54 protein-coding genes and 12 pseudogenes are annotated in these 56,667 nt (G+C 55.7%); 40 read left to right on the top strand and 26 right to left on the bottom strand.

Translation table 11 applies throughout. The features are described 5' to 3' along the window. Window positions 1-1,086 precede the first annotated feature (1,086 nt). Window positions 1,087-1,497, top strand: coding sequence for a hypothetical protein (locus AVZ66_RS15165; protein WP_058985007.1), 411 nt, complete (start codon window positions 1,087-1,089; stop codon window positions 1,495-1,497). A 25-nt stretch (window positions 1,498-1,522) separates the two neighbouring features. After that, window positions 1,523-1,727 (top strand): annotated as a pseudogene (locus tag AVZ66_RS16980) (DNA polymerase I); the annotation flags it as partial. A gap of 666 nt (window positions 1,728-2,393) precedes the next feature. Here the strand turns inward: AVZ66_RS16980 and AVZ66_RS16465 are convergent. From AVZ66_RS16465 to AVZ66_RS15150, 5 genes and pseudogenes are all read right to left on the bottom strand, one after another. Beyond that, entirely contained in the window at window positions 2,394-3,155 is a 762-nt protein-coding gene (locus AVZ66_RS16465; RefSeq protein ID WP_157575742.1) for a hypothetical protein, read from the bottom strand. A gap of 23 nt (window positions 3,156-3,178) precedes the next feature. Further along, the gene (locus AVZ66_RS16460; protein ID WP_157575740.1) at window positions 3,179-3,481 is read right to left on the bottom strand and encodes a hypothetical protein; all 303 of its coding nucleotides are present in this window, start codon (window positions 3,479-3,481) and stop codon (window positions 3,179-3,181) included. Between the two features lie 1,600 nt (window positions 3,482-5,081). Further along, window positions 5,082-5,884 (bottom strand): annotated as a pseudogene (locus AVZ66_RS15960) (AAA family ATPase). A gap of 76 nt (window positions 5,885-5,960) precedes the next feature. After that, a complete protein-coding gene (locus AVZ66_RS17110; RefSeq protein WP_269432498.1) occupies window positions 5,961-6,089 on the bottom strand; it encodes a hypothetical protein in 129 nt (42 codons plus the stop codon). 315 nt (window positions 6,090-6,404) lie between these two features. Then, entirely contained in the window at window positions 6,405-6,680 is a 276-nt protein-coding gene (locus AVZ66_RS15150) for a PadR family transcriptional regulator (RefSeq protein WP_058985004.1), read from the bottom strand. A gap of 271 nt (window positions 6,681-6,951) precedes the next feature. Between AVZ66_RS15150 and AVZ66_RS15140 the strand changes: the two genes are divergently transcribed. Both AVZ66_RS15140 and AVZ66_RS15135 read left to right on the top strand, forming a co-directional pair. Next, window positions 6,952-9,108, top strand: coding sequence for a PAS domain S-box protein (locus AVZ66_RS15140; RefSeq protein WP_082678916.1), 2,157 nt, complete (start codon window positions 6,952-6,954; stop codon window positions 9,106-9,108). A gap of 282 nt (window positions 9,109-9,390) precedes the next feature. Further along, window positions 9,391-10,146 (top strand): glucose 1-dehydrogenase, encoded by a 756-nt coding sequence (locus tag AVZ66_RS15135; protein WP_058985002.1) that lies wholly within the window; start codon window positions 9,391-9,393, stop codon window positions 10,144-10,146. Between the two features lie 100 nt (window positions 10,147-10,246). Here AVZ66_RS15135 and AVZ66_RS17210 read toward each other — a convergent pair. Continuing rightward, window positions 10,247-11,064, bottom strand: a pseudogene (locus AVZ66_RS17210) (hypothetical protein); the annotation flags it as partial. A gap of 42 nt (window positions 11,065-11,106) precedes the next feature. Here AVZ66_RS17210 and AVZ66_RS15955 point away from each other — a divergent pair. Further along, the gene (locus tag AVZ66_RS15955; RefSeq protein ID WP_231727222.1) at window positions 11,107-11,307 is read left to right on the top strand and encodes a hypothetical protein; all 201 of its coding nucleotides are present in this window, start codon (window positions 11,107-11,109) and stop codon (window positions 11,305-11,307) included. Window positions 11,308-11,464: 157 nt separating this feature from the next. Here the strand turns inward: AVZ66_RS15955 and AVZ66_RS16970 are convergent. The 4 genes and pseudogenes from AVZ66_RS16970 to AVZ66_RS15110 form a co-directional block, all read right to left on the bottom strand. Beyond that, window positions 11,465-11,653, bottom strand: a pseudogene (locus AVZ66_RS16970) (site-specific integrase); the annotation flags it as partial. Window positions 11,654-12,610: 957 nt separating this feature from the next. Then, window positions 12,611-13,087 (bottom strand): hypothetical protein, encoded by a 477-nt coding sequence (locus AVZ66_RS15120; RefSeq protein ID WP_058985000.1) that lies wholly within the window; start codon window positions 13,085-13,087, stop codon window positions 12,611-12,613. After that, a complete protein-coding gene (locus tag AVZ66_RS15115) occupies window positions 13,080-13,982 on the bottom strand; it encodes a ParA family protein (protein WP_058984999.1) in 903 nt (300 codons plus the stop codon). The genes AVZ66_RS15120 and AVZ66_RS15115 overlap by 8 nt, the downstream gene beginning before the upstream one ends. 609 nt (window positions 13,983-14,591) lie before the next feature. Then, window positions 14,592-14,975, bottom strand: coding sequence for a cupin domain-containing protein (locus AVZ66_RS15110; protein ID WP_231727221.1), 384 nt, complete (start codon window positions 14,973-14,975; stop codon window positions 14,592-14,594). A 329-nt stretch (window positions 14,976-15,304) separates the two neighbouring features. Between AVZ66_RS15110 and AVZ66_RS15945 the strand changes: the two are divergent. The 6 genes and pseudogenes from AVZ66_RS15945 to AVZ66_RS16455 form a co-directional block, all read left to right on the top strand. Next, window positions 15,305-16,183: pseudogene (locus AVZ66_RS15945) on the top strand (RNA-guided endonuclease InsQ/TnpB family protein); the annotation flags it as partial. 368 nt (window positions 16,184-16,551) lie between these two features. Further along, complete coding sequence (locus AVZ66_RS15095) at window positions 16,552-17,622, top strand: hypothetical protein (RefSeq protein ID WP_058984995.1); 1,071 nt, start codon at window positions 16,552-16,554, stop codon at window positions 17,620-17,622. After that, window positions 17,622-17,831, top strand: coding sequence for a hypothetical protein (locus tag AVZ66_RS15090; protein WP_058984994.1), 210 nt, complete (start codon window positions 17,622-17,624; stop codon window positions 17,829-17,831). The genes AVZ66_RS15095 and AVZ66_RS15090 overlap by 1 nt, the downstream gene beginning before the upstream one ends. Window positions 17,832-18,521: 690 nt before the next feature. Then, window positions 18,522-18,709: pseudogene (locus AVZ66_RS15085) on the top strand (RNA-guided endonuclease TnpB family protein); the annotation flags it as partial. Between the two features lie 257 nt (window positions 18,710-18,966). Further along, a complete protein-coding gene (locus tag AVZ66_RS15940) occupies window positions 18,967-19,302 on the top strand; it encodes a hypothetical protein (RefSeq protein ID WP_082678915.1) in 336 nt (111 codons plus the stop codon). A 225-nt stretch (window positions 19,303-19,527) separates the two neighbouring features. Then, window positions 19,528-21,492, top strand: coding sequence for a BGTF surface domain-containing protein (locus AVZ66_RS16455; RefSeq protein ID WP_157575738.1), 1,965 nt, complete (start codon window positions 19,528-19,530; stop codon window positions 21,490-21,492). A 70-nt stretch (window positions 21,493-21,562) separates the two neighbouring features. Here the strand turns inward: AVZ66_RS16455 and AVZ66_RS16965 are convergent, their stop codons facing one another. Then, window positions 21,563-22,267: a transposase gene (locus tag AVZ66_RS16965; RefSeq protein ID WP_231727219.1), complete on the bottom strand. Its 705-nt coding sequence runs from the start codon at window positions 22,265-22,267 to the stop codon at window positions 21,563-21,565. Next, the gene (locus AVZ66_RS16960; protein ID WP_231727218.1) at window positions 22,213-22,767 is read right to left on the bottom strand and encodes a hypothetical protein; all 555 of its coding nucleotides are present in this window, start codon (window positions 22,765-22,767) and stop codon (window positions 22,213-22,215) included. Before AVZ66_RS16960 ends, AVZ66_RS16965 begins: the two co-directional genes overlap by 55 nt. Window positions 22,768-23,294: 527 nt before the next feature. Here AVZ66_RS16960 and AVZ66_RS16955 point away from each other — a divergent pair. From AVZ66_RS16955 to AVZ66_RS16445, 5 genes and pseudogenes are all read left to right on the top strand, one after another. Beyond that, a pseudogene (locus AVZ66_RS16955) lies at window positions 23,295-23,510 on the top strand (RNA-guided endonuclease TnpB family protein); the annotation flags it as partial. A gap of 648 nt (window positions 23,511-24,158) precedes the next feature. Continuing rightward, window positions 24,159-25,763, top strand: coding sequence for a hypothetical protein (locus AVZ66_RS16450; protein WP_157575736.1), 1,605 nt, complete (start codon window positions 24,159-24,161; stop codon window positions 25,761-25,763). A gap of 217 nt (window positions 25,764-25,980) precedes the next feature. Further along, window positions 25,981-26,277: pseudogene (locus AVZ66_RS15930) on the top strand (zinc ribbon domain-containing protein); the annotation flags it as partial. 112 nt (window positions 26,278-26,389) lie between these two features. Beyond that, complete coding sequence (locus AVZ66_RS15925) at window positions 26,390-27,124, top strand: TrmB family transcriptional regulator (protein ID WP_082678914.1); 735 nt, start codon at window positions 26,390-26,392, stop codon at window positions 27,122-27,124. 141 nt (window positions 27,125-27,265) lie between these two features. Then, entirely contained in the window at window positions 27,266-28,483 is a 1,218-nt protein-coding gene (locus AVZ66_RS16445; RefSeq protein ID WP_157575734.1) for a transglutaminase, read from the top strand. 92 nt (window positions 28,484-28,575) lie between these two features. Here AVZ66_RS16445 and AVZ66_RS17205 read toward each other — a convergent pair. Continuing rightward, window positions 28,576-29,039: pseudogene (locus AVZ66_RS17205) on the bottom strand (hypothetical protein). Continuing rightward, window positions 29,039-29,882, bottom strand: a pseudogene (locus tag AVZ66_RS17200) (ParA family protein). The pseudogenes AVZ66_RS17205 and AVZ66_RS17200 overlap by 1 nt, the downstream one beginning before the upstream one ends. 925 nt (window positions 29,883-30,807) lie before the next feature. Here AVZ66_RS17200 and AVZ66_RS15065 point away from each other — a divergent pair. After that, complete coding sequence (locus AVZ66_RS15065) at window positions 30,808-31,098, top strand: hypothetical protein (protein WP_058984992.1); 291 nt, start codon at window positions 30,808-30,810, stop codon at window positions 31,096-31,098. Between the two features lie 635 nt (window positions 31,099-31,733). Here the strand turns inward: AVZ66_RS15065 and AVZ66_RS15060 are convergent. Together AVZ66_RS15060 and AVZ66_RS16440 are read right to left on the bottom strand one after the other, a co-directional pair. Further along, a complete protein-coding gene (locus AVZ66_RS15060) occupies window positions 31,734-32,231 on the bottom strand; it encodes a hypothetical protein (protein ID WP_058984991.1) in 498 nt (165 codons plus the stop codon). A gap of 16 nt (window positions 32,232-32,247) precedes the next feature. Next, window positions 32,248-32,478 (bottom strand): hypothetical protein, encoded by a 231-nt coding sequence (locus AVZ66_RS16440; RefSeq protein ID WP_157575732.1) that lies wholly within the window; start codon window positions 32,476-32,478, stop codon window positions 32,248-32,250. Between AVZ66_RS16440 and AVZ66_RS16435 the strand changes: the two genes are divergently transcribed. The 6 genes from AVZ66_RS16435 (at window position 32,479) to AVZ66_RS15030 (ending at window position 36,553) form a co-directional block, all read left to right on the top strand. Then, window positions 32,479-32,637: a hypothetical protein gene (locus tag AVZ66_RS16435; RefSeq protein WP_157575730.1), complete on the top strand. Its 159-nt coding sequence runs from the start codon at window positions 32,479-32,481 to the stop codon at window positions 32,635-32,637. A 452-nt stretch (window positions 32,638-33,089) separates the two neighbouring features. After that, a complete protein-coding gene (locus tag AVZ66_RS15050) occupies window positions 33,090-34,043 on the top strand; it encodes a ParA family protein (protein ID WP_082678913.1) in 954 nt (317 codons plus the stop codon). Then, window positions 34,040-34,432, top strand: coding sequence for a hypothetical protein (locus AVZ66_RS15045; protein WP_058984989.1), 393 nt, complete (start codon window positions 34,040-34,042; stop codon window positions 34,430-34,432). Before AVZ66_RS15050 ends, AVZ66_RS15045 begins: the two co-directional genes overlap by 4 nt. Before the next feature lie 24 nt (window positions 34,433-34,456). After that, the gene (locus AVZ66_RS16770; protein ID WP_197407826.1) at window positions 34,457-34,942 is read left to right on the top strand and encodes a hypothetical protein; all 486 of its coding nucleotides are present in this window, start codon (window positions 34,457-34,459) and stop codon (window positions 34,940-34,942) included. Window positions 34,943-35,169: 227 nt separating this feature from the next. Further along, window positions 35,170-35,448, top strand: coding sequence for a hypothetical protein (locus AVZ66_RS15035; RefSeq protein WP_157575728.1), 279 nt, complete (start codon window positions 35,170-35,172; stop codon window positions 35,446-35,448). Then, entirely contained in the window at window positions 35,441-36,553 is a 1,113-nt protein-coding gene (locus AVZ66_RS15030) for a tyrosine-type recombinase/integrase (RefSeq protein WP_058984986.1), read from the top strand. Before AVZ66_RS15035 ends, AVZ66_RS15030 begins: the two co-directional genes overlap by 8 nt. Here the strand turns inward: AVZ66_RS15030 and AVZ66_RS15920 are convergent. Then, window positions 36,544-36,918, bottom strand: a pseudogene (locus AVZ66_RS15920) (IS6 family transposase); the annotation flags it as partial. The gene AVZ66_RS15030 and the pseudogene AVZ66_RS15920 sit on opposite strands and share 10 nt — an antisense overlap. Before the next feature lie 151 nt (window positions 36,919-37,069). Here AVZ66_RS15920 and AVZ66_RS15915 point away from each other — a divergent pair. From AVZ66_RS15915 to AVZ66_RS15020, 3 genes are read left to right on the top strand one after another with little or no spacing between them, the layout of a single operon-like run. After that, window positions 37,070-38,245 (top strand): hypothetical protein, encoded by a 1,176-nt coding sequence (locus AVZ66_RS15915; protein ID WP_082678912.1) that lies wholly within the window; start codon window positions 37,070-37,072, stop codon window positions 38,243-38,245. Then, window positions 38,242-38,907, top strand: coding sequence for an ABC transporter ATP-binding protein (locus AVZ66_RS15025; protein ID WP_058984985.1), 666 nt, complete (start codon window positions 38,242-38,244; stop codon window positions 38,905-38,907). Before AVZ66_RS15915 ends, AVZ66_RS15025 begins: the two co-directional genes overlap by 4 nt. Then, window positions 38,904-40,046, top strand: a complete 1,143-nt coding sequence (locus AVZ66_RS15020) for an ABC transporter permease (RefSeq protein ID WP_058984984.1) — start codon at window positions 38,904-38,906, stop codon at window positions 40,044-40,046. Before AVZ66_RS15025 ends, AVZ66_RS15020 begins: the two co-directional genes overlap by 4 nt. A gap of 186 nt (window positions 40,047-40,232) precedes the next feature. On the opposite strand, the gene AVZ66_RS15015 is transcribed toward AVZ66_RS15020, so the two are convergent. Further along, the gene (locus AVZ66_RS15015) at window positions 40,233-41,414 is read right to left on the bottom strand and encodes a thiolase family protein (protein WP_058984983.1); all 1,182 of its coding nucleotides are present in this window, start codon (window positions 41,412-41,414) and stop codon (window positions 40,233-40,235) included. Between the two features lie 154 nt (window positions 41,415-41,568). Between AVZ66_RS15015 and AVZ66_RS15010 the strand changes: the two genes are divergently transcribed. Then, complete coding sequence (locus AVZ66_RS15010; protein WP_058984982.1) at window positions 41,569-42,363, top strand: enoyl-CoA hydratase/isomerase family protein; 795 nt, start codon at window positions 41,569-41,571, stop codon at window positions 42,361-42,363. 32 nt (window positions 42,364-42,395) lie between these two features. On the opposite strand, the gene AVZ66_RS15005 is transcribed toward AVZ66_RS15010, so the two are convergent. After that, the gene (locus tag AVZ66_RS15005; RefSeq protein WP_058984981.1) at window positions 42,396-43,937 is read right to left on the bottom strand and encodes a long-chain-fatty-acid--CoA ligase; all 1,542 of its coding nucleotides are present in this window, start codon (window positions 43,935-43,937) and stop codon (window positions 42,396-42,398) included. Window positions 43,938-44,164: 227 nt separating this feature from the next. Between AVZ66_RS15005 and AVZ66_RS15000 the strand changes: the two genes are divergently transcribed. Continuing rightward, window positions 44,165-44,485: an antibiotic biosynthesis monooxygenase gene (locus tag AVZ66_RS15000; RefSeq protein ID WP_058984980.1), complete on the top strand. Its 321-nt coding sequence runs from the start codon at window positions 44,165-44,167 to the stop codon at window positions 44,483-44,485. Window positions 44,486-44,572: 87 nt separating this feature from the next. On the opposite strand, the gene AVZ66_RS14995 is transcribed toward AVZ66_RS15000, so the two are convergent. Then, a complete protein-coding gene (locus AVZ66_RS14995) occupies window positions 44,573-44,908 on the bottom strand; it encodes a hypothetical protein (protein WP_157575726.1) in 336 nt (111 codons plus the stop codon). Between the two features lie 178 nt (window positions 44,909-45,086). On the opposite strand from AVZ66_RS14995, the gene AVZ66_RS14990 reads away from it, so the two are divergent. From AVZ66_RS14990 to AVZ66_RS14980, 3 genes are read left to right on the top strand one after another with little or no spacing between them, the layout of a single operon-like run. After that, the gene (locus AVZ66_RS14990) at window positions 45,087-45,404 is read left to right on the top strand and encodes a DUF6516 family protein (RefSeq protein WP_058984978.1); all 318 of its coding nucleotides are present in this window, start codon (window positions 45,087-45,089) and stop codon (window positions 45,402-45,404) included. Between the two features lie 32 nt (window positions 45,405-45,436). Further along, window positions 45,437-45,853, top strand: a complete 417-nt coding sequence (locus AVZ66_RS14985; protein ID WP_058984977.1) for a hypothetical protein — start codon at window positions 45,437-45,439, stop codon at window positions 45,851-45,853. Window positions 45,854-45,892: 39 nt separating this feature from the next. Beyond that, a complete protein-coding gene (locus AVZ66_RS14980) occupies window positions 45,893-46,249 on the top strand; it encodes a winged helix-turn-helix domain-containing protein (RefSeq protein ID WP_058984976.1) in 357 nt (118 codons plus the stop codon). A 62-nt stretch (window positions 46,250-46,311) separates the two neighbouring features. Here AVZ66_RS14980 and AVZ66_RS16425 read toward each other — a convergent pair whose 3' ends face one another. Then, window positions 46,312-46,974 (bottom strand): hypothetical protein, encoded by a 663-nt coding sequence (locus tag AVZ66_RS16425; RefSeq protein WP_157575724.1) that lies wholly within the window; start codon window positions 46,972-46,974, stop codon window positions 46,312-46,314. Between the two features lie 119 nt (window positions 46,975-47,093). Here AVZ66_RS16425 and AVZ66_RS16420 point away from each other — a divergent pair, with 119 nt between their 5' ends. After that, a complete protein-coding gene (locus tag AVZ66_RS16420; RefSeq protein ID WP_157575722.1) occupies window positions 47,094-47,282 on the top strand; it encodes a hypothetical protein in 189 nt (62 codons plus the stop codon). Continuing rightward, entirely contained in the window at window positions 47,283-47,564 is a 282-nt protein-coding gene (locus AVZ66_RS14975; protein WP_197407825.1) for a hypothetical protein, read from the top strand. A 92-nt stretch (window positions 47,565-47,656) separates the two neighbouring features. Here the strand turns inward: AVZ66_RS14975 and AVZ66_RS14970 are convergent, their stop codons facing one another. After that, on the bottom strand, window positions 47,657-48,463 hold the full coding sequence (locus tag AVZ66_RS14970; RefSeq protein WP_058984975.1) for a hypothetical protein: 807 nt from the start codon (window positions 48,461-48,463) through the stop codon (window positions 47,657-47,659). A 175-nt stretch (window positions 48,464-48,638) separates the two neighbouring features. Here AVZ66_RS14970 and AVZ66_RS14965 point away from each other — a divergent pair, with 175 nt between their 5' ends. Beyond that, entirely contained in the window at window positions 48,639-49,097 is a 459-nt protein-coding gene (locus AVZ66_RS14965; protein WP_058984974.1) for a type IV pilin, read from the top strand. A 72-nt stretch (window positions 49,098-49,169) separates the two neighbouring features. Here the strand turns inward: AVZ66_RS14965 and AVZ66_RS17195 are convergent, their stop codons facing one another. Further along, window positions 49,170-49,364 carry a universal stress protein gene (locus AVZ66_RS17195; protein WP_394326160.1) on the bottom strand — a complete coding sequence of 65 codons (195 nt, stop codon included), beginning with the start codon at window positions 49,362-49,364 and terminating at the stop codon, window positions 49,170-49,172. Here AVZ66_RS17195 and AVZ66_RS16950 point away from each other — a divergent pair. From AVZ66_RS16950 to AVZ66_RS14935, 6 genes and pseudogenes are all read left to right on the top strand, one after another. Then, window positions 49,272-49,472, top strand: a complete 201-nt coding sequence (locus AVZ66_RS16950) for a hypothetical protein (RefSeq protein ID WP_231727216.1) — start codon at window positions 49,272-49,274, stop codon at window positions 49,470-49,472. The two genes, AVZ66_RS17195 and AVZ66_RS16950, sit on opposite strands and share 93 nt — an antisense overlap. Before the next feature lie 102 nt (window positions 49,473-49,574). After that, complete coding sequence (locus AVZ66_RS14955; protein ID WP_058984972.1) at window positions 49,575-49,742, top strand: DNA-binding protein; 168 nt, start codon at window positions 49,575-49,577, stop codon at window positions 49,740-49,742. Between the two features lie 482 nt (window positions 49,743-50,224). Continuing rightward, window positions 50,225-50,785: a TATA-box-binding protein gene (locus AVZ66_RS14950; RefSeq protein WP_058984971.1), complete on the top strand. Its 561-nt coding sequence runs from the start codon at window positions 50,225-50,227 to the stop codon at window positions 50,783-50,785. Window positions 50,786-50,849: 64 nt separating this feature from the next. Further along, window positions 50,850-51,610: pseudogene (locus AVZ66_RS14945) on the top strand (SDR family NAD(P)-dependent oxidoreductase). A gap of 999 nt (window positions 51,611-52,609) precedes the next feature. Continuing rightward, on the top strand, window positions 52,610-52,876 hold the full coding sequence (locus tag AVZ66_RS14940) for a hypothetical protein (RefSeq protein ID WP_058984970.1): 267 nt from the start codon (window positions 52,610-52,612) through the stop codon (window positions 52,874-52,876). Window positions 52,877-52,879: 3 nt separating this feature from the next. Then, window positions 52,880-53,281: a PIN domain-containing protein gene (locus AVZ66_RS14935; RefSeq protein WP_058984969.1), complete on the top strand. Its 402-nt coding sequence runs from the start codon at window positions 52,880-52,882 to the stop codon at window positions 53,279-53,281. Between the two features lie 1,052 nt (window positions 53,282-54,333). Here the strand turns inward: AVZ66_RS14935 and AVZ66_RS14925 are convergent. The 3 genes from AVZ66_RS14925 to AVZ66_RS16765 all read right to left on the bottom strand — a co-directional run. Further along, window positions 54,334-54,789 carry a helix-turn-helix domain-containing protein gene (locus tag AVZ66_RS14925; protein ID WP_058984967.1) on the bottom strand — a complete coding sequence of 152 codons (456 nt, stop codon included), beginning with the start codon at window positions 54,787-54,789 and terminating at the stop codon, window positions 54,334-54,336. A gap of 259 nt (window positions 54,790-55,048) precedes the next feature. Further along, window positions 55,049-56,092, bottom strand: a complete 1,044-nt coding sequence (locus AVZ66_RS15900) for a hypothetical protein (protein WP_082678909.1) — start codon at window positions 56,090-56,092, stop codon at window positions 55,049-55,051. Further along, a partial coding sequence (locus tag AVZ66_RS16765; RefSeq protein ID WP_058985048.1) for a hypothetical protein occupies window positions 56,079-56,667 on the bottom strand: 589 nt, incomplete at its 5' end. The genes AVZ66_RS15900 and AVZ66_RS16765, both read right to left, overlap by 14 nt.

Genomic DNA, 56,667 nt, shown 5'->3' with positions numbered 1-56,667 from the left:
ACTCGTTCTGGAATTGCGGGAATGCAGGCTTTCGGATACACCGGCTGACTGGGTAGACTCCATCGAGTCGCCAGTTGATCGGGACTTACACGGCGAGAACCTGACGGTCACGCTAGGAGAATTGCCAAGACAGCATGCATGAGAATCACGCAGGGAATATTTAATGTATTACCACCCAAATGATAAAGGATGACAACGTATAGGGGTGAGTGAGGATACCATGAAGCAGTCTGTCAAGCCACGAGCTGCACGACTGACCTTCGGACTGGGCAAACCAACGAAGATGAGTATTTCACTCTCAATAATACAATCACTTCTATGCTTATGGGGACTGCTCACTGCAGACACAAGTGAACACTTACTACCTCCAAAACAGACATACAACAGCGTAATAAGTAATGACTAATCACCCCCTTTACCCCATTCTTTTTATAATCGGTCTCCTCGGAAGTGCAGTACTTGTGGGCCTCGGAATACTAGCCATCCTCTCTTAGCCGACACTAGTCAATTGAATTAAAGGTCGACATACTGGGCTTCCCATTCTTGTCGGGCTTCGATCTCGCGTTTTCCCCGCTTGCTAATCGTGTAGACGTTTGTTCTGCCCTTTCTCAATCAAGCCCTTCTCGACAAGTTCGTTAAGGTTCGGGTAAAGGACGTCTCGCTGGAAGCCGAGCAGATTGTACATATTAGTTTGATTGGCTACCAAATTTCTTAAATTATTCGAAGCAGCTTGTAATTTGGTCGTGTTTAGTTAAGACTAAAACATTCCTACGGTGATTTATCCGGTTATGAGTGACCGCTGTCCCCCCTGGGCCCTGCACTAGCTTGATTTGGAACGTCCGCAACTGATTAGTGAATCACGATGTGGTACGCCATCTGTGACGGATACTTGTCTGTGACCCAGAAAAGTCAGTGAATGACTATACCTATCTTGTTCTACTGGGTTCCGATCTAGTAACTCCCCTGAAGGGCGTGTTTAAATCCCAATTATTGTACTTGTGGGGGTTATTTAGTCATGGTGTTTGGTCGTTCTCTATCTTCGAGAATTACACCAACACTTTACTGTAGTTACAGGCACAGGAAGGTATGGCTACTAATTCCGGAGAGAAAGCATCGCTCGTGAGGATCCCCTCCCATCCAGCCGAGTATATCGCCGTTGTCGCGGCGGTCATTACTGCAGTAATTCATCTGAGACTCGGGCCAAGGTTTATTGAGTTCAGTCAGACGTTAGGGTTCCTCTTCATATTGAATGGACTCGGTTTCCTTGGTGGAATCCTTGTATACGTCACCCGATATTGGAGACGAAAGTTCTACCTCGTTGCAGCTGGATACGCCATCACCACATTGCTTGCTTTCTTCTTTTATGGCGGGTTTGAGGGACTCCTACCTGCGTTCCAGATGCGGGGAAGCCTGAACTGGAACGCCGTTTGGGCCAAAGCAGCAGAAGTCATCTTGTCCGTCTCTGCTCTCTACCTCTACCAAGCCACCGATAGCTGAGTGAATAGAGAGATCTTGCCATCCACCTGGACAAGATATCGAATACGTGGCCGTCGACAAGGAGAGGAACCCACAAGAGCGGGTCGCTCTTGCCCACGAGAAGATCGAGACCTATGGCGTCTCGTACAAACACAACTGGTCAGAGTTGTCGAGAGCGTGTTGTCACCACTCGGATGGGACCGGCGGACATTCGACGAGAACTCGCTGAGACACGGGAGATGGATCTTACATACCAGTACAGCCTTCGATTGGCTCATTTGTCACCCCATACGTTGAGCCGACAACGGGACCTCGATCAAATGACAGATGGTTACCTGAAGTGAGGAAAACACGTGTTGGCGTCGCGGGCAATCTTATTCACACTCTGGGGGGTGCCCCGAGTCAGCAGGACACCTCGGAGTGTGAATGGTGGAGAACTCAATCACACCGAGGGCGGGTAACCTATATGTGAATGAGGGGATTGTCAGTCTATACCAAACAACGATTCCACGCAAACAACCGTCGACGAGATTTTGAATGTCGATGAGGGGGATGTGGAAGACGAATCAGATATTTTTGAGAAACCGTGGTTTCTCGAGATGATAACGTTCCTGACGCCAATCGAATTGTCGGCCAAGACAATCACATTACGTTCTTGGCGAAGAACCTCCGAAAAATGCGGACAAATAGCATCCCAGATAATGTCCAGGAGTAGGGTGAAACCGGGACGGGGAAGACACTAGTTGCGAGACACGTCTGTGAGCGACTCGAGGTAGCAACTGTAGGAACGGACTCCCCAATCGTTACTGCACACATTAATCCGGATCCTATCTCCACGTATACCTCCACCTTCCGAAAGATTTTCCATAACTTTCGGAAGACCCAACCCCAGTTGGTCACCCGGTTGGATAACCGGTCTACTGCCGTGGTTCATACGGGACCGACTGATTTGTTCGTGAATTGGGGCGAATGGCTTCTGCGAGCGTGACAAGAAACGCGAACAGCCAACCAATTGGAATCGCGATTCCGAACCAGAGACAGACAAATGCGAATCCAGCAAGCTCGAATTGCTGGCGGATTATTGAGCTAAGATTACCTACTACCAAGTTCGTAAGAATCCATTCGGCGAACAGCTCGCTGTTCGGAAGAATTACCTCGCCAATAGCTGGTGAGAAGAGGGCTGCCGTTACCGGTGGAAGAAAGATAGCGGCAACGGCAAACGGGTATGCAGCAACGAATGTGAGCGTACGTGAGTTGTAGTGGGCACAGGCCCAACTGAGCCGGACTGAGATCGTTGCGACAATACTTGCAGCAAGAACTGCTCGAAACCCGATGGTAGACAGAGTTGTCCACGCAAGCGCAGTCAATCCGCTCCAGAGGATGCCAATCAATCCGATAATCACCAGGATTCCAACGCCTGCAACGAGCCGGTCAATTTGCCGTCCCACATATCGAATCCAGAACCCGAGCGCAGCAATCGGATAGATAACGCTGAGGCCAGCAATACCAACGGCGCTCCAAAACCAAAACAGAAGTCGGTCCCGGCTCGATCCGAGTTGCCAGTGGTTGTCGATGGCATATTCGTCTGATTGGCGAGAGAACAGAAGGCCTCGCCAAGTGGCTAGTAACCGAGTGAGATCGATCTTTGCGGCGGTAACGAGTTCTCGTGGCGATCCCATTAATCCGTTATTGCATGGCCGGTCTATAAAAACCAACTCGTTAGTGAACTGTCTTGAGGCTTGACCCTGAAGCGATTCACGTCTACGGAAATAGAATACTGTCCCGCTGGCGGATTTTGGACATCCTCATAGGCGACGACTACCTCGCCACCGTTCTGAAGGAAATGGGTTCCAACCGGGCCGATATTCAGTGTGGTTCCATCATTGGAGCCACTCAGCTCACCGATGTCGTCGGCGACGCTTTCATCAACCGTCGCGTTGGGACTGGTGTCATCGAGGTCAATTCCGACTTTCGTGATATCATTTGGCGTCTGTGTCGTTGTCACTACCTGCGCGGTAGGGGAGCTGGTTCCGTGGGTGGTTCACCATCAGCCGGACTCGTCGTTGACTAAGTGGTTTCTGATGTCGTGGTGTCTGTTGTTGACTGGCTGATTTTCGGTGTTGAGGTGGTCTTGCTTTCAATCTAGGGCATCGCTGGGTCCGTCTCGTCGGCGCCCTGTGGGCCCACATGGAGAGTTACGTCGTATCTCTCGGTGGCTGCCGAGTTTTGGGCGCCTTCGAACACAACTGTGAGTTCGTCGCTTTGCTTGAGGTTGTCGTTCCCGTCAAGACCGACATTGAGTGTCTCTCCATTGTTGTTTGTATCTGGGCTACTAAGTTCACCTGAGGGCCGCGAAGAGTTGTCAAATGGTATGCCATAGATTTAATACCTTCCATGATAGAGTATGACATGGCGGAAGAGGGCTAACACAGAAACCACCAGACAGTGTCTGTCACATACCGCCACCCCCGAACAGGGATCCGTTATTGTCATCCAACGGTAGACGAAGCGAGGCCACCATGAGGATGCCTCTTTCCTCGCTTCGACTACTACTAAACACGGTATACGTTCGGTTCGAATAGACCGTACTTGCTGTGTGTCCCAGTAGTCGTCAGTACACCCAGCAACCAGTCTCACCCCGACGAGTGTAACCACTATCACTGCGGCTAGTCGACACGTCAAGAAGAGACGCCGAATCCCTGGGCGAGTCCTCTGAACCGCGCAGTCATAGCTTCTCTTCATTCCGGCACAATATAAGTTCTAGGGGTCCACAGCGCGAAAACACACGAGTCTAGAGTGGGGACAGGGCGTACGCTCCATGGCCTAATCCTTGGTTCCAAGTTCACACGTCCCGGAGCTGAGTTTGACTTGTGGACAGTTAGTTAATGCTCTAAGTGACTATAATAGTCGCCCGGGCAGTCCCACGAAGTTGCGTTGTATCAGCCGTCACCTGTGTTTTTGAGGACGAGCCACTATCAAGGGCTGAACTATTGGTATAACCGTTGATAATATGGTTTCGTTTTGGGTGAGTCCGGCTCGTCGAGGAGGTCCGGACGTCGGGGCATTCTCGGGAGCGGCTTGAGGAGTTGGACGCGATCCGCTGCGAGCTTGAAAGAAGGGGCACACCCACACCGTTTTTCGAAGTATCATTGGGGTCCTGTGGTTGCGGAATATCTTGAGAGAGAGCCGGTAATGGTGAATTGTGCCGTAGTTAGTGGAGTGAATAGCTAAGGCGCGAGTGTTCTATTTCGTATATATTAAACGGGTGATTTAATATGGTGTGGGTGTAACAGAATCCGTAATGGGTAGTCAGCAAGGAAGTAGTTTCATGACTTCCTTGCTCTTTATTCTCTTAGTTCTGTCCAAACCCTCTCTTTCGGCTTATTAGCCCGGAATTATACTTCGAAGACGGTGTCTGACACGCATCAGCTGTTCTCGGGGATCTCGTCTTGCTGACGTTCGGGAGACCGAAAACTCCCAAACCGCCCCACGCACACCTGCGCAACGTTGCAAAGATACTTCGAAGACGGTGTGGGGGTCCGCCTATTCCCACCCCTACTTTCCTAGAAACACACCAACAACGGTGTCTAATCCTCTAATGCCTGCTACTCCTGTACGAACTCCCGCCACTGCGCCCGAACCACCTCCTTCACCTCCTCCTCTCGCTCCCCCAACTCCTGCAGCCGGTTATCCTGTTTCAACCGTGCCGTAATCTCCGCCGGATCACGCTTAAACTCATACTTCAAATACATCCCACCACCACTCTTCCCACCCAAACTCTTCCGCTCGTGATTAAGCTGCCCGTACGTCCCAATCTCCCGAACATAGTTATTGAACGTCTCCCGAGTTCGCGCATTCGCATCAAGTATATCCGCCACATACTGATACACCGCATACGCCACCCGCGAAGGAGCAGTCAAATGTTGATGACCGCCGCCCCGTCAACAAGTCAATCTCGTCAAGCACGAAGACCACCGAACCGTACCCATTATCCAAGAGATCATACAGTCGATCGTACTTCTCGTTCGTTGAGACACCATTCCGGGGTACGCCGACGGTTTCACCGAGGTCGTCCGCTGCTTCTCGAACCAGTGCGTAGACGGCTTCGTCGAGACTCCGGAGATTCTGGCAGTTAATCCGGAGCGTCCCAAAGTTATGCCCCCTGGTTTTTCGAGAGGTCCTTGATTTGACGGGTGACCGCATCAAAGATGAGTGATTTACCCGTTCCTGCAGGACCGTAAAGCAGGAGATTCGGGGGGCGATTTCCGTTCAGAACCTGGCGGAGATTCGAGACAACTGCTTTCAGTTGGTCATCACGACCGACGATTCGGTCCCGGTCGATGATGGTGTCCGGTTCAACCAGATTGCGATTCCTGAACACTGACTGGTTGCCGACCTGTTGAACCATCTCACGGACAGATAACGAGGCTTCGCTGTCCGCTTCTTGCGTGGATTCGGAGTCGTCGTTGTCAGTGTCAGCCGGTTCAGTCATCTGTCGACGCCTCCACCGCGAGACGTTGGTCGGCGTGCTTTGAGCGGTTCGTGGTGTTACACGTTGGTTCGTCCTCGTTGGCCGTTGCGTAGCCGACGCGGATGGACTCCTCACTTCGCATATCCTTCATTGCTGCATCCGATTCTATAAAACTATGCCACCGCCTTCGAAGTATTCCACCATCCTCAAACCACCCCCAACGCCCATCCAAACAAATCCTAGAACTCAACTCACAACCACCCTCAACAAGTATCGACACTCACTGGAACGCGAACCACAACCAAATCATCGAGGAGACGCCAACACCCGGCCACTTCCTGAACTACCTTGAGAACCCGGACACAATTCGCCACGAGCGTGAGGCCCGCACCAGCACCCACCGACCGCCCACCCTCCTTCACTGACGGTCTGCCGGGATGGTTTCGTTCGGGTGTAGCTAGTCTTCGATGTACTGGGCTTCCCACTCTTCTTGGGCTTGGATTTCGCGTTCGCCTCGGCCGGTTAGTGTGTAGCTGTTTGTTCGGCCGTCTTTCTTCTCTTTCTCAAGCAGGCCCTTGTCAACGAGTTTGTTGAGGTTGGGGTAGAGGCGGCCGTGGTTGACCTCGGATTCGTAGTGGTCCTCAAGTTCGTCTTTGATGGCGAGGCCGTGCGGTTTGTCGAAGCCAGCAGCGATGTAGAGGATATCTCGCTGGAAGGCAGTCAAGTCGTACATATCAGTTTGATTGGCTAGTCTGTTTTTTAAACTAACCGAAGTGGATTGCGAATTGTGCACCACTGTATCCCCTCCCTGCTCGCACCTCCCGTTCGGTCGGCGCTCGCTGAGGAAGGGGGCTTAGCGCCTACTTTCAGCTAAAACTAGTCTGTGTGGGGTATTCAACGAATCCCATCTCCGTAGGTGTATGGCTAGTTGATGGATTCGTCCCGCATCTATAGGTCTATGTCTTCTCCTTAGGTTCTATAATGTACCTCTCTAATGCAACGGTATGTCCGATTGGGAACGCCCTCCGAATACACGAGCGCGTCCAACGTCGAGGCCTATCGATATCCTCCATATTGACGACGACGCCAGTTTCAGCGATCTCGTAGCTACCTTCCTCGAACGTGAACGCGAACACTTCACTGTCCATTCCGAGACAGATCCACGAGACGCACTCGATATGCTCAGCGGTGATGCGGTGTCGATAGATTGTATTGTGAGCGACTACAACATGCCAGAACTGGATGGATTAGACGTCTTAGAACGAGTACGTGAAACCTATCCGGACCTTCCGTTTATTCTCTTCACGGGGAAGGGTAGTGAGGAGATTGCCAGTGAGGCAATTACGGCAGGTGTTACAGACTACCTCCAGAAAGCCGGCGGCACAGAACAGTACAGCGTCCTCGCTAATCGGGTTCAGAACGCCGTCGAAGGATTCCGCGCGGAACAGTACATGAATCGCGGGCTCGAAGCTATCGAAACCGCCCAAGACGGCATTGGTATTCTCGATGCAGACGGCTACATCGAATACGTGAACTCAGCGTATGCAGATATGCTCGGCTACGACCGCGAGGAACTTCTCGGGGTGCACTGGGAAACGCTCTATCATGACGACGACGTTGAGCACGTGTATGATGTCTTGCTGCCGGAAGCACGCCACGGTTGGTGGCATGGGACCACATCATTTGTTCGGAAGAATGGCGAAGAGATCACCGTCGAACACACAGTCTCCTACACGGACGATGAATCATTAATCTGTACGATTACACCCCCAGAAAGTGATACCGAGTCTCTACACCGGCCTATGAAAGAACGAGCGTTGGATGAAGCGCCGATTGGAATCCTGTTGACTGACCCCCAGCAGAAAGATAATCCAATTGTCTACGCGAACGAGGAATTTACGGCGCTGACCGGCTACGAGCGACAGGAGGTTATCGGGCGAAATTGTCGATTCCTTCAGGGAGAGGGGACCGCTGAAGAGCCTGTCGCAGAGCTCCGGGCTGCAATCGAGAACGAGGCGTCGGCAGTGGTCGAATTACGGAATTACCGGAAGGATGGGACGGCGTTCTGGAATCGGGTCCGTATTGCCCCGCTGTTCGATGATAATGGTGAAATCGATTTATTCGTCGGGTTCCAAGAGAATATAACGGAAGAGAAACAGCACAAGCGCACGCTACAGACACAGACTGCACGGCTAGAAGCGCTGTTCGAGCACTCACCGGATATGTTCGCTGTACACGACATCAACGGCGTCATCCGGGATGTAAATCAGCGGTTATGTGATGAACTCGGGTATACTGAGGCGGAACTTATTGGGCGAACTGTTTGGGACCTCGATCCGACTGCGGACCAAGAGCGCGCGTCGTCGTTCTGGGAGACCATGCCACCGAATCGCCCACATCGATTTGAGGGAGAGCTCAAACGGAGCGACGGGTCAACATTCCCCATCGAAATCCATCTGATTCGCCTTAATTTGGAGGGGAAGGATCGGTTTGTGGCGATGGATCGCGATATTAGCGAGCAGAAGCGACGCGAGCGTGAGCTTGTCCAACAGAACGAACGATTAGAGCGATTTACGAGCGTGGTGAGTCACGACCTACGGAACCCGTTACAACTCGCTAGCGGTCACGTAGACTTGCTACGAGAGGACTGCGAGAGCGAATATATCGAGAAGATAGACGATGCATTAGACCGGATGGACGTGATGATTGAGGATTTACTGACGTTTGCACACGTTGGTGAGGAGGCGATGGATTTCGAACCAGTGTCGTTGGCACCAATAGCACGAACCTGCTGGGAGACGGTTTCGACGGCTGACGCGACACTCACGGTTAACACAGAGCGAACCGTCTGCGCGGACCGCGATCAACTCCAGCAACTTGTCACGAATCTCTTGCAGAACGCAATCGACCACGGCGGACCGGACGTGTCGGTAACAATTGGTGATACCGAGACGGGGTTTTATGTTGCTGATGACGGAGACGGATTCCCCAACGATGAGCAGGCGGAGTTGTTCGAAGCAGGGTATACGACTGCTAATGAGGGGAACGGATTCGGACTCAGTATCGTCAAGGTAGTTGTTGACCGGCATGGCTGGGAGATTACAGCCACAAACCGGTCAGATGGTGGGGCTCGGTTCGACATTACCACCGCCCGGGATTGAATCCGGGAATATTTCGAAAGTACTCTGCTAGAAATACGACCGCTAAAACCCTGGTAGCACGTTAGTTCAGCACGTCTGACGGTAATCTGTATTTCAGGATGCGCTAGCAGTTGCTTTCTTAGACTGTGGTTGGTCGTACTTGTTCACGGTTTGTTTGGCGATGGTCGGGGCACCGTTTCTGTTGGCATGGTCATTCAGCTTCCACCCAGGTTTCCGATAAGTATATCTCAGATACTTGTGAATAGTTAACAGTCCGCGCTCAACGGCGTGGAAGTCACTAATATGAACGGAATTCAAGACGGAGTTGCAATCGTCACCGGTGGTGGATCAGGAATCGGCCGACAGTCATCAATTCGATTCGCCGAAGCCGGAGCGAAAGTCGTCGTTGCCGACGTCGACGAGGATGGCGGCCAAGAAACAACCGAGATAATCGAGGCTGACAGCGGTGAAGCGACGTTCATCAGGACAGATGTTACTGACTCCGACGATGTCGCTGCGATGGTACAGACCGCACTCGATGAGTACGGTGGATTAGACTTCGCACACAACAACGCTGGGATCGCAGCTGAGGGAACCCGTCTCGCCGAGTACGACGAAGAGGAGTGGGACCGAATGATTGACATCAACTTGAAAGGGGTCTGGCGGTGCCTAAAAGCCGAGATCCCGGAAATGATCGAACGCGGTGGTGGAGCCATCGTTAACACGTCCTCGGTCGCCGGCGTAAGCGCAAACGGGAGTGCACACTACGCCGCCAGTAAACACGGCGTTATCGGACTAACCCGACGGGCGACGGTTGATTATGCTGAAGACGGAATCCGCTTCAACGCTGTCTGTCCGGGCGTCATCGACACGCCAATGGTCCAACAAGCGGGCGAAGATAATGCAGAAGAGATGGACCGCATCACTGCAGGTATTCCTGCAGGACGTCTCGGCGATCCCCAAGAGATAGCCAGCACTGTTGTTTGGCTCTGTTCGGAGGACGCTTCGTATGTAATGGGTCAACCGATAATCGTCGATGGCGGGTTGCTTGCCCAATAGAAGTTATTGAAAATACGATTTCTTTATTTAGCCTGCGGCGTGATTTTTTCGTGCCGATTCTCCCGTCACACCTGAGGTATCTCACCCGGTGACCCTCGTTTTCCTCTGAGTTCTGATACTTTTCCGACCGGGGTTCAACCGGCGTCACTCGAAGCTCTCCGAACCCGTACTTCGAGTGACTACCGACCCGGAGGATACCGCTCTTCGCGGTCTCGACCGGGCGGTCGCCCTCGTACTTCACGACCTGTCCGTGGTCAACGGTCTGGAGCTTGTACACCTCGCGTTGTTCGAGGATCTTCTCCTCGCGTTCACGGAGATCGCGTCGGCTCTCCTTCCACCACCACGGGACGTCCTGATCAGCGGCGCTGGGGTTCTCCGACTCCAGCACAAACGGCGTCATCACCTCCACGAAGAAGGCATCGCCGTCCTCGAGTCGGGAGTAGTCCAGGTCATCGAGGTCGACAACTTGCGTGGCTTTCAGCCGGGTGACGCCGTAGCCGTAGTTCCGTTTGCCCCCCGAACTGGAGGCCCTCCAGCACGTCCTCGCCTAGCGGGAGCGCGTCGGGGTCATCGGCGTGCAGGTAGGCGTTGATGTACCACTTCGTCGTCTGTTGCTGCTTGCGAGCGCCCTCTGGCTTGCCCATGATCGTCTCGTGGGACAGCGCCGGGTGCCCCGCTCTGCGGCCGGATGTCGTGCGTGTTCAGCGCATCTTGTGGCCGGGAATCGAGCAGCCAGCGGTGGGCGGGATTCCGCATCAGGAACAGGTCGTCGTAGGACTCGACGTCCGGGAGGCCGCTCCTGAGATACGGTCGGATGCCGCTCTGGGAGTGCTCTTCGGGGAACGTCCCGAACTGGCCGGGCACGAACATCCCGTGGCTGGCGTTGATGTGCTGGTGGACGTCGTGCTCCATCTGCATCCCGAGCGCGTGGTAGATCGCGTTCCCTGAGACGTAGTAGGGATGTCCGAGGTGATCGACCTGACTGAATACGAGCTGGATATGTACCCAAGTGAGGCGAAAATTGTCTACGCGGAGAAGCACGAGGATCTCTGGGTAACGTTCGTTGAGGGGGCTGTCGACCGTGCCGGCTATCCGGAGCTAAAAGACACGTCTGGCCTCTCGAAAGCAGAATTCGCGGATAAAATCCGGGATCTCGACTGAGCGGTTCTACTAGTCTTGAAGCGTGGCGACTGTTCGGCCCGTTTCCTCGGCGTCTTCGCTGTGCGACATATTGTATGTCGCAAGCGCTTCGACAACCGCCTGGTCAAGACTCATCAGATAACTGAGTATCGGTTCTCTTCCCGTATAAACGCTTGCGTCAATCGACCTGTTCTAATGCTTTGGTTGCGACATTACCGAGTTCACCAGCTTCAATATGCGAGTAGCGCTCCCGAACCATCTCCTCGGAGTTATGCAAGTAACGAGCAGCGACTGTATACCTGAACGCCCGGACCAGTACCTCTCCCATTCCACGCCGACCACCGTGCGGAGCAAAGAAATCGTATTTACAACAACTGATAGCCGATAATCCTATCCTGGATTAATTTACTGTCTTTCGTATGTCAGAGTGCCAGAACTGTGGCGCACACGTCACCGAGGCATACGCTCGCGTCTTCATCCCTCGGTATGGCGCTTGTACTGGCGCTATTTCATGGTATAAGGACCCTGTGGGGGGGGGGCGTGGGTGAGGTTACCATCAGAATCTTCGTAGTCGGCCTTAGCATGGTCCTCTATGGATTCTGGAAAGCCCTCTAAGTGAATTACGCCCCCTGTACTTAGCAAATCTGCGTGTCGGAGAAGACTGGATTCAGTCCTGAAATAGGCAGTAAGTAGGGCTGAGAATCGAACGATTACTGTCTCACGAGTGCATTTAGTCAAATTTGCGAATAGCCGAATAAAGGCCAAGAGACCCGCCCACGAAGAGAATAATGAGCAGCCCTTCAACCGTCCGTAGAACTGGCCAGACCTGCATTGTGATAAGGGTAAGTAATAGCCAGATGATAATGTTTAGCCGAAATACAATCTTCCTTTGTTCCATTATTTCAATACCAAACATCCAAATACTAAACCTTACTGGCAACTCCAGATTATCCATGCCGATATACTCGCAATTTCTCGGATGAACGTATAGTGTATTACCTGTACTTAGCATCTGGAACACCTAGCAGTCTAACTGAAGAAACGAGTTTCAACTACTGGTACCCCTCGCTAGGTGGCGTTTACAAGCTCGCGACGAACGCATAAGGCGTGCCCGTAGTGTTCCCATCGACCAGTCCCGGAGAGATGTTGGTTGTTGCTACGTGCGACACCACTACGGACGCCACAGCAGCCACTCAGCGTTTAGGAAAGCGAGAGAGCGGGTGTGCATCCCATTTATGGCACAAAGCGACACTCACCAGCTCGCTCGCACTCCCACTTGCAGACGGTCGGGTAAAAGTATTCGGCAACTGGCTTCCGGAGACGCCTACGATTCGTCGCGGAAGTCGCTCGTGTCTGCGTCCGGAATCCCGCGTGCCTCCTTGATGTACTCCACGAGCAAGTCCGGCCGGTCCAGCACCATCTGCAGCATCGCATCGTGTTTCTCGGAGGTCGTGACGTCCTTCACGCCGTCCTGCACGAGCGCGGGCGTCACCTCCACGTCGTCGACGACCTCCCACGCGTCAAGCGTGTCCTCGCGGACGTAGAACGGGAACTGGGTCGCCTCGTCCCCGAACTCGAACGCTTTCGTCAGATACGGGTCCGCCGTCTTCCCATCTTCTGGTAGCTGTTCGCCCGTCGTCATCGGTTCATCAGTTCCATCATCACTAGAGTCGTCGGTCGCTGCCGTCGATGTCGACGCCGTGGATGTCGCCGCCGTTGATTCGTTGTCCGCAGAGTCGTCGGCGTCCTGGTCCTCGATACTCTCGTTGAGGTCGTCAAACGGGTTCGATTCGTCACTCATCGCGAATCACCTCACCGCGTTCGACGATGCGAGCAAGTTCATCGTACGCTTCCAGTTGGTCGCAGTCGGGGTCGTAGTCCCGCAGCGGCTCGTTCGCGTCCCGCAGCGAGTTGTTGATCGCGTCACGATGCCGAATCCCCGGCAGGCCACCATCGTACTCACCGTTCGCGATAGCGTCCCAGTCGGCCTCGGAGATGTACGCGAAGCTCGGGACTTTCGACGCTACACCCTCCCGTGTCGTGATTTCACGGAGGAGTTCTTGGTCGAGCGTGGCTTGGTCGATACGCCGCTGCAGGTCGGACGGCACGACCGCGAGGATATCGAGGTCGAAGTACCGCCGCGCCGGCTTCACGAGCCGGTTGACGGTGTTGTCAAGGCCAGTCTCATACCCGAGTTCCGGCCGTAGCGGGATGATGAGATTCCCGGTCGCGTACATCGCGTTGTCGTTGAGCTTCCCGCGATTCGCCGGACAGTCCACCACGATGTAGTCGTACTCATCACCCAGCAGCGGTTCGACAAGATGCTGTTTCAGACGAGCAGACCCCTGCACGGCGCTCTTCAGCGTTGATTCAACCTCTTCGAGTTGTGCGTGCGAGGGGAAGAGGTCGAGGCCGCCAGCAACGTCGACAACATAGTCGCGAGGGTCGGCTTCATCGACGAGGACCGCTTCGGCGTGGTTTTCGTCCCCGTCCCCGGAGCCGCTTTGGTAGGCTTCGCGATGGCCGAGGTTGAGGGTGAGGTGGCCGTTGTCGTCGAGGTCGACAAGGAGGGCGCGTTCGTTGCGGTGCGCGAGCTCGCGAGCGAGGTTGAGCGCGGTGGTGGTTTTCCCGAAGCCGCCTTTCAGGATGCCGACGCAGACTGCGCGCGGGGTTTTGTCGGTATCGCGTTGTGCCATATTGGTTGCCACCTGAGAGGCTGCCACACACCTCCTTTAGCTTTTCCAAAGTAGTCAAAGTAGATGCAGTAGATGGAGTAGTCAGAGTAACCGAAACAGAAGGAGTAGTTAGAGTAGAGAGATTCCAATGGCAACAGTACAGTAGCTATCTACTGCAAAGTAGAAACAGTAGGTAGAGTAGATGACTACTTTGAGAAAGATAAGATAGATAGAGGAGATGGAGGGGTGGAAAAGAAATCCAGGGTACAAGAGCGGCGGTCGAGAGCCGCCTAATCGAACCGGGTTGAGAAGCGTGAAATCCATGATCGCTGTACCGGCTGGCTGTCGAGAATCCCGAACGGGTTGGTGAGCTGATTCTGGAAGCCCGCGGCCTGGACCCTAACGACGAGGAGAATTAAGGGAATCCGACAGACAGCGTTTGTATGGGCTATCCCCAATCAGCATTTGGTTTTGTTCGGCACGAACTCGGACGCGTTTCTCGGACTGAATCGCGACCTGTAGGAAGGGTCATCCCGACACCGAGCGAGAGTCCAGCGGCCGAATAGCGGAGATGACAGACGTTAGTGCACCCGTCGTTGGGCCGGCTTGTATAGGCCGGCCACGTACCACTTACGAGGTGACTAAATCGTCATCTTTCTCGACGACCTCGTCTCGCTTCCGGTCGACCCAGAGTGCGTCCCCCGAGGCGGAACCACTGTCTTCGGTTTCGTCCGGTTCACCATCGTTTTCCACGGCTTCGAGGCGGGCAGCGGTATCGAATTTGGCTGCCGACACCGAGCGGTGAACCTCGTCACCGACGACCTCGATTTTGTGGCGCGCGCCGCCCGGCAGGTACACGAACTCCATCGGCCCGATTTCGAGCGTCTGGTAGCTCCCATCCGCACGCTCTAAAGTGTATTTCGCGTGCCCACTGAGACAGAGGTTCACTTCGTCAAGTCCCGGCGTATGTGTATGCCAGTCGATTCCGCCGGTGGGGTCAAGTTCGAAGTACAACAACCGAAACTCGTTCGTTCGAATCGTAAGCGGATACGCTCGAACGTCCCCACTCTGGTCGCTCTCTGTCTGTATCTTGTACATGGTCTGGTCAGGGAGTTGCGTGTAATCCAACTCCTCTGGGGTGAGCGATGGCTGATCTAATTCATCACGCGACATACATCTATGGCCTGTCAGACAGAGTTCATTATTCTTCCGAATACTTGAAGCGAAACTCCAAGGGCGGGGATGAATCCGACAACTCCTACACAATCCACGAGTCGATGGCAGGCTGGATATTCTACGATCGAACTCATATCTTCAAGTAAGACTTCCTACATAGTTTACATATGGCGAAAGAGGTTGTCACTCGCACCTATACTGCGTCCATTCGGAACCAGTCACGGGTGCAGGACGACCTTGATTCGCTCGGGTTCGCTGCCAGTAAACTCTGGAACGTCGGACGGTGGGTCTGTGACCGCGTGTGGTCAGAAGTCGGTCACATTCCCGATCACAACGAACTCACATCGTACCTCAAGAGCCACGAACGCTACGATGACCTGCATTCTCAGTCAAGTCAGCGAGTCCTTCAAGAACTCGCTGAGGCGTTCAACGGCTGGTACGGCAAACGACAAAACGGAGACACACGAGCGAACCCGCCGAAGTACCGCAAACACGGCGACGAACACCCACGAAGCACGGTCACGTTCAAAGCCGCTGGGTTCAAACTCGACACCCAGTACGAGCGAGTCCGACTCTCGAAAGGGTCGAACCTCAAAGACTACTGGTCGGACTTCATCCTCTGCGAGTACCAGACACGCCCCGACGTTGAGCTCTCCACCGTGGAGAACGTCCAACAAGTTCGAGCAGTCTGGACGGGTAACGAGTGGGAACTACACTTCGTCTGCAAAGTCGAAATCGACGTGGATGAAGCCCCCGGTGAGAAAACGATGGGTGTTGACCTCGGTATCAACAACTTCGCCGCACTCGCCTACGAAGACGGCCACAGCGAACTGTACCCGCTCAACTGTCTGAAGGAGGACGACTACTACTTCAGCAAGCGTATCGCTCGCTGTGACGACTCGGACTCCGAGCAGGCCACGCGATTGAACCAGAAGAAATCTCGTCGGCGTACCCACTACTTCCACACGCTCTCCAAACACATCGTCCAACGGTGTGTTGACGAAGGAGTTGGGACGATTGTAGTGGGCGACCTCTCCGACATCCGCACCCCTACCAAGACAACGACGGCATCGACGCGGGCGCCAACCTCCTCCAAGCCCTCCACGACGTCCGCATCCGCGACGGCAAGAACGCCAGCCCCGCCCACGCCTTCGAAATCTGGTTCGACCGCGGCGAATTCCGGTTTCGGCTCTACGCCGCCAACGAACGCGCCAGTGATCGCTTCCAACGCCGCACCACCAACACCTACACCAACTCCGAAGTCACACCCCGAACCACCGGAGTAGCGTTCCCCGAACTTCGCCCATCCGACCACGTCGCCGCCGCCCGACTCTCCGAAGAACGCCACACCTTCCTCCCGATTCGCCACCACAACGCCGAGGGCTTCCAACACGGCGACCCGTACAGCGATATTATGGGTGAAATGCTCACCCTCGACGACTCACTCGCTGTCGTCCAAGTCATCTTCAAGCCGGCGCCGAAGGACTGGACGGAGAACGGCCCGAACGGCGAATCAGTCGGAGACGTCGCCACCGACCTTCGGAGTGGTTCGGTCACGGGGTTCAAGGACCCCCTCTTCTGGCTCGGTATTCGGGAACTCGAGGAGCGCGACAGTTCTTCGAAGGACAAGGAGGCCGCCAAGATTGTCGAACAACAGCGCGGCGAACAAGGCTTCCTCACCATCACGAAGAACAGTCAGGAGGTTGCGAGCCTTGCTGGAGGCTTCACAGGGACGCGAACGATGACAATTCCAGCGGGGGAGGTGCCGCCGGGTGAGACGACGGTCACGGTTGCCGGCGACCAACGGATGACGCGCTTCGACGCCACCCTAGAGTGGCAATCCCGGACTGTGACTGAATCCCCGACTATCCAGACCGAGGATGGACGGACGCTCTACGAGGACAACGGACGGCTCGCGAACGCGACAACGGTCGCTATCGAGGAGCCACTGTCGCCGGCGACGACACTCGAAATACAGAGTGCTGGCGGCGGCATCGGATACGAGGTCGCGTACCCGATTCGAGTGGCCGCGGAATCCGCCACTGTCAGCGTGAATGGCGAGGAGTACGCGTATCCGAGCGCGTTTGACGAGAGTGGTGTGTTGACGGCGCCTGTTGACGTGAATTCGAGCGCCCTGACGCTCGGACAGAACGAGATGCGAGTGCAAGCACCAACCGTCGACGGTATTCAGCCCGACGTCTCAGTTATCGCGACGTACAACGGCAGCCGCGTCGTGACCAACCAGCCATCGGTTACGATTACGAACGCGGATGGTGACTCTCAGACGGTTGAGGTTCCGGATTCACAGCTCCGGAATGGACGCTTGTATGGGAACGCGACGGTGAATCTGCCGGCGGGGGCGTTTACGGCTGGGGAGAACACGATTCGCGTCCAGACTACGGACTGGTCGGAAGTGCAGGCCGTGATGACTGCACGCGGGATTTATAATCAGACGAAGGAATTCGAGAAGAAGGGGGTATTCTAATGGTCGAGGAATCAGCGTCGACGTCGATAGCGTCGACGCGCGTGGATTTGAGTGGGGACGTCGACGAACTGGTTGCGGAGTACGACCGGCTCGTCGAGGAGGTCCGGACGTCGGGCCACTCCCGGGAGCGGCTTGAGGAGTTGGACGCGATCCGCCGCGAGCTTGAGGACCGCGTCGGCACCCACCGGACTATCACTCTGCTTCTTTGACATTCTGGGTTTCGTGAAGAGTGAATCCGGGATTAGCCGGTTTGGAATGCTGTCTGGCGGATTGACGTTACTGTGAGGTTTCCAACGACCGCGAGTACGCCAATCATAACGCCAAGTGTGGCGGAGTCTGTGGATCCGGTGAGTCCTCCGATGAGATAGAGGAGGAGGCCAATGCCTGCACTCACCTCGAATAGTGATTCGAGTAGTCGTACTAATTCGTGGAGTCTGTCTACGGGAGCGAGTGATCGCGCGTATTTGGTGTGGAGCCATCTTGGTGGCCGTGGTTTGTACATGATTAATTGTTGTGTTCCAAGCAGCAAAAGTGTGTTGGGCATTAACACGAAACCCGGGGCGGCCAATTCCCACACAATAACAACTCAACAACAAACACCGGCATAGGCACCAGCCAGCAGAACAACACCAAACAAGCAGATGACCCTTCAACAGCGAGAGAGTCCCCGCCGTTTACGGCGGGCGTGGATCACGTAAGATCTGGTAGGAAAGCGTCGTGTTACTGTTGGTCTTGAGCCTCCAACGATTTTAGACCTGCATCTAAAACCCCGGTGTAAGTTTCCGAGAGATTCAAGTCGCTCGCTTCTGCGTAGTCTTTGATTCGACCACCGAGCGTGTGTGAAATGTCGATATTGGGGGAGCATAACGAAAGGGCTAAAAGTATAATAATCTGTTGTCGTGAAGCGTACCAACACGTTCGCTGTGCGACTGCTCTCCGGCAATGGAGAGCAACTGCTAGGGATCTGTTGGACGTTTCTGCTGCTCTCTGGAACGAAGTCAACTACCAGCGCCTCATGCGCTACAACGACAAGGACGGTTTCGAGGGCGAGGGCGTGTGGGACGCCGACACAGGCCGGCTCGAAGGCATGGTCATGGTTTGGTTCGGTGACTGAATCGGTTTCAGTCGGACCAGACGTCTGCATTGACCAGGTTTTACTGTGTGGGACTATCGGCCTTACAGTCGCCCTTCGGGTAGGGTTGCTCGGAACTAACGCCATCAGACAGTAAATTCTTTGTCTCAAACAGCCGGAATCTGGCATTCCCGCCCGTCAAACATGTTGGCACTCCTCATGGTGGGGCTCCGGGATGAATGTTTATCTGCCGCATTCACTTACTCGAAGATATGGCCTCGTGGGAATGCGCGATTGTGGGCTGTGGCCGGACGTTCCAGAACATCGAGTCACTACTCACCCACCAGGTAACGGACCATGATACACATACCTGCGAAATTTGTGGGAAGACTGTCCCGGAAGGGTATTTCGCGATTAGTCACGTCTTCAGCGAGCACACGCGCGCCGAGTACGTTCGCTTCTACGATGGGGATGCAGCCGCTGTTCGTCGCCGCGAACAGATCCTCGAAGCGATTACAAGCACAGTCGACCCAACCGAACTTGAACGACAACTCCCCGATAACGTCCAGCCACTCGTTGAGCGGACAAGCCCGTCCCCATCAAATTAGGCGAAACCACAGCGTTGTGTCCTGTTACACAAGAACTAGCTATTACCAGTTTCTCCGAACACGGCAGCATGATAGCCCAAAGTATTTACTCTCCTGGATCTCCCGTATAGACGACTTTCCGGAGACCGTGTATGCAACTGGTGAACTCGTCAGCAGGAAAACCCTCCCCACAGCTATCGAGCGCAAACCGAATCCTAGTGGGGGACCGGACTTGATAGGTGCCCAATGAACGCAAATCTAGCCAGCCGAATCCCCTGGACGGGCATTCTCATTGTATTGCTGTTTGTACCCGCCTGTGCGCCCGCAATGGGTGGTAGTACAGCTATGGTCGGCCACGACCCGCCGACCGCAGACACGGTTCCGAACGAGACCCTCCCTGCAGCGACCACGAACAGCACACTGTCGACGGCTCCGGCGATCTACCCGGCACCAGATAGTCACCAACTGTTACAAGCCGAAACAGCACAATCATCTGGTTGGACACAGCACAACTACACTCAAGCAGCCGGTGACCTCGTCACGGTCACACTGAACCTTTCCAACACGAGTACAACCACGACCGAGGCGACGTACATACAACTAGGAAGTGCCGCATCTGGGTTTGTCGATATTCTGCATGTAACTGATGCTGATGGTGATGGGAACGTTACGTTCTCGATTAACACGCGCGCGGTCGGAACCAGCACCAGTCTTGGTCCGTTTCGATCTGAGCTGGTCTACCACAGTGAGACAGATACCGTGCGAAGCGCCGTTCACGGCCGGCTCAACACAGCTACGGATGGCCCAACGTTCTATGCCGAAGACGGCACAAAGTTAGCCGGATTTGAAGAATACCTTGCCGCGCTTGACTTGATTGATTCAGCGGCTACCGCACGCGGCACCGACCAGTTACGCCGACCTATTGATGTTGGCACGTATCCGATCGTTGCAAGTGCTACCGGCACGTTCCACGTACAGGACGCACCTGAGAGCGCTGAGACAGACACGGCACCAGCACAACACACTAGGGTAGACCGTGTTGTTGACCGTGCAACCATTCGCTTAACTCAGCCAGCAATTGAGGACGTGGCAATTCATACGGCTCCGGCAGCCACGGCAAACTCGGCCGAAAACGTTACTGCCCTTCAAACAGCGCTCAGTGCCCGGGAAACAACCACGACAACCGACCGACTAGTTGTTGCCGTGAATGCAACCGGACTCTCCGGCCATCTTGTTGCACTTGAGGAATCATTCGACTCCCTTACTACGGGGATACCACCACAGAGCTTCGCCCAGCTCGAAGCGCGAACTGGAGAAGGAGTCGAGTTCGCGATCACTGCCGAAACAGGACCAGTCACTCAGGGCCCAGGCTCATCTGGTGGCGTGTCTTCTCCGCTTGAAGTCGTCAATTTCGCAACGGCAACCCCATCGGAAGCGACAATCTACGCCGATACAACGACGGATACGCTGTACGTCGTCATCGATACACGCGCATTCGATAACCTCCAACCAACCGGCGCTGGTGCCGAGGACTTCTCGGCTGAACTCCAGTATAACACTGATGCTGACACACCATTCCTGTTTGACCGCGAGGACCGCCACATTCAGACCTACTACCGTGGCTTCGTTGGTGGCGCCGGCGGTGATCCGACCCAAGCGGCGTTCCCCTACCTATCGCCCGGTGAGTACGCAACTGCAGAGGCAAACATTTCAATTACCACCCCACGCGCTCGCTTCGAAAGCTCGGATAGGAACTCAACCGCCACCGGGCTTCTGTTGCCCCATACGGGGAATGTGACGATTCATGGCACGACAAATTTAGCACCCGGGACAGACGCGACTCTGCAACTGGCATCTGTGAACGAAAGCCGCTCGCCGGGATTCATTTATCGAACCCCCACCACGGTTACAGCCAACGGAACCTTCTCGGGGACGCTTGATCTTTCCAGTGTTCCTGCTGGTGAACGTGTTGCACTCTCGCTGCTGGTTGATTCGCACTCCGTTGCCTCAACAACCGCAACACTCACACCCAACGCAACCCAGTCCACAATCTCGTCGCAAGAGGAACCAACAGGGGCGTCGACATCAGCCACTACAGCACCACCGACCGGGTCATCTGGTGGAGGCGTTCCAAACCTTACACCGGCTACCACACTCCTCATAGTCGTTGTGACGATGAGTGCTGTACTCGTTCATGAGTCTCGCCAGTGAACTACCCTACCGCTCGCTTGATCGCTCACGCTTGAGGGTGACGCTTCCTGCTTCAGTCAGATACCCACCCCTAAAGGGGTGGGATTGTCAGTGGACTTCCACTCTGGCCGATGCTCTCGGCAGACGAATACTCGCCGTTCACGTTCACTGTCCCTGACTTCAGGGCTACCTGACAGCTAGCCCGTCCAGCACCAGACTTGAGCCAATACTGGACAAGACGCCACCTGATATTCTGAGCGGCGTTGTAATCCGTGTGGAGCTCCTTTCCGCACTTCAGGCACTCAAACTCGACACCATCACGGTTGTCTTTATGCGTGAAGCCGCACTCGCCGTGGCTATACCGTTGACTCGTGTACGCTGGCTGCACCGTGTCCACGAGAATCCCGTGTTCTTCGGCCTTGTACTCAGTGTACTCCTGTATCGTTCGAAACGCCCATTGCTGGAACTTCGAGGCGTTCGAGATACGCTCACGGATGTTCTCCAAGTCCTCAAATGCGATCGTAGAACGGTCGTTCCGGCGGGTTTCCCGCACGATGGCTTTCGAAACATGGTGGAGGGAGCCCTTACTCCACCGCGCGAACCGTCCGCTGATGCTCTCATTGTGAGGTGTGCCTGCCTGTTGCAAGCTACCTCGTCGTCGTTCGTACTCGGCGCGCTTGTGGTTGAGATAGTCGGCGTTACCGAGGAACCGACCCGTGCTGGTAACGGCGAGGGAACCGTCTACGTTGAGGTCAACACCGAGAACCGCTCCGTTCTCGACTGTTGACGCATCCATCTCCGGCTCTTTTCCACGGCAATGTGGGGGTAGTAGTTGCCGTCACGCTTGTGTAGGGTTGCCTCGCACTGCTCCCACTCGTCACTGCCCCAATACTCCTTGAAGGGCGTTCCCTCATCGTCTTCGGGTGTGACGTACTCGGCGCGAACGCGTCCGTCAACGGTGGCGCGTGTACAGTGGTTGTCGTTGTACGTGATGGTGCGAATGCCGTACACGACGACCGTGCCACGGAACATGGGCTTGCTCGCTGTTTCGCCAGTTTCGAAGAGTCTGTCTTGGCAGTTGGAGAGTGCTTCCGCAGCGAGCGACCGTGCGGATTGGTCGTGGTTGGAGTGCAGGTCGGTTTCGTCACGCACGTCGTCGTAGGTGGCGGCATTGAGGTCGCCTTGGTCGGCAATTTCGGTTGGGTCATCGCCCCATCCAGTGTCAGCTACGTACTGAGCGGCGTAACGGAACTGCTCGAACGTCTCATCAAGAACGCTATGTGCGTCCTCTGGCACGTCAAGCTTGACTTGGATGTTACGAACGACCGCACACCTCATATGTCTATCTAGTATTATTTAAATATTAAGAGCGCGTTGGGGAGCCAGCCGTGCTATTGTCGGTGGATTGTTGCACGGAGCGTACGCTCCTCCTCCCACGGCTAAATCCGTGGTTTCCGCGCTGTATCTGGATGACGCGCTTTGCAGATACAGGTGTATCCACAGGGAGTAGTCTCTACAGGCATTGACGAATCGCTTTGCGATTGGTTCACCAGCCAGAAACCCACGGTTCTGGTGATGTTGATTCGGAGCATCTCCCTCGTAATCGCTTCTTAATACCACAAGAACGGATGTCTCGCGCCGTGTTTGCGTCTCTGTCTGCTTCAAATCTACACGCTGGTCCGGCGTGTTCACAGGCGGAACGAGGCGGGTGTCCCGACCTTTGAGGACGGGAGGAGGCCGGTACTCAATGACACAACCCACGCTACGATAGCACGACTGGCTCCCAAATATATATGTAACACTGGACATATATGTGAAACATAGTGAAAGACCGTCGTACCGCCGTTATCAAACTCGACACTCCCGAAGGAGCAGATAACACCCTTCTGGAGACTGTCGAGCAATTCAACCACTGCGCCAACACCGCGAGCGAGTAGTGCTGGCACGGCGACAACGACTACCACGTCACTTCAAAAGCGAAATCCGAACGCGCCCTTGACGACCGACTCCGCAGCGTGAACGACGCGGCTTCCCACGTGGAGAGTACCAGCTAAGTGCGACTGTTACTGACAGATGGTTTCAGTCCGTGAAACGTTGAGGCAAATCATCCTCTGCCGGTTTTAGCGGCACGCTTTTCCCCACGGGTCAGTCCGGTGTTGATTGCCTGTCGATGGACCGGGGTACTCGCTCGGTGCTTTCCATGTGAGTTGGTCGCCTCGCTAGTCGTTCTCTTTGCGACCAGAAATTATTGATGGCTTGTCATAAAACCGCTGAACAACTTTCTGAAGACCGCTCAAGCAAACTATCCGATTTGTGTGTACGTCACGTCGGCGAATCAGCTGACTACTCGAAGACTACAAAGTTGATACGCGCTCGCAATTAACCGCCTATTATCATGCCCGTAGATGAACAGCGCTCCGTTGAGGAACAAATTCTTGCGTACTTGGAACGCTGTGCGACCGATGGGTCGTCATTCACGAAAAGCCGCCATATTGCTGACGAACTCGATATTTCAGTTAAACGGGTTGGGACGATTATGGCAACACTGGAAGCGGACTCTACGGCCGTCCACATCCATCGATGGGGTGGTGGTTCTGATGGGATCACTTGGTATATCGAGACTGGGTCCGATTCTCGAAATAACGGTGCATCAACGTGAATGCGTAGTTTCATACTGATTGGGGTTAATGGAGCGTGTGATGGGTAGCATTCGTATTGTCCTCGCGGTTTTCCTCGTTATTGGTGGGGGTATTTTCCCACTATTCGCTGGTGGACTTGCGGCCGGAACTGCAATTGAGCCACCTGCTAACTCTGCTACGGGCGTTGAAAACCGATATGAGGCCCAATCAACGACAAATCTTGTGGTTGCTGTGAGTGGGACGGTGCTGCCAGATGGCGGCGAAATTACAACAACAAACAACCCGACACTCTCACTTGAGCTGGCGAGCGATTCAACGGTTGAGGTCGTTTCCGTCCGTATTGATGGGACAACTAGCCAGTCATATGTCCCGAATGCGACGACGCTCCAAGAGACGACCACGCTCAACCTTGATAGTGGTTCGCATCAACTGTCGATTATTGTGCGAACAGCGGATTCTACGATGTCGTATTCCGCGACAGTTATCGAAGATTCTGCGGCTCCGTTGATGACATTTGAGTCCCCAATTTCAGCGGGATTTGTTGGGGAAAATGGAACGTACGAACAATTAAATGAGTCGTACACACTGAACCAGTCAAGTGTTCGACTAACGGGGAATATCCAAGACCAATCCGCCATCAAGAGTGCCCTTATTACGCGGACATATAATTACGAATATGGTGGGCCACAAACAGCCAAACGCCAGATTAAAATCACTGAGTTAGCCAATAAGACGATTTCACAGCACCTTCGACTGGGGCCATTTCAGCCAGATGTCGGTAGCGGTGTGAACACACTCACTGTTGAGTTGCGCGATGAGTTTGGACATATTCGAACGTATGAAACGGAGATCCGTGTGACAGATACCGCTGCGCCAAATATCACGATCGCTGAGCGAAAACCAGTCGCAACGCGGTCAGCAGTGAAGATTACTGCTCAAGCAAGTGACCGTGTTGGGCTTACCTCTGTTGGATTCCGACTTGGGCCTGAGAATGGTTCCGGTCAACAGTACATCTACGCCGAGCGGAATCCGATGAAGCAAGCAATTACGAAAACCGTTACGCCAACTATTGACGTTATTGATGGGACACGAAATATCACCCTCCTTACGACAGATTACGCCGGCGAAACCACAGCACGAGAAGTTTCTGTTAATTACACGGAACTGGTCACACCACAGATTCAATTTAACGAAGCTCAAACTGGATCGGTCGGCCCACAAACGGTTCAGGTTGCGGGGCGTGTGGATGCCGGCCAAATTACGCGAGTGCGTGTCGAAACACTTGGTCCAGATGGCGACACGCTTGACCTGAATTCTGTATACAGTGGTGGTATTACGGAGAACGTTTCATTTACGGAAACACTAACAACGGACATCTATCCAGCCACAATACAGGTCAGAGCAGTCGATACAACTGGTACAGAGCATACAAAAACCATCGAAGTTGCTCAGTCAGAACCGATCGAGACCTCGACTGGAACAACGACTCAGACTACCCCACAAGTAACAATCGAACAGAACCCACCATTAGCCCCAATCCGGGACTCCTCAAACAAAGGAATCCTATCCGCGATCGTGGAGAATCTGGAGATGCTCGCGATTGGAGTCCTCCTCTTATTGGGTGGTGGAATGGTCTATACTCGGCTTACGTGAATCGCCTCGGGGTCAAGCCCCGAGGCATTCTCCTATACCGCTTGTAAACTACCCTACACTACTCCTCGGAGCATACGCGCCTCGGTCCTTGAGGAGGGACTTTGATGTGGACCCCAGCAATCAGTCGCCAGTAATCGGCTGGTAACTCCCGCTGTTCAACGTCTCACCAGCCACATGCACGTCTACTGGTGCGTCTCCTCTCTCCAACTTGGGCGAGGAACAAGTAGAGTACAAAGCCGAAGGTATCTCGGTGAAGCAAGTCGGGCCGGCATACACGTCCAAACGATGCGCTGAGTGTGGGACCAGAAGCAAACGTGGACTACAATGCGGCAAAGAACATCGGGATGCGGTATGTCCGTCGAGGTCAACAGTCGTCCCGGTGGACGGGCAACACCAACTTGTCCTAAAGTCTGGAACTGTGGCACCAAGTGGCAGATTGACTGCCCACTCTGATGGGTTCGAGACCGAGTTCATGGACAAGCCCCTTCCTCAACGAGCCAACCCGTCCGGGTGAGCGAAGTAGGATTGGCAGTGGCGTGTGAGCCGTTGAGAGCGCGATAGGTGGGCTAGTTCTTGAGTTGAACGGTCACATATTTCACCACATGGACCGTATTTGAGCTATCAGGATGACCGAGGAAGAAATTATTACGGCACTCCGAGAGTTAGGCTTGTCAAAATATGCCGCAGAGACGCTTCTCGGGCTACAGAAAGTGTCTTCTGCAACGGCAAGCGATATTGCGACTATAACTGATGTCCCACGTTCGCAAGTGTACGGTGCAACTGAGGAACTTGAGCAGTCTGGGTTAGTGGCCGTCCAGGACACGAACCCGAAAGAGTTCTCCGCTGCGCGTCCCGAATTAATCGGCGATATCTTGCGCACACAATTCGAAGAACAACAGCAGCGCGTGGTTTCGCGGCTTCAATCGCTCGACGTGAGCTCTGAGCAAACTAATCCAGAGGATCACATTTGGCGCACCCGTGACACCGCTGCGATATCAACACGGGCAATCGAGTTAGTCCAGGAACTGGCTGGACCAGTTGTGTACTTCAATTCGTCACCTTCATCGGTGTCTGCTGAGCTTTACGCTACTCTCGAGGACCAAGCAGCGTCTGGTCAATCGGTCCAGCTTTATGGGCCTCCACACACGGCAAGTCAGTTTCCGCCGTCACTACCGGCAAACTCGACTGAGCTTCCGGACTGTTTTTCGACACGTTGTACTCAAATTCTCATCGTCGGGTATCGTGCAGTCCTGTTCGTGGTTGCTTCTGGTCAAAGTACACCCGCCGAAACAGCGTTTGTAACTGCGGAAACAGACAGTTCAGCGGTTTTAGCAGCCGCTTTCCGGTCCTTACTGTTGTAGGCGAGTTCCTGAGTGGGCGTCGCCCAAGCACGTGCTTGTGTCTTCTCGGTTCGTATTATTTCTTGACTGTCTAGCATACCACCCATTTTAGGCCAACCTAAATAGGAAACATTAAATATTGTTTAGGCTACCCTAAAACGCATGTCGAGAACACTCTCAGTTGGCACAACCAAAAAACAAAGCATCTTGCTTGTCGGAATCCTCAGCGTCGCATTCCTTGGTGGTACTGGAACGGTCGCAGCAACACAATCAGAGATGTATGTGACGATTTCTGATGTCGCCGTCTCAAATGAGACACCAACAACCGCCGATTCGATAACAGTCACCCCGACAATCCACTATTCGAGTGAACGTGCTGGTGGGTTCCAGATTACTGAAATCGAATTAATTGCGCCTGGCCATGGAGAGATATCGAAAGTAGACGATGTTGGTGCGATTGCATCTGGTGAATCCCTCGAAGTCCCACTTGCTGCAACGTTTGATACAGCTGGTAAGAAACGATTACTAGTGCGAGTCCGCGGGATCAAAGAAGACGATAATGGGACAATTGAACAGATCGGCTCAATCGAGCGACCGGTCTACATTACCGTTTCAGAACCTGCCTCGCCCGAACCTGTGGTCTCTCCCAGAATTCAGATCAACACCAACAACATGGTTGCAGAGGCGGACAACTTAGTATCGGTCACGGTCTCAAATGGGGATAGTGATTCAATATCGGATCTTGTACTCAATCTGACGAGCGAACAAGAGAATATTGAACCGAAAACGAAGATTCGACCGTCCTTGGCCGCAAAAAACATGACGACGATGACATTTAATATCCAGCCTGAAGATTCGGTTCAAACAACGTTACATGCAACACTCAAATATAACAACGGTCAATCTGTTGAGGTGAACAAAAAACTGCAAGTCAACCCACTCCATGAGGATGTTAACCCGTCTGTTTCGATTGTCGAAAATAACGGGTCACAGACACTCCAGTACCACGTCACAAACCTTGGAAACACGCCGATTCAGGACGTCTCTGTGATGGCAGCAATTAACGAAAACGTCCTCCCGACGCGGGCAATTGACATGGTTCCACCGTCAACAACGAGAACTATTACCGTTCCGGTTAGTGCTGTCCCAGAAGGAGAGTACCAAGTTAAAGTGACGTATAGATTACACAGCGAAACGAAGCAGGTTACCCAGACAACGTCACTAACTGCATCAGCTGAGAACGATCGTAACAATGGAGCCGTACAGTCGCTTACGATGTCGCCGATTAAGAGTAGTGGTGGCTCAATCGGAATAGTCGCATTGGCACTTATTGCGGGTGGTGGGTCAGTCGTTGGGTACCAGCGGTATCGCAGCCAGTAGCTAAACTTTGATGGCTCCTCAGTGAACACTGGGTCTAGAAATACGTGTGGGTAAGACCACGAACCCCTCAGCCACAGTTTATCGCGGAGTAACTAATCGAGTTCGCCGTATCCGTTCTTCCGCATCAATTCAGCCACGTCTTCGACGTTGTTGAACGCCGTGAGGAGTGCGTACTCTCGGGCGTCTGTCTTCGCGATGTTATCGGCCCCAGTTCTGATGCTAGCTGGTTTCGGAACTCCGATTTCTGAGAGACAACCTTGTCGCGAGCGAACAACTCGAGATGGTTGTCTCGTTCGTCTCCAACGTTACTCCGGCGAACAAAGTACGGATACCTTGATGAACTCCCGCTGGACTTCGTTCCGGACTCGGTCGTCGACGTACTCGAACTGGCCGCATCATCTTCTTCCGAGTTATCGACTGCCTCGGTGGTCGCAACTTCGGCAGTTGTTGGTTCTGACTCTTCGCGCTGCTCGCTAGACTCGGATTCTGGACTGTTATCCGAGTCGTCTTCGTCACCGAAATTGAGGTCACCAGACCCTTGCTTCATTCCACACATCACTTAGTCACCTCCAGCTCTTGGGCGATCGCGGGGCGTAACGTCACATTCTCGTGGTTCTGGATATCCAGCGTGAGCTCTTCTTGAATATCTGCATCGAACGTGTCTGTGGCGATAAAGTACGCCAGCGTCCAGAGATCTTCCAGAGTGTCTCTTTCCCGGTCAGGAACGCGACACTGCCCTGGCTCAGACACATCTCACCGTCAACCTCATGCGTTTTCCAGCGCTCCTCGACTACTTTGAACGCCGATCTACGAGCCTCCCACATCTTGTCCATCATACTCTCGCGGTTGGCTATCGAGACTGGCGTCGCGAACTCGGCTGTATCCTCGAACTTTTGCTGATACTGCCGGTGTGCGTTTGTTTGCCCTACGCTGCTTGGGACCACGCAGGAGAGTCCGACGTAGATGTCTAGTCGTTCCTCCATTCCAGTGACCAACTGTTCGAGGCCATCGAGACTCAGGTTCCCTTTGCCTGCAGGTTTGACGGGTGTGACGAGTGTTCTAAGGCATAGATTGAGTTGTAGAGAAGGTCTTCTGCCCGAGCGTTAGGGTCGGTCAGGATAGCGTCGTACTCCTTGTGGAGATCTTCCTGTTTCCAGAGGAGGTCGTGGAGGAGCTCGAATCGCGGGTAGTCCTTTTTATCCATGCCTTCCATTTGGGCCTCGTAGGTGATTTTCTGTTCGAGGTTGCTGGTGAAATCACCGAGCAGATCATGACTCGAGACGACGTCGTCGCCCGAACTGTTCGTCTTGATCAAATCCTCGAACGGGCCCTTCGGTCGCTCTGGAATGTGGCGGGGTGCGGACTGGGTAGACGCCGTCACGCAGGAGTCGTGGGGCAGCTGTTGCGGGCGGCCAAGGAGGCGAACAGCAGCAGCAGGGCGCTGGAACGAAGAGGAATGAGACAGCAGACAAGCACAAGCATGAGCCGGATTTGGATTTCAGGCCGCCGCGTGGTCGTCGTCGTGGCCAGCAAGAACGCGCAGCGAAAGTTGGCGGTGCTGCCCGGTTGGCGGCGAAGAAGCCTGTTGATGGGGCTGCGCGCGCCACACAGAGTGCGATTCGGAACAAACGCAAGGGCGGGTCAACAGTCCGTGGGATGGGCAATGATGCGAAAGACGCAGCCGTGCAGGGAGTGAGTGGGCGGCTCCGTGGGGTTGAACAGCAGATGCGAGCGTGGAGTCGGAAAGTCCGGAAGAAGTTCACGCCGAGTGGTGATGGGATGCCGTCGACGGGCCGGTCCTCCCTCGACGACTACGCGAACTCGGACACGACACCACCTCGGGGGACGCAGGGGATGTTGGTAGCCCCGAGATCGACCACGAGTGGATGAATGACTTGTCGACGGAGGATAGGGCATGGACTGAAGACTTGGGTGGCGACGGTAACAGCAGTCCGTCGACGGGAGGGCCCATAGATTGCGGGCGGGATAACCGGGAGATGGCGAGCCGACACTCAGACAACCGAGTTCAACACCATAGGGAGGACCGGCCAGACCCTACCGAGACCAGTGACGGCGACGAATGACTTACTTAAAATTCAATAGAACCTCTCAACGATGACGAACGATTACACCGTACTGGACGACTTTGCGGGACGTGGTGAAGCGCCACACCAAGAAATTGCTGAGCAATTGCTTCCGAATCTGAAAGAGGAGATGCCTGAAGAGCAGTATGAGGTTGACTTTACGGCGGATCTTCAGCTAGCAGTAATCGACGTTATCACGCGAGACCTATCCGCGAATTTAGCTAGAGCAGATTGGGTTGGATGGGGTTCGAGGAGCCGGAGGATTTCCTCGATGCTGAAGCTGTTTCTGAAGCGATTGCTGACCAAGCTGAATGGTACTTCGAAGACGACCAGATTGGGAAATCATGGGATATTATGCAAGTCATTCTGGAGTACGCCGAAGAGTACGACCTCGTTGAACGGAACGAGAAGCAGCGTAAGCCTCTAGGGGAATTAATTCTTGCCAGATTCCTCGTGGAGCCTTTTGACGAGAGTAATAACAACGAATCAAGCATGAGTAGTCAGGTTTGGCAGGCGCGGGTTCGTCGCTAGACGAATTCTTTGAGTCAAGAGGAAGGCTTCGAGCCGGCAGGCCAGACACTATGATGGCTAGCTGCTTAACCGACACCTCGTGACCAGAGTTAGTGATGTTGGTTGATCCGGTGATTCGGTGCCGTGGAAACTCCCGCCGTTTACGGCGAAGAGGAGGAGGACACAATCGATACGTTTAGGATATGCGCGTAGAATGTTTGCAGTGTCGTTGGCCGCGATGAACGGTGTCGTCGCACACATTCGTCTGTCGGCGGCTAACGACACCCGCCATTAAGGAGACAACGGGCAGCACACCATCCCACGCTGCCCGTCCACAATGGCATTCTATCACAATACTGATTAGACCTCTTAGGACGTCTTCGCAAGATCGTCCTCAGTGACCTAATTACCTCCACCAACCGACGGCCGGATCTCGTCACAGAGAAATCCTTGGTTGGTTGAAACATCTTTGTCCACACGAAAGAAGAGCTTGCGTGGCGTATCACAGTCGACAAAGCCCTCCTTACTGACGCCTCTCTCGCAAATAGCTTAATTGCCCTCGGCGCGCTCAGTCTATCGCCAGTATATGTTTCTACCACGTTGGTCGCAGAACGGTAGAAACCCAGGCACGAGCGTGAAATCTCTTCCAGTGCTTGTTACGGCCACAGTCGGGTGTCGCGACGTGCTAACGTGAGCACGATGAGCGCAGGTTCTTCGCCAGACGAGCCTCCGACGAGTTCGATGTTCAAGTGGATGCGGTCGTAGGGGACGTAGGGGCGTTTTGCCGACCCGTCCTCCACGAGGAAGACGAGGCCGTAGTCCGCGAGCTTGGTGACGTCATCGTGGACGGAGTGGTAGTCGCGCTCCAGGGTGGTTGCGAGCGCGGAGATGCTGTCCGCAGCGCCGTCCATCGAGAGAAGGACGTCGAGGAGTTCGAGGCGGCGGTCCGTCAGAATCTCGCGAAGCTCGGCCACGGATGCGAAGGAGACGACGGCGGGCTGGTCGTTGTCGCTTGCGACGGCGTCGGCCGCTGCCTGGACGGTGGAGTGCGTCGTCTCGAAGTCCTCGATGGTAACGTGGAGGACGTCGGGGTGGGGGCGGTCGCGGGGGTCGCTGTACGTCTCGGGCCAGCCGTTGCCAGTACGGTCACTCATTATCTTGGGAAAGTGATCACACAAACGCGCTGTACTCTTGGGAGAACCGCCGGTAGCCGCTCGCGCCAGCCTCCACAACAAGCGTTTCTGCCATCCGCGTATGTGCGAGGCGGACCGTGTCCAGGACGTCATCCGCGAGGTCGAACTGTTCCTGCAGACTGGTCCAGTCGTGGTCGGGGACGACCAGCACGCGGCAGTCGTCGCCGTCAAGGAGGATGGCCCGCACGTCCGGCGTGTGCAGTCGCACATGTCTGGTGGCGAGGGCCGCGAGATGGAGCAGTTCCGGCTCTATGTGCCGATGGCGGCCGTCGACGCGCTCGGGTGGCAGGACGCGCCGCTGCGGATCGGCGCCGCACACGACCGGCTTGTTCTCTCGCGAGCTAGCGGCGCCGGCCTCGAGGAGTAGTCGTCGCTGGTCGGCGTTCGCGATAGGTCGCGATGAGCGCCCGTAGTGTTCCCATCGACCAGTCCCGGAGAGATGTTGGTTGTTGCTACGTGCGACACCACTACGGACGCCACAGCAGCCGCTCAGCGTGTGAGGAAGCGAGGGAGCTGGTGTGTCCCAGTGGTGGCACAAAGCGACACTCACCAGCCCTCTCGCATTCCCCTCTTACCGTTAGGTCGGTAAAAGTATTCGGCAATCATACTGCAGGCGACCTCCACACAGTACACAATTCCCAAACATCGCGTAAACTGTGTAACTTACACACATTACCTAACTCTCTAAATTTCTATAATTTATAGAGATTATTTGGATTAGTTACCCTACACATATAATTCCTATAAATTATAGAAATTGCGTAGTTTGTGGAATTCGAGCAAAGTTTTAGGATGGCGTGATTTATAGAAATTACTACGATGAGCGGCCCAACACCACGCGCGGTCTCGTTCGCCATGCTCAAAGGCGGCTTCGGCAAATCAATCTGTGCGAACACCCTCGGCGGCGTTCTCGGCAACCGCGGCCACGACGTCCTGGTTGCGGACCTCGACCCCGCCGGCCATCTCTCCACCGGCCTCGGCTACTACACGCGCGAAGACAAATCCAAAACCGACCTCGGAGACGTCCTCCTTCACGACGCCGACCCCGAAGACGTCATCAAGCACCCCGGCTACGGCTTCGATTTCATCCCCGCGCTCAACCTCGAACGCGTCAACGACGACCTCGCCCGCGACGACGTCTTCGCGAGCGACATGAAACTCAAAAACGAACTCGTCGACGTGCTGCTGGGCGACGACTACGACTACATTCTCTTCGACGTCCCCGGCTCGCGGAACAAGCTCGTGAACAACGCCGTCGTCGGCGCACCGAACGCGATTCTCCCGCTTATGCCGGCTCCAGAGGCGTTGAACGGCCTCCGTGAGACGTCGAAGAAGCTCGTGATGGACATTCGCCAAGCCTTCGATTTCGAGATTCTGGCCGCCATCCCGAACAACCTCGAACGCCGGATTGACCAGCAGACGAAAGACCGGACGCTGCTTGAGTCGATGAACACCGACCCGACGTTCGCCGCCTACCTCGAAGCCGGCCGTCGCGCCGACTGGACGGGCAGCCAGCCCGAGCTCCACGACGGCGTCGACGTCGCGGACGTCCTCGATGAACATATCCCGTCGTTCGCGCGCATCACGCCCAAGCAGTGGGACCAGATCGACAGCGGCGACCTCCATCTCAAGCCGGGGATTCGGCACTCCAGCGAGTTCGGAGACGCCTACGAACAACGCCAGCCGCTCACAGCGTACAACCCGGAGAACCCCCAGTTAGCGCATTTCGAGACGCTTGCTGATATCGTCGAAAACGGAGGGATTCAGGCATGAGTGGGTTCGACCTTGGCGAGAGCGCGGAGGACGCAGACGACGAAGAGACGGCCGAGCAGGAGTCAGCCGAAGACGTGACCCAGACGCAGTCGAAGGACGCTGCGACCGAAGACGAAGAGGAGGAAGAGTCGAATCCGTGGGAGGAGCCACAGTTCGGGACGGAGGACGTCCAGCCGTATTCGACGTACCCGCGCGAGGATATTCTCGAGGAGTTCCAGCGGACGGATACGACCGAGATACAGCCGTATCTCGTCGGTCAGGACGTCCAGAACGTCGAGAAGCGTGAAATCCACGATGCGCTGTACCGGCTGGCTATCGAGAATCCCGAGCGGGTTGGTGAGCTGATTCTGGAAGCTCGCGGCCTGGACTCGGACGACGTGGAGAATTAAGGGAATCCGCCAGACAGCGTTTGTATGGGTCATCCCCAACCAGCATTTGATTTTGTTCGGTCACTCCCAAACGCCGAGGTAGACAAGTCAGTTTTCGTCGATTGGTGGACACGTACATCACTTGATTTGGATAAATCGGACAACCTTGAGGACCACCCTGAGGCGTGGAATCACGGACTAACGCTCCCTCCGGTACTAACGGAGCTTTCTGAAGAGGAAGCCGTCAGTATTCTCCCGGCAGACAACCGTCTAAACCTGAATGCGCTTGCGATTGGTCTTGGCTTAGACGATATAGAATACGACCCGGAGAAGTTCTCTGGGGCGATATACTATCCTCGGGAGTCGGAAGCGACGATAATCATTTTTCCGAGGGTTATCTTCGCCGTAGCAGATGATGAAGAAGAAAGTATCAGAGTGACTAATGAACTCTCGGAGAAACTTGAGGAGCTTGGATTAGGCGAATTTTCGGATGTTAGTACGCAGAGCGGGAGAGTAGCAGAGTTCATTTAGTAGGATTTCGGACCCGGTTCTCGCAACTGAATCGCGACCTGCAGGAAGAGTTACCCGGCACCGAGCGGAAATTCAGCTGTAGATTGCCCCGGCGTTTCGTATATTGACATATAGTTTAAAGTTGGGTTATTCCCGAGGTTTCGAGGTTTTCAGGGCGTGGGGAGCGCGTTTTCTCCCTTGAGTATTTGGTTTGTCTTATGCCAGTAAGACAAACCAAAACTAAGTGGGTGGCCGCCCTCACCGAAGCACGAACCATGGACGTCCCTCAGAAACCCGCTGACCCCGGGGAACACCTCCGCTTCGGCGCCATCGCCAAACGCGCCGTCACTAGCGGCGAGACGGAAGTCGAGTGCGCCGGCTGTGGCGAAGAGATCGACGCCACCTCCTTCCATCTGCTCGCGAAGCTTCGCCGCGCTGCTGGCGGTGGCCATCCCGCCCAATGGACGTCCTTCTGTTTCCACGATTCCGAACGGTTCGACGGCTGGAGGCGTGATTTCGATGCCTGACGACGACGCCATCCCTAGGGTTGATGGCCTCGAAACCGCACTCCAAGCCCGCCTCAACGCGCTCACACCCCGATATCGACAGAATACCGAGACGGTCATCCGGAACTTCGCGAACTTCCTCGAGGACGAACGCGACGTCGACGCGCTCGAAGACGTCACCGTCACGGACTGCCGACGCTGGACACAGTACCTCAGAGACGGCGCTGAGAGCGGGCTGTCGGCGTCCTCAGCGCATACCTACTACGGGATTGCCCGCGCCACCTTCGGCTGGTGGGTCCGCGACAGACGCCTCACATCGAACCCGATGGAGGCCGCCAGCGTCGAAGAAGAACTCCCCAACGACAACGGCAACGCTGATAGACAATACTGGGACGACGACGCTCGCGACCAGCTTCTCTCGTTCGTCGACGACCGCGCCCACGACGCCCTCGAACACGAGGACGCCGATGCTGAGAAAGCCTTCCGGGAACGCACGCTCGTGTACTTACTCGCGGATACAGGCGTTCGCGGCGCCGAAATCCTCAGCGTGAGCCGGGACGACCGCCGCAACGGCGTCCGCTGGACGGACGTCGATCTGGACGCCGGCGTGCTGGAAGTTCTCGGGAAGTCCGGCAACAGGGAACTCGTGTCAATGCCCGGCCCGACTATCGCGAAGCTCGAACGCCATCACCAACTCGTCGAGTCGCCTGAGGCGTGGCCGGTCATCCCGACCGCCGACGCCGCCACGAAGTATCGCGCTGTTCGCAGCGAACTCATCGACGAGCGCGGCCGGGACCCCGACGCGGTCGAGGCGCTGCTGGACAAGCAAGACGTCGATGTGGTGTTGCGCAACGAGGAGATCGCGGCGCCATCCCTCACGACCGAGGGCGCGCGCACCGTCCTCAAACGACTGTGCGATGCTGCTGATATCGACGTCGACGGCGGATACTTGAAGCCGCATGGTGGCCGGCGGGCCCTCGGAGACGCCCTCTACCGGGAGACGCCGTCGGCTGCCCAAGAGGTGCTACGCCACCAGTCCATCGAGACGACCCACGAAAGCTATCGCGAAGTGAATACAGAGGAGTTGGCAGAGGATATCGAGAACGTCCGCTACGAAAACGAGTGAGCAAGAACCTTCGTTGTTGTCGGTTCAAGCGTTGTATGGGGCAATTCGTTCGTTTCGGAATCGACGGCAGCGTACAGCCAATACTGCTCGTCGTTCAGTCGGATCACGGTTTCGTCAACCGCAACGTGATCCGGACTTCGACCAGAATCGGGCTGTAGATCGGCCTTGTGTACCCAGTTGTGAACGGTGGACCGTGCCCGTTCGACACCGAATATCTCAAGTATAGAGATAGTATTTGAAAGCGATAGTCCAGCAAGATGCAGCTGAATACTGAGCTTCATCAGCAATCTCGGTGTCGCTTCTCGTTCAACAAACTCTAAGTCAATCTCGTCTAAACAACCGCCGAGGCGGGCGTTTTCTGACATAGACACCTGAAAACCGCACCGCCTCACCTTTCAATCCTTATCTGAACACCGCCGAGCGATATTGGATAATGCCTTTCAGTGTTCAACTGTTTGAAGAGAGTATGTTAGATTTGCACTCACGGAGATATGTCGACCTGCGTACGGGAGAGTTATGACAAAGACGATCCCGCGAATACCGGTTCTCGTTACGGCCCTTATACTGCTCTCAGTTTCGGCTATTGCTCCGATTACAGCCGCCCAATCAACACCGAACGCGGACGCATCAGTTACAATCGGGAATATCTCAGTGTCCGCGAACGAGCCGACTACTGATTCAGAAATAATTATTACGCCCACAATTACTAACTCCGAAACGGCGGGCGGGAATGCAAAATTAACAGAAGTAAGCATTCGCAGCCGGGCGATACTCAATACGGCAGATAACCTCGGGCGACTCGGCGCTGGTGATTCGATTGAAGTCCCTCTTTCGAACACCTTCCAAGACCCCGGAACCCACCAGATTGTGGTCACAGCTCGCGGCACAAACCCGGATGGCAGTGTTTTCGTCGTGCAGAAATCAGTCTATATCACGGTTAAAGAGCGCGCGACTGATGTCGGAATCACAGCTACCGCCCAATCCGTGAACGGATCCACGGGAATTGCAGCAACAGTCACACAGTATGGAACTGTGAAGGTAGAATCCGGAGAAGTTCAGGTGCGTACTGATGGCGAAATTGTCAATCGTGCACCTATCTCAAACATCTCGGGTAGCCAGGCACAGACCGTTACTTTCGAGGGTGATGATATCTCCGCTGGAAAAGTCACGGTTCGGGCACAGTATCTGCTGACCGACGAACAGCAGTCCCGATCGACAGCTACAACTCTGCAATATAATCCACAAAGAGCCGCTAATATGGCACTAACCGGGATAGAAACCACCGCCCAGGGAACGACGTATACGATAAGCGGTGATGCATCGAATCTCGGTAGTGGCGATGCAAACTCCGTACTCGTTGATGTTGCCCCTACTGAGGGATTGTCTTCAAACGGGGGCTACTTCGTCGGCTCCATCGAAACTAGCGAGTTCGCGACGTTCGAATTAACAATTACTGCTGAATCAACTGTGGACAGACTCCCAGTGCAAGTCAACTATTCCGTTGATGGCGAACAATTCTCGGAGGTCGTTCCTGTCGATGTGACCGAAACCGTAGGGAGCGATCGAAATGCTGACCGCCCACGGCCCTCACAAAACAATACGTCAGGTGGCCCCCCAGTAACGATTCTCGTGGCGGGTGCGCTCATTCTCGTCGGGCTGGCAGCAGTTGTCTACCGCTGGCGTTTCCAATGAGTGTCATTCAACTGGAGGATGTCGTCAAGCGCTATGAGAGTGGTGCTGAAACAGTTGAAGCCCTGAAAGGCGTTAACTTCCACGCCGATCGCGGGGAGATGGTTACTGTCGTCGGTCCATCTGGATCCGGAAAAAGCACGATGCTCAACCTGATCGGCTTACTAGATTCACCGACGGATGGGTCCGTGTTTCTCGATGGACGAGATGTGACTGACTTTACTGAGGACGAACGCACCGAAGAACGACGAGCAGAACTGGGCTTCGTCTTTCAATCGTTCCACCTGCTGCCGATGCTCACCGCTGTCGAGAACGTCGAACTCCCATCGATGTGGGATACTACTGTTGACCGCCATGATCGCGCCGTTGAGTTGTTGAAACGGGTTAGCCTTGGTGATCGGCTCAAGCATACGCCGAAGCAACTTTCCGGCGGCCAGCAACAACGGGTTGCAATTGCTCGCTCGCTCATCAACCAGCCAGATATTCTACTTGCTGACGAGCCAACTGGAAACCTTGACCAAGAGACAGGCCGGACGATTCTTGACGAGATGACGCGACTCAAGGACGAGGAAAATATCGCCATCGTTGCGATCACACACGACGAGCAACTAGAGCAGTATGCAGACCGAGTTGTTCGTATCGTTGATGGAGTGATTCAGTCATGAGTCTGCTGTCACGGTTTCCGAGCGCCCTGATGGCGTGGCGCAATCTTGGCCGAAACCGGGTTCGGACGGCCCTCGCAGCACTCGGTATCGTCATCGGTGTAGTATCAATCGCGTCGCTAGGCATGGCTGGTGTCGCAATCAATCAACAGGCAACCTCGCAATTGGGTGATATCGGGAACGAGGTGACGATTACGGCAGGCGATGACAGTCCCGAGGACGGCGTCACGCAGGAACAGCTTGACGAGATTGAAGGCCTTGTGACCGATGCTGCGGTCGTCGAACAGAAAACAAATGACACCGATGTTTCTTCGAGAGGGGAGGACGTCCGGGTGAGCGTGACGGGAGTGACAGAGGCAAACGAGCTGTATGACGTGTCTTCTGGAGAGGCCCCAGTTCGGTTGCGGACTGGCGCCTTGCTCTCGAACAGTACTGCCCAAGAACTGGGACTTGGACTTGGCGATCCAGTTGAATACGATGGTCAGCTCTATCGAATTCGGGGCCTAATTGAATCCCAGAACAGCTTTGGGTTCGGTGGCGGACAGCTCGTGTTACCGTTGTCAGCGCTGTCCGATCAGGACAACTATGATGCAGTCACAGTTGTTGCTGCAGGTGGTGACGCAGCAACGACAATCGGTGACCGGCTTGACGCCCATTTCAACACGTACGGACGAAACGAGGAAGAAACCCTGAGTATTCGGACAAACGCCGAGATTCAAGATGGGATTAACTCATTCATGAATACTCTTGAGTTAGCTCTTCTTGGGATTGGGTCAATTTCGTTGTTCGTCGCGAGCGTCGCGATTCTGAATGTGATGTTAATGAGTACGGTTGAACGGCGTGGTGAGATTGGGGTGCTTCGGGCGGTTGGCATCCGACGCGGCGAGGTTCTCCGAATGATTCTCACCGAAGCGGCATTCCTCGGTGTACTTGGCGGGCTCGTCGGTGCACTCGGTTCCCTGGGTGTTGGCTTTCTTCTGTTTAGTGTGCTCACTGGCGACGCGATGAGTGTGTTGGCGTGGGAAAGCTCTCGATATCTCATCTATGGATTCGCGTTCGCTATTGGCGCGAGTGTACTCAGTGGTCTCTACCCCGCGTGGAAAGCAGCTAATGATTCGCCTGTTGAGGCGCTTCGAGGTTGACGCAGGGTCGTCTTCGCTGAAACGCGGTTGTTGACATCCGCACGCAAATCCGCCAGTTGTTGTCTGATCGCCGCATGGAACTGCTCGAAACCGTCATGGAGGACCCACCGGAGAGTATTCGCGTGCTCGCCGACTGCCTCGACCGAGACGTCCACCTCCTCCCGGCAGCGGTCCCACCACTCCGACTCAGACGCGCTCGACGAGCGTGGCAATTCCCTGCCCGAAGCCGATACACATCGTGCAAAGCCCGTACCGGCCGCGACAGTCTTCCAGTTGGGCAGCGAGCTTCCCCAGCAGCACGCTGCCGGTCGCCCCGAGCGGGTGGCCGTGCGCGATGGCGCCGCCCCAGACGTTCGTCCGCTCCCAGTCGGCGCCGGTCTCGGCCAGCCACGCGAGGACGACGGACGCGAACGCCTCATTCACTTCGAAGCGGTCGATGTCCCCGACGGACAGGTCGTTGTCATCGAGAATCTCGCGAGTCGCCGGAATCGGCCCGGTCAGCATCGTCTTCGGGTCCACGCCGACGACGTGCGTATCGACGATGCGGACCATCGGATCCCAGCCACGCGTCTCGCAGGCAGACTCCGACGCGACCAGAAGCGCCGACGCGCCGTCGACGATGCCCGACGCGTTGCCCGCGTGGACGACGCCCTCGCCCTCCTCGCGGAACACAAGGGGCAGGTCGCGCAGCGTCTCGGCGTCAGTCTCCGGGCGCGGGTGCTCGTCGCGCTCGATGGTCACCGGCTCCCCGCCGACCGTTGTCTCGACGGAGACGACCTGGTCGTCGTACTTTCCGGCCTCGGCGGCCTCGCCCCACCGCGTCTGGGAGTCGACCGCAATCTCGTCCACGTCGGCGCGGTCGAACCCCCACTGGTCGGCGATGCGCTCGGCGCCCTCGCCCTGAGTGGTTAGTTCATCGAAGTACTCGAAGTACGTCTCAGTGACGTTTTCGGGATCGGCGTAGCTGTGCTCCGGGGAGGCCGTGTCACTTGCCATCGGCACCCGCGTCATGTGCTCGACGCCGCCGGCCACGAGCACGTCGTGCATCCCGCCGCGGATTTGGCCGGCCGCGAAGTTCGCGGCCTGCTGGCCGGATCCGCACATCCGATTGAGCTGGACGCCCGGCACGCTGTCACCCCAGCCCGCAACCATCGGCGCGATTCGCCCGATATTGCTGCCCTGTTCGCCGACCGGCGTCACGCACCCATAGATGACGTCCTCAACGGTTTCGCTCCCGTCGAAGCCGTTGCGCGCTTCGAGTTCGCGCAGCGGCTTCGCAGCGAGGTCCTGCGGGTGGGTATCGCGGAACGACCCGTTACGCTTCCCGAGCGGCGTCCGCACCGCGTCAACTACGTACGCGTCCTGCATTGAGAGCGGGTTCGCAGTACCCGTGCTTTACGTTTGGGAAGGTCTACAGGTTCGCGTTCCCTCGAACGCGTCACGAGGCTATTCGATTCTGAGACAGCTTCGGTCTAACGGCGGAATATATGGGCGGCGACTGCCTCGTGTCGGAGGACGAACCATGTCCGAGACGACCTACGACAACATCCGAGTCGAAAGCAACGGAAACACGACCACCGTGACGCTCGCTCGACCAGAACACTTGAATTCACTGACGCCCGCGATGAACGAGGAACTCCGCGAAGTGGTGACAGAACTCATCAACGACGATGGAGTTCGCTGCATCGTTCTCCGGGGTGCAGGTGACGCCTTCTGTGCCGGTGCCGACCTCAGCCGATTCGACGGTAGCCCGCAGGACGAACCCATCATTCGGCAGCTTGCGTCGACGCTCCACGAGACGATTCTCCGCCTTCACCGAGCCGAGAAGCCGGTAGTAGTCGGCGTCGACGGGAGCGCCGCCGGCGCGGGGTTCGGACTCGCTCTCGCTGGTGACATCGTGATTGTTAGCGACGCAGCGCGGTTCGAATTCGCCTATCCACGCGTGGGGCTCACTGGTGACGGCGGTTCGACGTACTTCCTGCCGCGGCTAGTCGGCCTCCGGCGTGCGAAGGAGATTGTGCTACTCGACGAACCGATCGAGGCCGAGCGAGCGGTGGAACTCGGCATCGGCACCGAAGTCGTCGCCGTGGACGACTTCGACGAGCGGCTGACCGAGATGGCGTCTCGACTCGCTGACGGCCCTACAGCGGCGTTCGGTCGCGTGAAGCGACTCGTAACCGAGGGGTTCGACCGCCGACTCGAGGAACAGTTGGCCGCCGAGACTGACGCGATTGCGAAGGTGACCCGGACGGAGGATTACGCCAGCGGCCACGCTGCGTTCTACGGTGACGACGACCCCGATTTCGTCGGTCGATAGGGTGTAGACGAGAAGACTCAGGCGAGTCGTTGCTACGACTCGTCGTTCCGAAGCTTGAACTTCTGGATCTTTCCGCTCGGATTTTTCGGGAGTTCGTCGACGGAATAGTACTCACGGGGCCGCTTGAAGTCAGCGAGCGCGTCGCCCGTGCGGAGGTAGTCGTCGAGTTCGTCTGCGGTGGCGTCGCCGACGACGTAGGCGACGACTCGTTCGCCCCACTCGTCGTCCGGTTCGCCGATAACGGCCGCTTCCTCCACTGCCTGGTGAGAGAACAGGACGTCCTCGACCTCGGTCGGGTAGACGTTCTCGCCGCCAGAGATAATCATGTCGTCCTTCCGGTCGACCACCCAGAGGTAGCCGTCGTCGTCAAGGTAACCGAGGTCGCCCGTGTAGTACCACTCCGTGCCGTCGGCCTCGCGGAGTGACTGGGCGGTGGCCTCGGGCCGGTTCCAGTACTCTCGCATCGTCGTCGGGCCGGCGATGAGAATCTCACCGATGTCTCCCTGGTCGACTTCCTCGGTGGGGTCGGCGTCCGCTTCGACGACACGGACCTCGTGGTTAAGTGCTGGCAGTCCCGCACACCCCTGTTTGGTGAGCTGGTCTTCCGGTGATTGGAACACTGCGCAGGGCCCCATTTCGGTCATACCATACGCCTGCACGTAGTCCTCGCAGAGTTGTTCCATGCAGTCCTTGAGCACCTGTTCTGGCATCGGCGCGGCGCCGTAGAGCCCGACCCGTAGTGACGACGTGTCTGCGTCTATTTCCTTGGCGCCTTGGGCGAGGGCGTTCCACACGGTCGGTGCAGCGAACAGCAGGCTCACGTCGTGGTTTTCGATGGCTCGTAGCGCGTTCGGTGCGTCGAACTCGTGGTGGATTACGTTCGTCGCACCACGGGCGATGCGACTGAACAGCATCGCGTGGAGTTCCGCGCAGTGGTACATCGGGAGGACGGTGAGGCCAACGTCGTGGCGAGTGATGTTCAGTTCGGCGATGCAGAGCAAATTGTGCTCAACCATCTCCCGGTGTTCGTGGACGACGCCTTTCGGTTGCCCCGTCGTCCCAGACGTGTAGATGAACGCGTAGGCGTCGTCTTCCGCTACGGTGGTCGCGGGCGTGTGTGGACTCCCCCGCTCAACCAATTCGTAGAAATTACTGGCGTAGTCAGGGGTCTCATCGTCGATGAACACGTAGTTCTCAACGGTGGATAGGTCGGGTTTCGCGCCTTCGACTGCGTCGCGCGTCTCGGCTTCGAAAAGCAGTGTCTGGGCTCCAGCGTCGTCGACGGCGAACCGGACTTCCTCGGCAGACAGTCGGTAGTTGAGTGGCGTGAAGACGGCGCCGAGTTTCGCACACGCGTACACGGCCACCGCCATCTCCGAGCCGTTGTACAGCACTGTCGCGACGCGGTCACCCTTCTCGACTCCCAGGCCGGCGAGCGCGTTCGCGAGCCGATTGACTCGTTCGTCGAACTCTGCGTAGGTCCATTGCTGATCCTTCCGCGGGTAGACGATGGCGTCGCGGTCCGGATGTCGTTTGACAGTCTGTTCCAGGGTATCACCTACCGTTGGATGCATACAACTTCGCCCTCAGTTAACATACATAATCTTTTTGCAGAGTTATACGGGAGTGGATAGATACCCTCGGGTCGCAGCCGTAGAAAAGTGCGGCGTACCGGGTGAGGTAACAGGCGTTACGGGTGGCACGTACCCCACTACTTCTGGCGCGTTATTGGGACGTAGCCGAGTGAAGTTTGTTTTCGAAGAGAAAGCATCTTGCTTGCAGGAGGGGGAGCATCGTAGTGATGTATCTCGTTACGTTTCGTCTTGACCCGGGGGAGTACGACGAGGAGTTTCACGAGCTTAATGATGCGATACAGGCGGCTGCTGAGGATACGGAGGGCTATCTTGGGAAGCGGACGTGGCATGCTCCGGAGAGTGAGGAGGTTCTCGTCGCGTACTACTGGAGGTCGTTAGACGCGCTTGAGATGTTTGGCGCGTATTCAGAGCATGAAGAGGCGAAACGGCGGTGGACAGAGTGGTACGATGCCTACGAGGTCACCGTTACGGAAGTCCTCGAATCATATGGAAGTGGATTTGGTGACGACGCTGACCCGCCCGCATAGGAGCAGTACTGTCTCGTTTAAATGAAATACTCAGGATTGATGCAATAAGCATAGAGTGCGCGTTGAGCGATAGAAACTCAATCAGTTCTATCCCGTGACTGGAGTCTTTCGTTGCTCGTCGGTTGCGATGAGGAGAGCCGAAATAACGAAGATAGCGACAACGGGGAAGATGTACATCCAGAGGGCGGCCTGCCAGAACCCCATCAGGAGCAGGGCGCAGGCCCCGCCGACCGCAATCAGTTCCCGCTGATAGAATACCCCAGCCGTTCCTACAACTGCCAGTCCGCCGAGAACCACGAACAACGCCAGTCGCGTCCACGTGAAGCCCGGCTGGCCCAAATAGTAGCCTAACACACCGAGAAACGCCACCGTACCCATGACAGACAGTCCACGGGCGATAGAAACTCTCGTGTCTGTCATCATATATTAGATTCCAAGCGTCTGCCACGTAAGTCTTCTCGCTACACGTAGCAGCTGTTTCACCTACTACGCTGAATAACGAACCTATCTGTTACTTACCGTAGCGTGTGGAGGAGAGCAACCCGGTGTTGGTTTCCCACCCAACACTTATGGCGTTGGCTGTTGTTCCAACACATACGGAATGGCCCAAGAGCCGCTCTTCCAGTACACGCACGTCGAAGCCGGCCTCGTCGAAAACGTCGTCCTCCGGCCGACCGACGCCACCGAAACGTACCCCTCAGGCTGGAAGTACACGCTCCACCTGGGCACCCTCGACGACCTGACGCTCGTCCGCTACGACAACTCCCACGAGGACACCAAAGGTCACGAGCACCACACCGCAGCCGGCGACGTCGACGACATCGAATTCCCCGGAATGGAAGATCGGCTCGTCGAGTTCTGGGCAAGCGCAGACCAGTACTGGGACACCGTCGGCGGCGACCCACCCCGACCGTACTAACAGACCACAACCCACCCCCACACGCCCCAACCATGACCACGCTCCATATCACCGTCGGCGACCAAGAACAGCTCCGCGAGGACGCACTCCAGTTCGTCCAGGATGCCGAGGCCGACAATCTCGATAATCAAGACGGCAAGGCAACCCTGCAGTTTGGGAGCTACGACGACCTCATCAACAGCCTCACACCACTCCGCCTGGAACTCATCCAAGCAATCGCCAAGCACTCACCCGAGAGTATGCGTGAGGCCGCCCGCCTCGTTGACCGCGACGTATCCGACGTCCACGCGGACCTGAAGCAACTGGAAGTACTGGGCATCCTCACACTCCAAGCGGGTGGTCCAAGCGGCGCGATGCGGCCTGTCGTCCCGTTCGACCGCATCGAAATGCATATCGACTACCCCCTTCTTGACGGGGTCGACACCGACGGCGCCTCCGCCAGCGCGTAACCAGACTCTCGTGTCCAAGCATAATACCAGGGTGAGAAGATGACCCCGAAAACACAGACCGAAACCTACGCTGAAGGCCACGCACTCACAAACCTCTTCGGAGAATCGGCCAAGACCAAAATCATCGCGGCGCTGCTCAGCGAGAGCGACGTCGACCTGAACGTCACCGATATCGCTGACCTCGCCGGCCTCCACCGCACCACCGTCTACGACCACATCGACGACCTCGAAGCCCTCGGCGTCATCGAACAGACCCGGACGGTCAGCGGCAGCCCGATGTACAACATCAATCGGGACAGCGACGTCACAGAAGACATCGCACAGCTCCACTGGGACCTCATCGGCGTTATTATGCGGGGGGACTGCCACACTATATCTCCCAACTACAGGAAGTAAAAATGCCGAAGATGTACCAATTCTTATCTCGCTTTCTGACAGGAGATGAGTTGACTAATCGTCTAAATACTGACCTCGTCGCGCTCAGGAGACCAACTCCCATCCTCCTTCACACGAACTTCTGAGTAAGCAGTCGCCTTGTTAAGGACGCCATATTTTGTAAATCGGAACTCAAAGTTCCCGGACATAAAGGCGTCCGTCCAATCAGCTTGATCTTGTTCGCTTTTTTGGTCAACACCAACATAATTCCAAAATGAAATATTATTTTTGAGGATTTTCGCCGTAGCGTTGTGATTTACGTTCTTGACTTCTGATCCATTATAGTCCCATGCAACATGATGATTGAAGTTAGCAAGTTTGACAAAATTGAGTCCACCCTTAATCGTAACTGTGTGGGTGATCTCCTCAGTGTCATACTCTGATTGAATCGACACCTGTGGTGTTTTTTCATTTACCTCAGTGAGAATTTTCCCTGGAGAAAGTGCCTTCTTGTATACCTTTTTATCCGGGTCAGAAAGGTTGTCCCATTCTTTCTTCTGCTTTTTCTCGGGAAGTCCATCGAACCACTCGATATACTCCCAGACTTCCTCGGGTTCGTCTTCATTAAGATCGCTACTGGGTTGTGCACTTGCAAGTCCAGAGGTACCAATTAGACCGATAACCGGAATTGCACCGCTAACTCCTTTTATTACTTTTCGACGTGAGTGTGTTTCGTTGTCCTTCATAGGACGATTGCAATATCATATCGGTGTTATAAAAATATATCTCAAAGTAAAATAGATAAAAAATGTATAATTTGAAACTAGCAAAAAGAAATAAGTATTGGGCTGTTGAAGGTTAATCTATGTCACAAGCCAGTTCAGACCATCTAAAAATCGGGAAAAAAGAGATACTAGCAGCCGCAGTTATCACCGCTTTAGTGTCGATCTATGGGTTCCTTATGGCAGTCCCTCCAATCAAAATAGCATTATTTGTCCTCATACCGCTAACTATTCTCTACATGGCATATGGCGTACTAAGGAATATCACGTAAGTGATAGTCTGCAGGCGCATTCACGAGGCTGACTACTGGATGGAACTGCTCGAAACCGTCATGGAGGACCCACCGGAGAGTATTCGCGCGCTGGCCGACTGCCACAACCGGGACGTCCACGACGTCCACGATGACCTCCATCTGTTGGCCGACTACGAAATCATCTATTTCGAGGAGGATGGCCGTGCGAAAAAGCCCTACGTCCCCTACGATACGGTGCGGCTGGAAGTCGAGTTCGGCCTGCCACGTGGCAACGAACCCGAATCGACAGCATCCACATAACGAACGCAAAAAGACGGTGAGACGTTTATCGGGTGGCTTTGGGAGCTACCGGCTGGAGCCTGCTACGAGGGCTAGTAGCCGGTCGCCGGGATTCAGGTCGAATCCAGTAGTTCACGGGCAGCCGCTGCGCTCACCGTAATCTTGTTCTCCCCACGCGTGACGGCCTCGCCGGTGACAGACCGAAGCAGGACGGCTACGTCTTCGAGATACGAATCCGAGCGTTCCTCTTGGATGATGCGTGTATCCTTGTCGGTGAATCCAACGGCACGATTCCTGACGTACACGCGAGCAAACGCCGCCCTGGCAGCAGCGTCGAGATCGCGGACGAATGTGGGGAGCGCAGTCGGCCGATTGGTGGACTTTCCCCCGGAGGGGACGCCCATCGCGTGGAGGACACGCGCGAGTACAGACCCCGCCTCGCTGGGGCGAGCTTCCGTGGCGCGCTCGGTGTCCGTTTCATGGACGAGCGTGTAGTTGAGGTTCGCGTCGGCCGCGATTGCGGCAAACTCCGCTTGGCGATCATCGTCGAGGACGAAGGAGAGGTGTGCCCCGTCGTCACGGGCGAGTGAGAGGCTGCCGCTGGAGAGTACCCACGCGACAAGTCCGACAAGTGCGCGCTCTCGTTCGGGTGTCGGGTCGGTGTTCGAGAGCCAGCCCGCGGCTTCGGCGGTCTGTATGCCTCGGACGACATCAGGGCGGGCGCCGTTGGTCCACGGGCGAACACGACCTCGAGGAAGATCAAGACGCGACGCGAGCACGTAACTCCCGAGGTCTGGGTTTTTACTCGCGAGTTCGAGATACCGCTGGTAGTCTTGGACTGCGTTGAATGGGTCCTCGTAGCTGGGCGTATAGTAGGTTCGAGCGAAGGCTTCCGGTGTTGGCAGCGGAGTGGTGGGCATAGACGAATTGGGGGCAGACAGGTCTATGGTCTATGTAATCGCCATGTGACTTAAGTACCCTTGTCCGATACTACTTGCTAAGCACGCACCGTGTGGAAAACGAGGGGGACCACCCTCAGACCACAATACATGGGGGGACCTCGTATGTCCATCGGTCTCGTGCAACACATAACTCATGAAAAAAATTAGCTTCGACATTCCCGACCTAGATATGGATGACCGTGGGGTCTCACCAGTTATCGGCGTGATACTTATGGTCGCTATCACCGTCATTCTCGCCGCCGTCATCGCCAGCTTCGTACTCGGCTTCGGCGACTCAGTGAGCGAGAACGTCCAGGCTGGTGCGGACATCAGTCAAACCAACGACGGTAATGCCAGCGTTACGTGGATTAGCGAAGGCAACGCGGACCACCTGAACGTGTCCGTGTCAGATACCGCAGAGGTTAGTTGGGACGGGGAAAATACTGATGTCACCAATATCGAGCTTCAACAAGTTGGAGATACAGCCAAGCTCGTCGATGACACCACCGATGGCGACGAACACACCGTAACGGTGACTGTCACCGCCGTTGGCAGTGGCGGCTCGCGAACCGTCGTCACGCAGGAAGAAGTCACAATCGCGGCTGACAACTAAACGCGGCTCCCCCTCGCGGATCTTTTCCTCTGACGACACGCCCGTAGCGGCCGCACTCACCGTCTTACAGGGCTACTCGTCGGCCTCAGCCTGGACGACAATAGCGGGACGATCGGTCAGCCGAATTACGCGGCCAGTGATGCTTCCAAGGAGCGCTCGGTACGCCTCCAGGTGGTGCTTCGCTCCGAATACGCGTACGTTGATTTCGTTGTCGTCGGCGTACTCAACGATGGTCTCCGCCGGCTCGCTGTGACGGAGAGCAATCACGACGTCGACACAAGGGTCGCTAGCCGCGGCTTCGACGTCCGCGAGCGCGTCGCAGAAGACATCGCACAGCTCTACTGGGGCCTCCCCGACGTCATCGGCGAAGAGTGAGCGCGACAGCGAGCAGGTAGTCAGCGGCCACAATCACTGCTTGGACGCCCCGCCTGAGACTGTTTAACCTTTATACGGCGGGTGGGAGAAGCCAGCGATGGAATGGCTGACCTAATCGTCAAAGCGGCCGTGAAAGAAGAACTGTCCGAGAACAACGTCGCTGCGGACTCCTACGACGCGCTCAACGAGGAAGTCGCGGAACTTCTCGAAGACGCCGCCGAGCGTGCCGAAGCCAACGATCGAAAGACCGTCCAGCCCCGCGATCTGTAGACACCGTTTGTCTAGGCGATTCTCACTACTCAACAGAGTAGATCGAGACCAGTTGATGCGACTGAGAGCGAACTGGCTCTACTAAACAATTAGTTCGATTCTTTCGTCGCTAAAACATCCGCTGAGTAGATGTACAGGTCTACCAGAGGCCGTAGAATAAGAAGAGGAGTGCGTCTACCTATGACAGCGAGGAGGACAGAGTCTGCCCCGCGTAGGTCAGGAACGACCGTTCGCTGCGTACCCTGTACGTAGGGGTTGTTTCACTTGCTGCTCTGAATAAAGAAGCCGTACTCTCAACTACTGATAAGTGCGTACTCGGTGAGTTCTAAACCGGAAACCAGGCTGCGTCGATCTTTGTATGGCTTGCTCTTGTGGAGGGAGTCTGCGACAGCTATTGTCTCAGCACTACTCGGAGTTTGCAGTTGTGTATCACGTCCGTCTTCTCGCCATTTTTTAAGTGGCTAGTGGGTTGAGAAGACAGTATGAGCACTCTCGCTGAGACAATTCGAATCGAGAACGTTGTTGCCTCCAGTGATATTGGCCAAGAACTGGCACTCGACCAACTCGCAACTGATCTCTCCGGCGCCGAGTACAATCCCGACGATTTCCCTGGTGTCGTCTACCGACTTGATACCCCCAAATCAGCCACGCTCATCTTCGCGTCGGGGAAAGTCGTCTGCACCGGCGCCCAAAGCATCGACGATGTCCACAACGCCCTCAACATCGTCTTCGAGGATCTTCGCGCGCTCGGTATCGACGTCGCCAGCAATCCACCAATTGACGTCCAGAATGTCGTTTCCAGCGCCAACCTAGAGCAATCGTTGAACTTGAACGCAATCGCGATTGGGCTGGGCTTAGAGCAAATCGAGTACGAACCTGAGCAGTTCCCCGGGCTCGTCTACCGGCTTGACGACCCAGATGTCGTTGTTCTCCTGTTCGGTAGTGGTAAACTTGTCATCACAGGTGGAACCCAGACAGAGGATGCCGAGCAAGCACTGAGCCACGTTCACGATCGGCTCACCGAACTCGGCCTCCTTGAGTAACCTGTCACGATAGGGCGTACAGGACCGCCCTTTCTTTTTCACGGTAGCCGACATGTTACTTGGTATGGTGTCTGATAATTCGGTCGCACTTGTCACAGGCGGTGGCTCCGGTATTGGACGAGAAACGGCACTGAAGTTTGCCGCGGACGGAGCAAACGTGGTTGTTACGGATATCGACGTTGAGGGCGGCGAGACCACCGTTGCCGACATCGAGAAATCAGGCGGTGACGTGCTGTTCGTCGAGGCAGACGTCACCGACTCCGAGGAGACGCAATCGATGGTTGAGGCAGCGGTTGAGGAGTTCGGCCGCCTCGACTACGCGTTCAACAACGCAGGTATCGGCGGCGATAGCGCTACTGTTGAGGAGTACGACGCGGAGACATGGGAAGGGGTCATTGACGTGAATCTCGTTGGCGTCTTCAAGTGTCTGCAGGCAGAGATTTCTCAGATGAAAGAGCAGGACTCGGGGGGTGTGGTCGTCAACAACTCCTCGGTTCTCGGGCAGGTTGGCTTTGAGACCTCGTCGGGCTATGTCGCGGCGAAACACGGCGTTCTCGGATTGACGAAGACGGCGGCGCTGGAGAACGGTGAGACGGGCGTGCGGGGAACGCTGTCTGTCCGGGTTTCATCGATACGCCGCTCCTCCGTGGGGGTGGCATGGAGGAAGGCTCTGAACTTCGCGAGGAGATTGCGAGTCGGCACGTGATGAACCGACTTGGAACGCCAGAGGAGGTTGCGAGCGCGGTTCTCTGGCTGTGCGACGATGATGCCTCCTTTGTCACCCGGGAGGCGCTCGGCGTTGACGGAGGCTACCTCGCGCAGTAATCACGTCCACAGATAGCTGCACTTGAGGACGGACTCATCGTTTGCCCTAAATCGATAAGTACAGCACCAAGTCGTACTATCAGAAGCTAGTGGTTGACGTCATCTATGTGTAGTCGCCTGTGGTTCACTACAACTAATACCGTCTGAGACTGCTGTAGTTGTAACGAGAACCGTATCAATACAATACTGGCCGAGTACGAAATATAGAGGGTGTATACAGCACGGAACCCCCTCTTTGCGAACTATCCGTCTCAGCTACGGTAGCGTTCCGTCCTCGGCGTAGCAATTAAACCGGAGACTCGCGGTTGCAATTTGCTCGTCCTCCGAACTAATCAACGAGGCCGTGAACTCATCATGAACTGGGGGCTGACCCAACGGTACCGCGTATAGTTCGCCGCTACTGGAGCCGAATATGGAGTAGTCTTCGGGATCAAGACTGCTCATCCCACGATTACTCATGAGTGGAATCGAAGCAACGAGGAAGTCGTCACTATCTCGTATCCTGACTGTGTGATACCGTTCATCGGAAACGGCCTGTTCAGAGACCAGTATCCCGAGAGCGATTTGTTCACCACCACGTATTGGGGCGATCTCACGGAGGTGTTGCGAGCCGCTACCCACTCCTTGACTGGAACACCGAGCAATACCTTCCTCGCTACTGAGACAGCCAGCGGTCACGCTCACGATGCCAGCTACACCCGCAATCAGTTCACGTCTGGAGGGCACAATGCGGGCTATGTGTCCACGAGATGTAATACTAAGGGTTGACGGTACTCGTGTGCGATATTCGGGCGGTTGAAAATTGTCCGGCTCTGTTGAACTCCTCTGATGGAGACCGGAATGGCTTGCTAAATATAGGGGACTCACGGATCGCTCAGTACGGGACAAGTAGTCGGCAAAAAGAAAGGTCGGTGCAGGTTGAGACGGGAAAGAAGACGTGAAAGTTATTATAATCACGGGAAACGTTTTGAATCTTCCCGTCCAATAAGCTAGTACACCATGTCAAAATCGACGGACGAACGAGGGCGGATTTACCTCCCAAAAGATGTCCGAGAGCGGTTTGGTAACCAGTACCGTATCGTCGAACTCCCGAGTCATGTCGCCCTCTTCCCTGTCGACGAGGACCCGATAGCAGGGCTCCGAGCTGCCGTTGGCGATGCGTTCGGAGAGACGGACGCCGCCGATCTGAAAACAGACGCACGTGAGGCAATCTCTCGAGAGGTTCGAGAGGAAGCAGAAGCCCGGACACAGGCCGGTGAGGAGTGACCTGTGTACGTCGAAACTGACTTTCTCACAGCGTTGCTAAAGGATGATGACTGGCTTCAGGAGGCCGCAATCCGCGCTCTCAACGAGCGCGATGACATTCACACATCGATACTCGCATATGCCGAGGTGCTGGTGTTGTTCTACGACCGTGACACTGCCGAGTATGAGATCGACGCGCCGCGGGCGATCACTAACCTGCTCGAACTAGTTCCAATCGTGCCGAAAGAACACGAAGACGCGGTTCTGGCGGCCGCAGCGTTCCTCGATGAGTACGAACTCACACCATTCGATGCACTTCATGCCGGACTCGTCACAACTGGCGAGGAGCGCGTTCTTTCGACCGAGCAGGATTACGACACTGTCGGCCTCGACCGCACACCCTTGGAATCCGCATTTTCGGAGTGACTCTGTCAATACCCACACCTACTTAGCGGCTGTTCCAGTGGCGAGAGTCTCAGACTAATTGGGTCCCAACAGGTCGAATGGTCAACAGCCGGTTCGATTCGTTGGTGTACTCTCACTGCTTAACCAACAACTGCCTCTCCTCTTTCGGCTGTTGGTTAACTCGCCGCATTTTCGTCAGAAGCCGTCGCCAGCGAGGGCCATCCGCCAGACACGAGCAAGTACAGGCTCACGAACATGAAAACGGCGATCCCAGTCCTAGTTATGTACCAAAATGGCTTACTGGAGTGTGGTTGTGGCGGTGCCGAAATCAGTGGTCAGGTCGTGGTACGTTTCGAGCCCCACCTGAAACCGATTCATGATCTCCGTTTGGTGTTCTGCACACGCCATCACTGCAACCGCTCCATCTCTCAGAGGAATCATCGATTGGACTGGCTGCGGTGCAACCCGACAGCCAGGACACCGAATACCCCCGGCAGGGCGATGCTCCAGCAGATCAGCCGTATCTTCCGTGGTTAACCCACAGATCGACGTGAATTCCTCGAGGTGGTCGTCACAGCCTGCCAGCGGAACCGTAAGTTGGTCCAAGAGAAGAACCGAAACCGATTGGTCACCATCCGGTTTGAGGGCGGCCCGGCAGGCATCACAGGGGATGGCCGAGACGTCTTGGTCACCGTCCGCGTGGCGATGATGGCCATCGTCTGAGTCCGTCATCGTATGTCTCCGTTCATCCCCAAAAGGGTAAGTCGTTGGTTACCACCGTATCGTGCTCACTCCCATCCAAATCAACGTGTGGCTACGATACCGGAGTTACTGCTGCTATTGACAACCCTGAAGAAGCACGCAAGCAGTGACCCCAGCGTCTTCGACCGGTTCAACGAACCAACCCGGATACCGACAGTAACTCCAGCATCCACTCAAAGCTGTAAACGGCGATTTCTTGGGAGCCACACTCTGGGCAGTCCTCGATGTCTTCCGCAATACGGGATCCGCAGTCCCGGCATTCACGATACTCTGTCGACGATGATCGTAGCCTGGTAAACCGCTGGATGAAGTTATTGCTCTGTGTGTTCGAGTTCCTCAAGAATAACGTCTGCCCGTTCCTCACCTGATTTACGAGACGTACGTTCCCTAGGGTCGGCACCCTCCGTCGGATCGATAGTTGGGACGTGTTCTTCCCAGCCGTCTTCTGCGTAGGCGTCGTCGTCAGGTGCCGCCTCGAAGAGTCTCACAGCGGCGTCAACCGACGTGAGACGTGCCTTGATTGTCTCAACCCGACCTGGGTCAACGTAGTAGACTCCGTCAGCACGCTCGACAAGGTCTTTCTCGTTGAGGCGAGTCATCGTCTTCGCTAGGCTGGACTCGTTGATGTCAGTCCGATCTGCAATTTCGCGTGGCGAAAATCCGTAGTTGTGATGCCTGACGAGAAAACTGAGGGCTTCGTACTCGCTGGTGTCCGGTGTGACCGGGAAAGGCTCATCGTCGATGAGCTCGTCGACGGGGACTGGCATCTACAGTACTCTGTAGGGACTAAACGACATTACCGTTTTCGGCGAGCTGTTTTTCTCGAATGGTCTCTGGACGCGTCTCGGTGCAGAGAATCCCAAGTGGCATCCATAACGTTCGCAATCAACTACAACTTGTTGAAGACCCCAAACAACCGCGAACGCCGATACGCCGACAACGAGGCGATTCTCTGGACATGGCAGCCCCCCTTGATCAGAATCCTGATTCTACCCGGAGAGAGACGATTCCTCTCCGACTGTGGGGCTAATGGCCGGCAGCAGGATGCGTATCATCGTCGGTGTCGTCCTCGATCGGTTCGTAGTCGGCGTCCTCTCCGACCGGATCAAATCCGGGGACATAGCTGAACCGTTTGCCGGGCTCGCTGCGGAACATCAACGGGAGCGATCCCCGATCATCTCGAGCCCGGTACTCTAGCCGCCATTCATCGAGTTCTAATATGGGCCGAGCAACCTGCGGCGCAGGCAATTCCGCGCGCTCCAGGTCTTTGAGTGTGAGTACTCGTACTTCGAGTTCCCGCGCGAGTTTCTCCGTTCGAGGCGTCAGTTCAGTCGTGTGGCAGAGCACTGGCATCGCGCGGCAGGCAAACGCCACCGTACACAGCCGGAACAACGCCACCGGCGTAATAGGGTCGTCCGTCCAGTCTTTGCACTGCCCGACGATCCAGTCGCTGGGCTCCTGTTGTTTCTCCCGTCGTGTGGCGACGACGTCGACCTCGAGACTGAAGAGGTGTTGGCGTCTCCTCGCTCCGTATCCCCAGCGTTCGAGTGCTCGCTGGAGTTGGTACTCGAGCCACCGCCCATCACTCTCACCACGACCACCAACGTGCGGGTCGACCTCATCGAGACTGACACCCTCCAGGTCGGCGAGCACCGGACTTTCCTCCGGGACCCCTGGAAAGATGTCCCGCAGCGCTGTCGCGTACTCTAGGGCTGTTGTGAGCTTCTCAGTGGGTGCTTCGTCGTAGTGGTGGGGTGCCGGCTGTGCAGCCCGGAGTGATCGAAGTAGCCACGACAGCTGCTGTTCGATGTGCGTGACTGCCTCCGGGTACGCAACCGTCGAACCAGCGGGCTGGTCATCCGCCGAGTCATCATCTTCGTCTGGCTCGAGGAGCAGACGGACGCCCTCCATAATCGGCTCGTTCGCCATGTACAGCAGTCGTCGGGCGAACAGTCGCTGGTCGGTCGACAACGTATGGTCGGCTTTGAGCGTTCCACGGAGTGCCTCGATTGTCTCCGTCAGCGAGCAGAGGTGGTCGGCATACCCATCCGGGAGCTCATCCGTCGTCATCGGTGAGCGGACTCGGGGTGAAGTGGTAGCGCGTCAGTGCCGTCTCCGAGAGTGGCTGGACGGTCGGCTGGCCCTGTTGCTGGAGGTGATGGGAGAGCTCCGCCTCGTTAGTGACGGTGTACCACTGGTGGCTATCCTGCTCGCGGTACCGAAGTTCGTCCTCGACAGCCACGAGGACTCCCTGTTCAGTCGTCCCGGCTGTATCGAAAACGAGGACGTCTGGGTCCGGGTTCGTCCAGGTACCGCGAATCCACGCAAGCTGCGTATCAAGTGTTGGGGGATCGACGGGATTTGGGTAGCGTGGTTCCGCGGGGGCGCTGATCGAAACACCATGAATAGTGTCGCGACGACAGGTGCGCCAGCCGGCGCCGGTCCACTCGATTTCACGCCGCGTCCAGCTGTCGCCGTCGCCGTTGGGCTCCAGAACGAGCCGTTGTGGTGGCGTATCACGTGGAGTCCACTGGAGGACACACGACCCATCACCGCGGGGTGACTCGTCGTCCGTTCGACAGTGCTGTGCAAAGAGCGCAGCATCGATCTGCGAGCGTGCACGTCGCAGTACACCGAGAGGGTCT

Origin of the sequence: Halobacterium sp. CBA1132 (assembly GCF_001485535.1) — an archaeon.
Taxonomy (GTDB): Archaea; Halobacteriota; Halobacteria; order Halobacteriales; family Halobacteriaceae; genus Halobacterium.
The sequence above is the reverse complement of the archived record's forward strand: the minus strand, read 5'-3'. Positions and strand labels throughout refer to the sequence as shown.

Bases quoted from the DNA above. Each gene is read 5' to 3' on its own strand.
- AVZ66_RS14970 (WP_058984975.1), bottom strand. From the start codon at position 48,463: ATGCCCACCACTCCGCTGCCAACACCGGAAGCCTTCGCTCGAACCTAC.
- AVZ66_RS15005 (WP_058984981.1), bottom strand. From the start codon at position 43,937: ATGCATCCAACGGTAGGTGATACCCTGGAACAGACTGTCAAACGACAT.
- AVZ66_RS15150 (WP_058985004.1), bottom strand. From the start codon at position 6,680: ATGTACGACTTGACTGCCTTCCAGCGAGATATCCTCTACATCGCTGCT.
- AVZ66_RS15020 (WP_058984984.1), top strand. From the start codon at position 38,904: ATGAGTCTGCTGTCACGGTTTCCGAGCGCCCTGATGGCGTGGCGCAAT.
- AVZ66_RS14965 (WP_058984974.1), top strand. From the start codon at position 48,639: ATGAAAAAAATTAGCTTCGACATTCCCGACCTAGATATGGATGACCGT.
- AVZ66_RS16425 (WP_157575724.1), bottom strand. From the start codon at position 46,974: ATGAAGGACAACGAAACACACTCACGTCGAAAAGTAATAAAAGGAGTT.
- AVZ66_RS15915 (WP_082678912.1), top strand. From the start codon at position 37,070: ATGACAAAGACGATCCCGCGAATACCGGTTCTCGTTACGGCCCTTATA.
- AVZ66_RS15095 (WP_058984995.1), top strand. From the start codon at position 16,552: ATGGGTGAAATGCTCACCCTCGACGACTCACTCGCTGTCGTCCAAGTC.
- AVZ66_RS16445 (WP_157575734.1), top strand. From the start codon at position 27,266: ATGTCGAGAACACTCTCAGTTGGCACAACCAAAAAACAAAGCATCTTG.
- AVZ66_RS15030 (WP_058984986.1), top strand. From the start codon at position 35,441: ATGCCTGACGACGACGCCATCCCTAGGGTTGATGGCCTCGAAACCGCA.
- AVZ66_RS14955 (WP_058984972.1), top strand. From the start codon at position 49,575: ATGGCTGACCTAATCGTCAAAGCGGCCGTGAAAGAAGAACTGTCCGAG.
- AVZ66_RS15065 (WP_058984992.1), top strand. From the start codon at position 30,808: ATGGGGTTCGAGGAGCCGGAGGATTTCCTCGATGCTGAAGCTGTTTCT.
- AVZ66_RS16455 (WP_157575738.1), top strand. From the start codon at position 19,528: ATGAACGCAAATCTAGCCAGCCGAATCCCCTGGACGGGCATTCTCATT.
- AVZ66_RS15045 (WP_058984989.1), top strand. From the start codon at position 34,040: ATGAGTGGGTTCGACCTTGGCGAGAGCGCGGAGGACGCAGACGACGAA.
- AVZ66_RS14950 (WP_058984971.1), top strand. From the start codon at position 50,225: ATGAGCACTCTCGCTGAGACAATTCGAATCGAGAACGTTGTTGCCTCC.
- AVZ66_RS15955 (WP_231727222.1), top strand. From the start codon at position 11,107: ATGTCCGAGGTGATCGACCTGACTGAATACGAGCTGGATATGTACCCA.
- AVZ66_RS15940 (WP_082678915.1), top strand. From the start codon at position 18,967: ATGGCCTCGTGGGAATGCGCGATTGTGGGCTGTGGCCGGACGTTCCAG.
- AVZ66_RS15010 (WP_058984982.1), top strand. From the start codon at position 41,569: ATGTCCGAGACGACCTACGACAACATCCGAGTCGAAAGCAACGGAAAC.
- AVZ66_RS16420 (WP_157575722.1), top strand. From the start codon at position 47,094: ATGTCACAAGCCAGTTCAGACCATCTAAAAATCGGGAAAAAAGAGATA.
- AVZ66_RS15050 (WP_082678913.1), top strand. From the start codon at position 33,090: ATGAGCGGCCCAACACCACGCGCGGTCTCGTTCGCCATGCTCAAAGGC.
- AVZ66_RS15900 (WP_082678909.1), bottom strand. From the start codon at position 56,092: ATGACGACGGATGAGCTCCCGGATGGGTATGCCGACCACCTCTGCTCG.
- AVZ66_RS15115 (WP_058984999.1), bottom strand. From the start codon at position 13,982: ATGGCACAACGCGATACCGACAAAACCCCGCGCGCAGTCTGCGTCGGC.
- AVZ66_RS15135 (WP_058985002.1), top strand. From the start codon at position 9,391: ATGAACGGAATTCAAGACGGAGTTGCAATCGTCACCGGTGGTGGATCA.
- AVZ66_RS15060 (WP_058984991.1), bottom strand. From the start codon at position 32,231: ATGAGTGACCGTACTGGCAACGGCTGGCCCGAGACGTACAGCGACCCC.
- AVZ66_RS15165 (WP_058985007.1), top strand. From the start codon at position 1,087: ATGGCTACTAATTCCGGAGAGAAAGCATCGCTCGTGAGGATCCCCTCC.
- AVZ66_RS14980 (WP_058984976.1), top strand. From the start codon at position 45,893: ATGACCCCGAAAACACAGACCGAAACCTACGCTGAAGGCCACGCACTC.
- AVZ66_RS15000 (WP_058984980.1), top strand. From the start codon at position 44,165: ATGTATCTCGTTACGTTTCGTCTTGACCCGGGGGAGTACGACGAGGAG.
- AVZ66_RS15925 (WP_082678914.1), top strand. From the start codon at position 26,390: ATGACCGAGGAAGAAATTATTACGGCACTCCGAGAGTTAGGCTTGTCA.
- AVZ66_RS14940 (WP_058984970.1), top strand. From the start codon at position 52,610: ATGTCAAAATCGACGGACGAACGAGGGCGGATTTACCTCCCAAAAGAT.
- AVZ66_RS15090 (WP_058984994.1), top strand. From the start codon at position 17,622: ATGGTCGAGGAATCAGCGTCGACGTCGATAGCGTCGACGCGCGTGGAT.
- AVZ66_RS16965 (WP_231727219.1), bottom strand. From the start codon at position 22,267: ATGGATGCGTCAACAGTCGAGAACGGAGCGGTTCTCGGTGTTGACCTC.
- AVZ66_RS16435 (WP_157575730.1), top strand. From the start codon at position 32,479: ATGTCTGGTGGCGAGGGCCGCGAGATGGAGCAGTTCCGGCTCTATGTG.
- AVZ66_RS15120 (WP_058985000.1), bottom strand. From the start codon at position 13,087: ATGAGTGACGAATCGAACCCGTTTGACGACCTCAACGAGAGTATCGAG.
- AVZ66_RS16770 (WP_197407826.1), top strand. From the start codon at position 34,457: ATGGGTCATCCCCAACCAGCATTTGATTTTGTTCGGTCACTCCCAAAC.
- AVZ66_RS14985 (WP_058984977.1), top strand. From the start codon at position 45,437: ATGACCACGCTCCATATCACCGTCGGCGACCAAGAACAGCTCCGCGAG.
- AVZ66_RS15140 (WP_082678916.1), top strand. From the start codon at position 6,952: ATGTCCGATTGGGAACGCCCTCCGAATACACGAGCGCGTCCAACGTCG.
- AVZ66_RS17110 (WP_269432498.1), bottom strand. From the start codon at position 6,089: ATGCGAAGTGAGGAGTCCATCCGCGTCGGCTACGCAACGGCCAACGAG.
- AVZ66_RS16450 (WP_157575736.1), top strand. From the start codon at position 24,159: ATGGAGCGTGTGATGGGTAGCATTCGTATTGTCCTCGCGGTTTTCCTC.
- AVZ66_RS15015 (WP_058984983.1), bottom strand. From the start codon at position 41,414: ATGCAGGACGCGTACGTAGTTGACGCGGTGCGGACGCCGCTCGGGAAG.
- AVZ66_RS15025 (WP_058984985.1), top strand. From the start codon at position 38,242: ATGAGTGTCATTCAACTGGAGGATGTCGTCAAGCGCTATGAGAGTGGT.
- AVZ66_RS14995 (WP_157575726.1), bottom strand. From the start codon at position 44,908: ATGATGACAGACACGAGAGTTTCTATCGCCCGTGGACTGTCTGTCATG.
- AVZ66_RS16465 (WP_157575742.1), bottom strand. From the start codon at position 3,155: ATGGGATCGCCACGAGAACTCGTTACCGCCGCAAAGATCGATCTCACT.
- AVZ66_RS14925 (WP_058984967.1), bottom strand. From the start codon at position 54,789: ATGCCAGTCCCCGTCGACGAGCTCATCGACGATGAGCCTTTCCCGGTC.
- AVZ66_RS14990 (WP_058984978.1), top strand. From the start codon at position 45,087: ATGGCCCAAGAGCCGCTCTTCCAGTACACGCACGTCGAAGCCGGCCTC.